General features: G+C 71.2%; 51 protein-coding genes and 1 pseudogene (2 of these 52 only partly in view). 28 read left to right on the forward strand and 24 right to left on the reverse strand.

Annotated features, from left to right (window positions below):
* From ABZS40_RS11920 to ABZS40_RS11940, 5 genes are all read left to right on the forward strand, one after another.
* Nucleotides 1–24, forward strand: partial view of a cysteine desulfurase family protein gene (locus ABZS40_RS11920; protein ID WP_354943299.1) — the final stretch only. 1,152 nt of this gene lie to the left of the window's left edge; only the last 24 of its 1,176 coding nucleotides appear in the window; its start codon lies beyond the left edge, outside the window; its stop codon occupies nt 22–24.
* 187 nt (nt 25–211) lie between these two features.
* On the forward strand, nt 212–1,285 hold the full coding sequence (mnmA, locus tag ABZS40_RS11925) for a tRNA 2-thiouridine(34) synthase MnmA (RefSeq protein WP_354943300.1): 1,074 nt from the start codon (nt 212–214) through the stop codon (nt 1,283–1,285).
* 37 nt (nt 1,286–1,322) lie between these two features.
* Nucleotides 1,323–2,327, forward strand: coding sequence for a methionine synthase (locus ABZS40_RS11930; protein ID WP_354943301.1), 1,005 nt, complete (start codon nt 1,323–1,325; stop codon nt 2,325–2,327).
* 36 nt (nt 2,328–2,363) lie between these two features.
* On the forward strand, nt 2,364–2,729 hold the full coding sequence (locus ABZS40_RS11935) for a VOC family protein (RefSeq protein ID WP_354943302.1): 366 nt from the start codon (nt 2,364–2,366) through the stop codon (nt 2,727–2,729).
* Nucleotides 2,730–2,808: 79 nt separating this feature from the next.
* Nucleotides 2,809–3,822: an ADP-ribosylglycohydrolase family protein gene (locus ABZS40_RS11940; RefSeq protein ID WP_354943303.1), complete on the forward strand. Its 1,014-nt coding sequence runs from the start codon at nt 2,809–2,811 to the stop codon at nt 3,820–3,822.
* A 43-nt stretch (nt 3,823–3,865) separates the two neighbouring features.
* Here ABZS40_RS11940 and ABZS40_RS11945 read toward each other — a convergent pair whose 3' ends face one another.
* Entirely contained in the window at nt 3,866–4,402 is a 537-nt protein-coding gene (locus ABZS40_RS11945) for a type II toxin-antitoxin system PemK/MazF family toxin (protein ID WP_354943304.1), read from the reverse strand.
* 321 nt (nt 4,403–4,723) lie between these two features.
* Between ABZS40_RS11945 and ligA the strand changes: the two genes are divergently transcribed.
* The 4 genes from ligA to gatA all read left to right on the forward strand — a co-directional run bounded on the left by ligA (nt 4,724) and on the right by gatA (nt 11,695).
* On the forward strand, nt 4,724–6,859 hold the full coding sequence (ligA, locus tag ABZS40_RS11950) for an NAD-dependent DNA ligase LigA (protein ID WP_354943305.1): 2,136 nt from the start codon (nt 4,724–4,726) through the stop codon (nt 6,857–6,859).
* A 157-nt stretch (nt 6,860–7,016) separates the two neighbouring features.
* Nucleotides 7,017–9,692 carry an EAL domain-containing protein gene (locus tag ABZS40_RS11955; RefSeq protein ID WP_354943306.1) on the forward strand — a complete coding sequence of 892 codons (2,676 nt, stop codon included), beginning with the start codon at nt 7,017–7,019 and terminating at the stop codon, nt 9,690–9,692.
* A 145-nt stretch (nt 9,693–9,837) separates the two neighbouring features.
* Complete coding sequence (gatC, locus tag ABZS40_RS11960) at nt 9,838–10,143, forward strand: Asp-tRNA(Asn)/Glu-tRNA(Gln) amidotransferase subunit GatC (protein WP_091393256.1); 306 nt, start codon at nt 9,838–9,840, stop codon at nt 10,141–10,143.
* 76 nt (nt 10,144–10,219) lie between these two features.
* Nucleotides 10,220–11,695 carry an Asp-tRNA(Asn)/Glu-tRNA(Gln) amidotransferase subunit GatA gene (gene gatA, locus ABZS40_RS11965; protein WP_354943307.1) on the forward strand — a complete coding sequence of 492 codons (1,476 nt, stop codon included), beginning with the start codon at nt 10,220–10,222 and terminating at the stop codon, nt 11,693–11,695.
* A 72-nt stretch (nt 11,696–11,767) separates the two neighbouring features.
* Here the strand turns inward: gatA and ABZS40_RS11970 are convergent, their stop codons facing one another.
* Nucleotides 11,768–12,322, reverse strand: coding sequence for a hypothetical protein (locus tag ABZS40_RS11970; RefSeq protein ID WP_354943308.1), 555 nt, complete (start codon nt 12,320–12,322; stop codon nt 11,768–11,770).
* On the reverse strand, nt 12,319–12,537 hold the full coding sequence (locus tag ABZS40_RS11975; protein ID WP_354943309.1) for a hypothetical protein: 219 nt from the start codon (nt 12,535–12,537) through the stop codon (nt 12,319–12,321). The genes ABZS40_RS11970 and ABZS40_RS11975 overlap by 4 nt, the downstream gene beginning before the upstream one ends.
* Nucleotides 12,538–12,685: 148 nt before the next feature.
* Here ABZS40_RS11975 and gatB point away from each other — a divergent pair, with 148 nt between their 5' ends.
* Complete coding sequence (gene gatB, locus ABZS40_RS11980) at nt 12,686–14,185, forward strand: Asp-tRNA(Asn)/Glu-tRNA(Gln) amidotransferase subunit GatB (protein WP_354943310.1); 1,500 nt, start codon at nt 12,686–12,688, stop codon at nt 14,183–14,185.
* A 131-nt stretch (nt 14,186–14,316) separates the two neighbouring features.
* Nucleotides 14,317–16,672: pseudogene (locus ABZS40_RS11985) on the forward strand (pyruvate dehydrogenase).
* A gap of 43 nt (nt 16,673–16,715) precedes the next feature.
* Here the strand turns inward: ABZS40_RS11985 and ABZS40_RS11990 are convergent.
* The 3 genes from ABZS40_RS11990 to ABZS40_RS12000 form a co-directional block, all read right to left on the reverse strand.
* Entirely contained in the window at nt 16,716–18,320 is a 1,605-nt protein-coding gene (locus ABZS40_RS11990; protein ID WP_354943311.1) for a metallophosphoesterase, read from the reverse strand.
* Between the two features lie 60 nt (nt 18,321–18,380).
* Nucleotides 18,381–19,553, reverse strand: coding sequence for a PQQ-dependent sugar dehydrogenase (locus ABZS40_RS11995; RefSeq protein ID WP_354943312.1), 1,173 nt, complete (start codon nt 19,551–19,553; stop codon nt 18,381–18,383).
* Nucleotides 19,554–19,645: 92 nt separating this feature from the next.
* On the reverse strand, nt 19,646–21,463 hold the full coding sequence (locus ABZS40_RS12000; RefSeq protein ID WP_354943313.1) for a GAF domain-containing SpoIIE family protein phosphatase: 1,818 nt from the start codon (nt 21,461–21,463) through the stop codon (nt 19,646–19,648).
* A gap of 185 nt (nt 21,464–21,648) precedes the next feature.
* Between ABZS40_RS12000 and ABZS40_RS12005 the strand changes: the two genes are divergently transcribed.
* Nucleotides 21,649–22,575 (forward strand): 2-hydroxyacid dehydrogenase, encoded by a 927-nt coding sequence (locus ABZS40_RS12005; RefSeq protein ID WP_354943314.1) that lies wholly within the window; start codon nt 21,649–21,651, stop codon nt 22,573–22,575.
* Here ABZS40_RS12005 and ABZS40_RS12010 read toward each other — a convergent pair.
* On the reverse strand, nt 22,569–22,961 hold the full coding sequence (locus ABZS40_RS12010; protein ID WP_354943315.1) for a PH domain-containing protein: 393 nt from the start codon (nt 22,959–22,961) through the stop codon (nt 22,569–22,571). The genes ABZS40_RS12005 and ABZS40_RS12010 overlap by 7 nt on opposite strands.
* A gap of 217 nt (nt 22,962–23,178) precedes the next feature.
* Between ABZS40_RS12010 and ABZS40_RS12015 the strand changes: the two genes are divergently transcribed.
* Nucleotides 23,179–25,551: a GGDEF domain-containing phosphodiesterase gene (locus ABZS40_RS12015; protein WP_354943316.1), complete on the forward strand. Its 2,373-nt coding sequence runs from the start codon at nt 23,179–23,181 to the stop codon at nt 25,549–25,551.
* Nucleotides 25,552–25,557: 6 nt separating this feature from the next.
* Here the strand turns inward: ABZS40_RS12015 and ABZS40_RS12020 are convergent, their stop codons facing one another.
* Complete coding sequence (locus ABZS40_RS12020; RefSeq protein ID WP_354943317.1) at nt 25,558–26,577, reverse strand: LacI family DNA-binding transcriptional regulator; 1,020 nt, start codon at nt 26,575–26,577, stop codon at nt 25,558–25,560.
* Between the two features lie 406 nt (nt 26,578–26,983).
* On the opposite strand from ABZS40_RS12020, the gene ABZS40_RS12025 reads away from it, so the two are divergent.
* The 4 genes from ABZS40_RS12025 to ABZS40_RS12040 all read left to right on the forward strand — a co-directional run bounded on the left by ABZS40_RS12025 (nt 26,984) and on the right by ABZS40_RS12040 (nt 32,715).
* Nucleotides 26,984–28,264: an extracellular solute-binding protein gene (locus ABZS40_RS12025; RefSeq protein WP_354943318.1), complete on the forward strand. Its 1,281-nt coding sequence runs from the start codon at nt 26,984–26,986 to the stop codon at nt 28,262–28,264.
* Nucleotides 28,265–28,343: 79 nt separating this feature from the next.
* Nucleotides 28,344–29,360, forward strand: coding sequence for a sugar ABC transporter permease (locus ABZS40_RS12030; protein WP_354943319.1), 1,017 nt, complete (start codon nt 28,344–28,346; stop codon nt 29,358–29,360).
* A gap of 65 nt (nt 29,361–29,425) precedes the next feature.
* Nucleotides 29,426–30,268: a carbohydrate ABC transporter permease gene (locus ABZS40_RS12035; protein ID WP_354943450.1), complete on the forward strand. Its 843-nt coding sequence runs from the start codon at nt 29,426–29,428 to the stop codon at nt 30,266–30,268.
* Nucleotides 30,265–32,715, forward strand: a complete 2,451-nt coding sequence (locus tag ABZS40_RS12040; RefSeq protein WP_354943320.1) for a glycoside hydrolase family 2 protein — start codon at nt 30,265–30,267, stop codon at nt 32,713–32,715. The genes ABZS40_RS12035 and ABZS40_RS12040 overlap by 4 nt, the downstream gene beginning before the upstream one ends.
* 149 nt (nt 32,716–32,864) lie before the next feature.
* On the opposite strand, the gene ABZS40_RS12045 is transcribed toward ABZS40_RS12040, so the two are convergent.
* From ABZS40_RS12045 to ABZS40_RS12070, 6 genes are read right to left on the reverse strand one after another with little or no spacing between them, the layout of a single operon-like run.
* On the reverse strand, nt 32,865–33,608 hold the full coding sequence (locus ABZS40_RS12045; RefSeq protein WP_354943321.1) for a copper homeostasis protein CutC: 744 nt from the start codon (nt 33,606–33,608) through the stop codon (nt 32,865–32,867).
* Nucleotides 33,605–34,624, reverse strand: a complete 1,020-nt coding sequence (locus ABZS40_RS12050; protein WP_354943322.1) for an asparaginase — start codon at nt 34,622–34,624, stop codon at nt 33,605–33,607. Before ABZS40_RS12050 ends, ABZS40_RS12045 begins: the two co-directional genes overlap by 4 nt.
* Complete coding sequence (locus ABZS40_RS12055) at nt 34,621–35,490, reverse strand: amino acid ABC transporter permease (RefSeq protein ID WP_354943323.1); 870 nt, start codon at nt 35,488–35,490, stop codon at nt 34,621–34,623. The genes ABZS40_RS12050 and ABZS40_RS12055 overlap by 4 nt, the downstream gene beginning before the upstream one ends.
* The gene (locus ABZS40_RS12060) at nt 35,487–36,131 is read right to left on the reverse strand and encodes an amino acid ABC transporter permease (RefSeq protein ID WP_112582064.1); all 645 of its coding nucleotides are present in this window, start codon (nt 36,129–36,131) and stop codon (nt 35,487–35,489) included. The genes ABZS40_RS12055 and ABZS40_RS12060 overlap by 4 nt, the downstream gene beginning before the upstream one ends.
* A 16-nt stretch (nt 36,132–36,147) precedes the next feature.
* On the reverse strand, nt 36,148–37,116 hold the full coding sequence (locus tag ABZS40_RS12065; protein ID WP_354943324.1) for a glutamate ABC transporter substrate-binding protein: 969 nt from the start codon (nt 37,114–37,116) through the stop codon (nt 36,148–36,150).
* 19 nt (nt 37,117–37,135) lie between these two features.
* Complete coding sequence (locus ABZS40_RS12070) at nt 37,136–37,864, reverse strand: amino acid ABC transporter ATP-binding protein (RefSeq protein ID WP_354943451.1); 729 nt, start codon at nt 37,862–37,864, stop codon at nt 37,136–37,138.
* Nucleotides 37,865–38,027: 163 nt separating this feature from the next.
* Here ABZS40_RS12070 and ABZS40_RS12075 point away from each other — a divergent pair, with 163 nt between their 5' ends.
* Complete coding sequence (locus ABZS40_RS12075; RefSeq protein WP_354943325.1) at nt 38,028–39,206, forward strand: ROK family transcriptional regulator; 1,179 nt, start codon at nt 38,028–38,030, stop codon at nt 39,204–39,206.
* A gap of 176 nt (nt 39,207–39,382) precedes the next feature.
* The gene (locus ABZS40_RS12080) at nt 39,383–40,210 is read left to right on the forward strand and encodes a DUF3152 domain-containing protein (RefSeq protein WP_354943326.1); all 828 of its coding nucleotides are present in this window, start codon (nt 39,383–39,385) and stop codon (nt 40,208–40,210) included.
* A 48-nt stretch (nt 40,211–40,258) separates the two neighbouring features.
* Here ABZS40_RS12080 and ABZS40_RS12085 read toward each other — a convergent pair whose 3' ends face one another.
* From ABZS40_RS12085 to ABZS40_RS12125, 9 genes are all read right to left on the reverse strand, one after another.
* Nucleotides 40,259–40,861 (reverse strand): RloB family protein, encoded by a 603-nt coding sequence (locus ABZS40_RS12085; RefSeq protein ID WP_354943327.1) that lies wholly within the window; start codon nt 40,859–40,861, stop codon nt 40,259–40,261.
* Entirely contained in the window at nt 40,842–42,173 is a 1,332-nt protein-coding gene (locus tag ABZS40_RS12090; protein ID WP_354943328.1) for an AAA family ATPase, read from the reverse strand. The genes ABZS40_RS12085 and ABZS40_RS12090 overlap by 20 nt, the downstream gene beginning before the upstream one ends.
* A 150-nt stretch (nt 42,174–42,323) precedes the next feature.
* Entirely contained in the window at nt 42,324–42,749 is a 426-nt protein-coding gene (locus tag ABZS40_RS12095; protein ID WP_354943329.1) for a hypothetical protein, read from the reverse strand.
* Nucleotides 42,736–43,383 (reverse strand): hypothetical protein, encoded by a 648-nt coding sequence (locus ABZS40_RS12100; protein ID WP_354943330.1) that lies wholly within the window; start codon nt 43,381–43,383, stop codon nt 42,736–42,738. Before ABZS40_RS12100 ends, ABZS40_RS12095 begins: the two co-directional genes overlap by 14 nt.
* Nucleotides 43,380–43,640: a hypothetical protein gene (locus ABZS40_RS12105; protein WP_354943331.1), complete on the reverse strand. Its 261-nt coding sequence runs from the start codon at nt 43,638–43,640 to the stop codon at nt 43,380–43,382. Before ABZS40_RS12105 ends, ABZS40_RS12100 begins: the two co-directional genes overlap by 4 nt.
* A 15-nt stretch (nt 43,641–43,655) precedes the next feature.
* Nucleotides 43,656–43,919 carry a hypothetical protein gene (locus tag ABZS40_RS12110; RefSeq protein ID WP_141908162.1) on the reverse strand — a complete coding sequence of 88 codons (264 nt, stop codon included), beginning with the start codon at nt 43,917–43,919 and terminating at the stop codon, nt 43,656–43,658.
* Between the two features lie 93 nt (nt 43,920–44,012).
* Complete coding sequence (locus ABZS40_RS12115) at nt 44,013–44,444, reverse strand: hypothetical protein (protein ID WP_354943332.1); 432 nt, start codon at nt 44,442–44,444, stop codon at nt 44,013–44,015.
* Between the two features lie 106 nt (nt 44,445–44,550).
* A complete protein-coding gene (locus ABZS40_RS12120) occupies nt 44,551–44,745 on the reverse strand; it encodes a DUF397 domain-containing protein (RefSeq protein ID WP_328650623.1) in 195 nt (64 codons plus the stop codon).
* Nucleotides 44,738–45,619 carry a helix-turn-helix transcriptional regulator gene (locus ABZS40_RS12125; protein WP_354943452.1) on the reverse strand — a complete coding sequence of 294 codons (882 nt, stop codon included), beginning with the start codon at nt 45,617–45,619 and terminating at the stop codon, nt 44,738–44,740. Before ABZS40_RS12125 ends, ABZS40_RS12120 begins: the two co-directional genes overlap by 8 nt.
* A 207-nt stretch (nt 45,620–45,826) precedes the next feature.
* On the opposite strand from ABZS40_RS12125, the gene ABZS40_RS12130 reads away from it, so the two are divergent.
* The 5 genes from ABZS40_RS12130 (at nt 45,827) to ABZS40_RS12150 (ending at nt 49,828) form a co-directional block, all read left to right on the forward strand.
* A complete protein-coding gene (locus ABZS40_RS12130) occupies nt 45,827–46,120 on the forward strand; it encodes a DivIVA domain-containing protein (RefSeq protein ID WP_354943333.1) in 294 nt (97 codons plus the stop codon).
* A complete protein-coding gene (locus ABZS40_RS12135; RefSeq protein ID WP_204943698.1) occupies nt 46,117–46,368 on the forward strand; it encodes a hypothetical protein in 252 nt (83 codons plus the stop codon). Before ABZS40_RS12130 ends, ABZS40_RS12135 begins: the two co-directional genes overlap by 4 nt.
* A 72-nt stretch (nt 46,369–46,440) precedes the next feature.
* Complete coding sequence (locus ABZS40_RS12140; RefSeq protein WP_354943334.1) at nt 46,441–48,063, forward strand: hypothetical protein; 1,623 nt, start codon at nt 46,441–46,443, stop codon at nt 48,061–48,063.
* A 117-nt stretch (nt 48,064–48,180) separates the two neighbouring features.
* Nucleotides 48,181–49,095: a DNA-processing protein DprA gene (locus ABZS40_RS12145; RefSeq protein WP_354943335.1), complete on the forward strand. Its 915-nt coding sequence runs from the start codon at nt 48,181–48,183 to the stop codon at nt 49,093–49,095.
* A 172-nt stretch (nt 49,096–49,267) separates the two neighbouring features.
* Nucleotides 49,268–49,828, forward strand: coding sequence for a phosphoribosyltransferase (locus ABZS40_RS12150; RefSeq protein ID WP_354943336.1), 561 nt, complete (start codon nt 49,268–49,270; stop codon nt 49,826–49,828).
* A gap of 97 nt (nt 49,829–49,925) precedes the next feature.
* Here ABZS40_RS12150 and ilvD read toward each other — a convergent pair whose 3' ends face one another.
* Nucleotides 49,926–51,773: a dihydroxy-acid dehydratase gene (ilvD, locus tag ABZS40_RS12155; protein WP_354943337.1), complete on the reverse strand. Its 1,848-nt coding sequence runs from the start codon at nt 51,771–51,773 to the stop codon at nt 49,926–49,928.
* Nucleotides 51,774–51,884: 111 nt separating this feature from the next.
* Between ilvD and ABZS40_RS12160 the strand changes: the two genes are divergently transcribed.
* From ABZS40_RS12160 to ilvC, 4 genes are all read left to right on the forward strand, one after another.
* Nucleotides 51,885–54,257, forward strand: coding sequence for a bifunctional diguanylate cyclase/phosphodiesterase (locus ABZS40_RS12160; RefSeq protein ID WP_354943338.1), 2,373 nt, complete (start codon nt 51,885–51,887; stop codon nt 54,255–54,257).
* Nucleotides 54,258–54,445: 188 nt separating this feature from the next.
* The gene (locus ABZS40_RS12165) at nt 54,446–56,326 is read left to right on the forward strand and encodes an acetolactate synthase large subunit (protein ID WP_354943339.1); all 1,881 of its coding nucleotides are present in this window, start codon (nt 54,446–54,448) and stop codon (nt 56,324–56,326) included.
* Nucleotides 56,326–56,841: an acetolactate synthase small subunit gene (gene ilvN, locus ABZS40_RS12170; protein ID WP_088946549.1), complete on the forward strand. Its 516-nt coding sequence runs from the start codon at nt 56,326–56,328 to the stop codon at nt 56,839–56,841. Before ABZS40_RS12165 ends, ilvN begins: the two co-directional genes overlap by 1 nt.
* Nucleotides 56,842–56,932: 91 nt before the next feature.
* Nucleotides 56,933–57,671, forward strand: the 5' portion of a protein-coding gene (gene ilvC, locus ABZS40_RS12175) for a ketol-acid reductoisomerase (protein ID WP_354943340.1). 275 nt of this gene lie beyond the right edge of the window; 739 of the gene's 1,014 nt are visible here — the first part of the coding sequence; the start codon lies at nt 56,933–56,935; its stop codon lies beyond the right edge, outside the window.

Below are 57,671 nucleotides of genomic sequence, written 5' to 3' on the forward strand. Positions count from 1 at the left end.
GCCGCCCTCCGCACCCCCCGCTGACCCGCCCGCGGCCCCACCCCCTCTCCGGGTCGATCATGGAGTTGTGGTGGGTGGCAAAAGGTGCCTTTCGCTCGCTTCCGGGCACCACAACTCCATGATCGACGGGCTGGGTTCGTGGGGCGGCGGGGTTTTCGGGGCTGGTGGATAGGGTTGTCGTGGGGGAACGGACGGGAAGGGGAGTGGGTCAGTGAGGGTTCTGGCGGCGATGTCGGGCGGGGTTGACTCGGCCGTGGCGGCGGCGCGGGCGGTGGCTGCCGGGCATGACGTGACCGGCGTACACCTGGCGCTGGCCCGCAACCCACAGACCTATCGGACCGGGGCGCGCGGCTGCTGCACCCTGGAGGATTCCCGGGACGCCCGACGGGCGGCCGACGTGATCGGCATTCCGTTCTACGTGTGGGACATGGCCGACCGCTTCCACGAGGACGTGGTCGACGACTTCGTCGCCGAGTACGCCGCCGGCCGCACGCCGAACCCCTGCCTGCGCTGCAACGAGAAGATCAAGTTCGCGGCGGTGCTGGACCGGGCGGTGGCGCTGGGCTTCGACGCTGTGGTGACCGGGCACCACGCCCGCCTCGGCGCGGACGGGCTGCTGCGGCGCAGTGTCGACCTGGCCAAGGACCAGTCGTACGTGCTCGCCGTGCTCACCCGCGAGCAGCTCGACCGGTCGATCTTCCCGCTCGGTGACTCGACCAAGGCGCAGGTCCGTGCCGAGGCTGCCGAGCGTGGCCTGGCGGTGGCCGACAAGCCGGACTCACACGACATCTGCTTCATCGCCGACGGGGACACCCGCGGCTTCCTGGCCGGCCGGCTCGGTGAGGCGCCCGGCGACGTGGTGGACGCCTCCACCGGCGCGGTCGTCGGCAGTCACAGCGGCGCGTACGCGTACACGGTGGGGCAGCGTCGCGGGCTGCACCTGGACCGGCCCGCCCCGGACGGCCGGCCACGCTACGTGCTCTCCATCACGCCGAAGACCAACACGGTGACTGTCGGCCCGGCCGAGGCCCTGGAAGTGTCCGACGTGCACGCCTCACGTCCGGTCTGGACCGGCGGCGCCCGTCCGGACGCCCCGGTCGAGTGCGAGGTGCAGTTGCGCGCGCACGGTGACGTGGTGCCGGCGACCGTCGCCCTCGACGGTGACCGGCTGCACGCCGAGCTGCGCCGACCGGTACGCGGCGTCGCCGCTGGTCAGGCAGTGGTGGCGTACCGGCCGGACCCGGCCGGCGACGTGGTCCTCGGCTCCGCGACCATCACCGGCTGACCGCATGGCCTGGGTGGTCGCGGGATAGCCTTCGCCCGTGACAGATCAGGCGTGGCCCTGGCCGGCCGGCGCGGCAACCGGAATTGGTTCGCTGCCCGGCACCGACATCGGCGAGGCGCAGCGGGTGGTCCTCGGTGAGCTTCCCGAGCTGCCCCACCTGCCCGAGTTGCCGGCCCGTGGCCCCGGAGCGGACATGATCGGCCGGTCCGCGGGGCTGCTCGTCGAGCTGCCCGTCGAGGTGTACGCGGGGCGGTGGCGGGTCGCCCCACGCCCGGGCCGCGACCTGCGCCGGGCCCGTGACCTGATGGAACGCGACCTGGACCAGCTCGCCGAGCAGGCCGAGGGGTACGCCGGGCCGATCAAGGTGCAGGCCGCCGGCCCGCTCACGCTGGCCGCCTCCCTGGAGTTGCCGATCGGTGGCCGACTGTTGCGCGATCCCGGCGCGGTCCGCGACCTGACCGGCTCCCTCGCCGAAGGGCTGCGCGCGCACGTCGCGGCGGTCGCCCGCCGGCTGCCCCAGGCGTCGGTACTGCTGCAACTGGATGAGCCGTCACTGCCGACCGTGCTGGCCGGGCGGGTGCCGACCGAGAGCGGGCTGGGCGCGTACCGGGCGGTCGAGTCGGTGGACGCCGCCGCCCTGCTGCGCACGGTCGTCGAGGTGGTCGGCGTGCCGACACTGGTGCACTGCTGCGCCCCGGACGTGCCGCTGGAGCTGATCCGCTCCACCGGCGCCGTCGCGGTCGCCCTCGACCTGGATCTGGTCACCAAGCTCGACCCGCTGGGCGAGGCGATCGACGCCGGCCTCGGGTTGCTGGCCGGGGCCGCGCCGACCCGGCCGCCGTCGGCCGGTGCCGCGCCGACCTCCGCGCAGATCGCCGAACGGGTACGCCAGGTCTGGGACCGCCTCGGCTTTCCTCGCCGCCAGCTGGCCGAGCAGGTGGTGGTCACCCCGGCCTGTGGTCTCGCCGGCGCCACCCCGGAGTACGCGCGGACGGTTCTCGCGGCCTGCCGGGACGCCGGCCGGCGGCTCGCCGAGGACTGAGGTTTCCTGTCGTACCCGGTGGGCAGGATGACGGTCATGATTGGACAGCTTCGTTCAGTGGTGATCGACTGCCCGGATCCGCAGGCGTTGGCGGCGTTCTACGCCGAGCTGCTCGGCGTGCCTCTTGTCGAGGGCGACTCCGACGACGACTGGGTGGTGCTGGGCGGCCCACCCGGCCACCAGCCGCGCCTCGCCTTCCAACAGGCGCTCAACCTGCGCCCACCGGCCTGGCCGGATCCCGAGCGCCCACAGCAGTTCCACCTCGACGTGACAGTGGACGACATCGAGGCCGCCGAGAAGGCGGCGCTCGCGCTGGGTGCTCGGCGGCTGCCGGGCGAGGGTGAGGGCTTCCGGGTCTACGCCGATCCGGCCGGGCATCCGTTCTGCCTCTGTTGGGACTAGTGCGGGTTTCGGAGGTGTCGGTCGAGCCGACACTTCCGAAAGCACTTCCTGACCCCGCCGTGGGTTGCGGCGGCCGGGCATGATGGCCGCCGTGATCCACACCTCCGCGCTGCGCGCCTCCGGTTCGTTCTTCGGCCTCGCCTACGGTGACGCGCTGGGCAAGCCGACCGAGTTCCTGACCGTCGCCGAGATCGAGCGCCGGTACGGTCCGGCCGGCCCGCGTGAGCTGTCCGGCGAGCCGGCTCTGGTCACCGACGACACCCAGATGGCGCTGGCGGTGGGTTGGGCGCTGCGCGAGGCGCCGTCGTTCACGCCGGAGGCGGTCGAGCCACTGCTGCGGCGACGCTTCCTGGCCTGGGCGGTCAGCCCGGACAACAACCGTGCCCCGGGCATGACCTGCCTGCGCGCCTGTGCCGAGCTGAGCCGTGGGGTGTCCTGGCAGGAGGCGACGGTGGTCGGCTCGAAGGGCTGCGGGGCCAACATGCGGGTCACCCCGGTCGGGTTGCTCGACGTGGACCTCGACACGCTCGCCGGGTTGGCCCAGTTGCAGGCCGGGCTGACCCACGGCCACCCGACCGGGCTGGCCGCCAGCGAACTCACCGCGTACGCGGTCTTCGTGCTGCGCGGGGGCGTTTCGCTGCCCGAACTTCCCGCGGTGCTCACCGAGCGGGCACTGTCCCAGCGCCTGGTCTACTCCGAGCGGTGGTTGGGCGACCTCTGGCGGCGCGCCGGTTCCGGTTCTCCGCAGGAGTTCATCGCCCAGGGCTGGGACGAGTGCCTGGCGGTGCTGGGCCGGCTGACCACCACCCTGGCGCAGCCGGACGACGGCGGTGACCCGTGTCAGGCCACCGGGGAGGGCTGGGTGGCCGAGGAGGCGCTGGCCACCGCGCTGCTCTGCGCCGTACGACACGCCGACGACCCGGTGGCGGCGCTGGCCCGGGGCGCGACCACCGCCGGCGACTCCGACTCGATCGCCGCTCTGGCCGGTGCGTTCGTGGGCGCGGCCGTCGGCATGGCCGCCTGGCCGCGCGAGTGGGCCAACCGCATCGAGTACGCGGACCAGCTGGCCACGCTCGGCGCGACCTGGGACTGACCCGGCGCGGCCGGCCTTGAGCGGCGGCCGGCCCCGAGAGTGGTCAGGAGGTGGGGAGGTGACGCAGGCTGCGGACCTTTCGCCACAGGTCAGCGTCGCAGCGGCCGGCGTGGTCGGCGAAGGCGGCCGAGCTGAGTCGGATCGGCTCCGTGAGGCTGAGGTAGCTGTCGTGCTCCGCACCCGGGTCCCAGTCCGCTGTGGGAATCCGCACGTGGTCGTCCCGGTCGCTCTTGTCCTGGCTGGTGATCTTCAGGACGTCGGCGCCCCGGGAGTCGGCGCGCAGCACCAGACACGGGCGCACCTTTGACCCGCTGCCGTCGGCGTACGGCACGTCGGCCCACCAGATCTCGCCGGGCGCCGGGGTGTCGCCGTGCCGGTCGGTGTCGCGCGAGCGGGGCTTGGTGGACGGCCGTTCGGCGCCACGGGGCCGCGGCGGGGTGGAACGACTGCCACCGGTGCCGCCCCGACCCGGCCGGGTGCCCGGACGCCGGTTGGCCACCCGGTGCCGCCAACTGTTCCACGCCCAGCCGGCGGCCACCGCCAGCAGGATCGCCACAGCCCAGAGCAGTGTGTCGGGCATCCGTACCTCCGCGTTCCGGCGACCCGCCGGTCGCGCCGTCCGGCGATCCTTGCACGCCGCCGCCCGTACCGCCCGCCAACCACACCGCGGTCGCCCTGCCCGCGCCGATCTTGCGGTTTCGGTCGCCGAGATGCGGCGGAACGCCCCCTGTGCCGCGACGGCAGATGCACGATCGCGGGAAGGGTGGATCAACTGATCATGGGAGGCGGCTGAGGGCGGGGTCGATCCAGGCGCGGGCGGGCGCCGGATTGTCCCACCGGCCCGATACGGTGCCGGAGTAGCGTGATCAGGGAGGTCGCAGGCGTGTCCGAAGGTGGCGGTGTGTCCGAGGAGCAGATCGGTCAGCAGGTCAGCCCGGCGCAGGAGGCGGCGGCCGGGGCTGAGCCGACGCCGCAGGCCCGGGAGCGGCATGCCGCGCTCAGCCAGGAGTTGACCGAACACCAGTACCGCTACTACGTCCTGGACTCACCGACCATCCCCGACGCCGATTTCGATCGGCAGTTGCGCGAGTTGGAGGCACTGGAGGCGGAGTTTCCGGCGCTACGGACGCCCGATTCGCCGACCCAGCGGGTGGGCGGCACGTTCTCCACCGACTTCACGGCGGTCACCCATGCCGAACGGATGCTCTCCCTCGACAACGCCTTCGCCGACGAGGAGTTGGCGGCCTGGGCCGAGCGGGTCGAACGGGACGCGGGCGGCCCGGTGCCCTACCTGTGCGAGCTGAAGGTCGACGGGCTGGCGATCAACCTGACCTACGAGGACGGCCGGCTGGTCCGGGCCGCCACCCGCGGCGACGGGCGCACCGGTGAGGACGTCACGGCAAACGTGCGCAGCATTCGGGACGTGCCCAGCCAGCTCGTCCCGTCCGCCGAATTCCCGGACATCCCCGAGCTGGTGGAGGTCCGGGGCGAGATCTACTTCCCGATCGCCGCGTTCGCCGATCTCAACGCGGGTCTGGTGGAGCAGGGCAGGGCGCCCTTCGCCAACCCCCGCAACGCCGCCGCCGGCAGCCTGCGACAGAAGGATCCACGGGTCACCGCCACCCGGCCGCTGCGCCTGGTCGTGCACGGCATCGGCGCCCGCCGGGGGTTCCAGCCCACGGCACAGTCCGAGTCGTACGCGGCGCTCAAGTCGTGGGGGTTGCCGACCAGCGACCGGTGGCGGGTCGTCCCGGACCTGGCCGGCGTCGCGGAGTTCATCGCCTACTACGCCGAGCACCGGCACGACGTCGAGCACGAGATCGACGGCGTGGTGGTCAAGGTCGACCCGGTCTCCATCCAGGGCCGGCTCGGGTCGACCAGTCGTGCCCCCCGCTGGGCGATCGCCTTCAAGTACCCGCCGGAGGAGGTCACCACCAAGCTGCTCGACATCGACGTCAACGTGGGGCGCACCGGCCGGGTCACCCCGTTCGCCGTGCTCGAGCCGGTGCGCGTGGCCGGCTCCACAGTCGCGCTCGCGACCCTGCACAACGCCCGCGAGGTGGAGCGCAAGGGGGTGCTGATCGGCGACACCGTGGTGCTGCGCAAGGCCGGCGACGTGATTCCCGAGGTGCTCGGCCCGGTGGTCGACCTGCGGCCCGCCGATGCCCGGCCGTTCGTCATGCCCACCAGCTGCCCGGCCTGCGGCACCCCGCTCGCGCCGTCGAAGGAGGGCGACGTGGACATCCGTTGCCCCAACACCCGCAGCTGCCCGGCGCAGTTGCGGGAGCGGGTGTTCCACCTCGCCGGCCGGGGTGGGTTCGACATCGAGGTGCTCGGCTACAAGGGCGCGGCCGCCCTGCTCGACGCGGAGATCATCAGCGACGAGGGCGACCTCTTCCACCTCGACGCCGAGCAGTTGTCCCGGTCGCCGTTCTTCGTCAACAAGGACGGCAGCCTGGGCAGCAACGCCACCAAGTTGCTGGACAATCTCGCCGTCGCCCGGGAACGGGACCTGTGGCGGGTGTTGGTGGCGCTCTCCATCCGGCACGTCGGTCCGACCGCGGCCCAGGCGCTCGCCCGGCACTTCCGCTCGATGGACGCCATCGACGCGGCCACCGAGGAGGAGCTGTCCTCCGTCGACGGCGTCGGGCCGACCATCGCGGCCAGCATCCGGGAGTGGTTCGCTGTGGACTGGCACCGCGAGGTGGTCCGCAAGTGGGCCGAGGCCGGCGTACGGATGGCCGAGGAGGCGGTCGACGAGGGGCCGCGCCCGTTGGAGGGGATGACAGTGGTGGTCACCGGCACACTCGCCGGCTATTCGCGCGACCAGGCCGCCGAGGCCGTGCAGAGCCGGGGCGGCAAGGTCAGCGGGTCGGTCTCCAAGAAGACGAGCTTCGTGGTGGTGGGGGACAACCCCGGGTCGAAGGCCGACAAGGCCGCCAGTCTCAAGGTGCCGGTGCTCGACGAGGACGGGTTCCGGCTCCTGCTGGACGCGGGCCCGGACGCCGCCCGGGACGTCGCCCAGCTGGGCGGCTGACCCCGCCGGCGGCTGGCCGGGGCGACTGGCCGCGTATACCAACTTAATTACGACTACGACCGATTCGTGACTGTCATACCGGGAAACTGGGGGCCGAGGGCGTTTCATTGGGTCACGGCGTGCGCACCGGCACGCCGATGGTCGGTCGGGAGGTGTGGTGGAGGTCGCCGACCCACGCAACTCGCTTCCTGCGGGACGGGTCGCACCGTTCGCCGCCTTCGTCGCCGGCATCCTGGCGGTCGCCGCGCTGACCGCCGCCGTTCCACTCGCGACGCTCCCCGGTGAGGTGTCCCGGCTGCCGGTGGCGTTCTGGACGATGGCCGCGCTCGCCGTGGTCTGCGACGCGCGTCCGTTCGTGCCACCGGGGCGCCGGCAGACGTCGGCCGTGTTCCCGTCCACCTGCTTCACCTTCGCGATCCTGCTCGGCTGGGGTCTCGGTCCGGCGGTGGTGGTGCAGGCGGTGGGCGTCGTCGTCTCGGGCTGGCGGATGCGGCACGCCGCGTGGCGCACGGCGTTCAACGTCGGCCAGTACGCGTGCGCCCTCGCCGCCGCGTACGGGGTGATCCAGCTCGGCTCGGGCACCATCTTCTCCGGCGGGCGGTTGCACTGGACCGACGTGGCCGCCGTCGGCGGTGCCGCGCTGGCCTGGTTCGTCGTCAACTACGGGTTGGTCAGCTGGGCGGTGCGGCTGCGGTTCGGGGACCGCTGGTGGCCCAACGTCCGCCAGGGCCTCGGCTTCGAGTTGCTCTCCACCGGCTCACTGCTGCTGCTCGCTCCGGTGCTGGTCGCCGCGGCGCGGGTCAGCGCCGCGCTGATCCCGCTGGTGCTGGTGCCGCTCTTCGCCGTCTACCGGATGGCGCGGTTGACGAACGAACAGCAGCACCTCGCCGCCGCCGACCCGCTGACCGGGCTGCCCAACCGCAAGGCCCTGCTGGCCGAGGTGGCGGAGCAGGTGCACCTGCATGCCGAGCGGACCGCCCGTGGTGAACCCGACGGGCAGCTCGCGCTCCTGCTGATCGACCTGGACCGTTTCAAGAACGTCAACGACGCCCTCGGGCACGCCGTCGGCGACCGGCTGCTGGTCGAGGTCAGCGCCCGGCTCACCGACATGCAGCCCCGACCACAGATGATCGCCCGGCTCGGCGGTGACGAGTTCGCCATCGTGATGACCGGGCTGACCCACGTCGGTCAGGCGCGGGAGTTGGCCGACCGGGTGGTTCAGGCGCTGGCCGAGCCGGTGCCGCTCGACGGGCTGCCGCTGGACGTGGGCGGGTCGATCGGGATCGCCCTCTTCCCGGAACACGGCGAGGACTTCGCCACCCTGATGCGCCACGCCGACGTCGCGATGTACGACGCCAAGCACCGCAACGACACGGTGGCCGTGTACGCCCCGGAGTCCGACCACAACTCGGCCGAGCGACTCGGCCTCCTCGCCGACCTGCGTCGCGTACTGGAGACCAGCCCTTCGGCCGAGGGGCCGTTCGATGCCGACGCCGACGTCGAGTCGCCAGGTCAGGGCCAGGGCGAGGGTGCGCAGCCGGACGGCACCGGCCGGCACGGTGTGCCGGGCGACGCCGAGCGGACGGCCGACGTACCCCTTGTCGTGTCGGCGGAGGTGCGCGGCGGTGACGGGGCGGCGCTGCCCACCGGCGCCCCGGCCGAGGGCGCGCTGCCCACCGCGGCGCCGGGCCGGTCCGTGCCGGCGGCGGACCCGGCGTCGACGCTCGCCCCGGCACCACCGGGAGCTGGCCGGTGGTGGGCACGCCGTCGGCGCACCGACGCCGAGCTGGTGCACTCCGATGAGCTGATCAACCGGATCGCCACCGGAGCCGACCCGATCCGGGGTCGCAACGCTCGTGCCACTGTCGGCGGCACCCGTTCCGGGCCGGCCCGGGAGCGGCGCGTCGGCGGGATCGGTCGGCGGTCCCCGAACGGGAGCGCGGTGGGCAAGGGTCGCACCGGGGGGCGGCGGGACGTCGGCCCGGGTGCGCTCGGGCAGCCGCTGGAACCGACCGGGTGGGCGCACGCGGACGACGAGACGGCCGACGACGCCGGGGAAATCACCATGTACTACCAGCCGCAGATCGCCATCGCGACCGGCGAGGTGGTCGGCGTCGAGGCCCTGCTGCGGTGGCGGCACCCCCTGCGGGGCATGGTCGACCCGGAGGAACTGATCCGGGTCGCCGAGCAGAGCGCCGTGATGCGACTGCTCACCCGTCGTGTCGTCGACGACGTGGTGGAGCAGCTCGCCAAGTGGTCGGCGGCCGGCATCAGCCTGCGCGCCGCGCTGAACGTGAGCGTGCGCGACCTGCACACCGGCGAGATCGCCGACCAGATCGCCGACCGGCTGGCCCGCTACGGGGTGCCGGCCGAGCGGCTTCAGGTCGAGATCACCGAGGGCGCATTGATGGCCGACCCGCGTCGGGTGCTGGCCACCATCTCCCGACTGCACCGGATCGGCGTGGCCATCGCGCTGGACGACTTCGGCACCGGTTACTCCTCGCTCCAGCACCTGCGCCGGTTGCCGCTGTCCGAGGTGAAGGTGGACCGCTCGTTCGTCCTCGGCATGGCCGACGACGCCGACGACGCGGCGATCGTCCGGTCGATGATCGAGCTGGCCGGCGCGCTGGGGCTGCGGGTGGTCGCCGAGGGTGTCGAGGACGAGCGGACCTGGCGGATGCTGCACGCCGCCGGCTGCGACGCCGCTCAGGGCTGGTTCTACGCCCGGCCGATGCCGGCCGAGGAGTTGGTCACCTGGCTGGCCCGGTACCGGCCGGTCCGCCCGACCGGCGGGCACCCACAGCCGGATGTCGCCCGCCGCCCCACCCGCTGACCCGGCACGAGGGTCGCTGGAGGGGGAGTCGGGGACGCGGCACCGGAGCGGAACAATAGACTCGCTCCGGTCACCGCGTGTCACGCTCCACCTGTCGCGCGGCCGGCACATCGCCCGACCAGCAGGAATTCAGAAGGGGGCACGGATGGCCGCCATCTCCCGCGAGGAGGTCGCGCACCTGGCGCGCCTGTCGCGGCTCGCCGTCACCGAGGAGGAGCTGGACACGTTCGCCGGCCAGCTCGACGTGATCCTCCAGGCGGTCGCCCAGGTCGGCGAGGTCGCCGCCGCGGACATCCCGCCGACCTCGCACTCGGTGCCGCTGACCAACATCTTCCGCGAGGACGTCGTCACGCCGTGCCTGACCCCGGAGGAAGCGCTGTCGGGCGCGCCCGACGCCGAGGACCAGCGGTTCCGCGTACCGCGGATCCTGACCGAGGATGTGGCCTCATGAGCGAGCGGCAGCGAGCGAATCAGCAGTGCAGCGCCGTGGTGCCTCATGGCGTCGCGGAGCGAAGCGGAGTGACGGCATGAGCGATCTCATCAGCATGACCGCGACGGAGATCGCGGCCCTGGTCGCGGGGGGCGAGACCTCCGCGGTCGAGGTGACCCAGGCGCACCTGGACCGGATCGCCGCTGTCGACGACCGGGTGCACGCCTTCCTGCACGTCGACACCGACGGCGCGCTCGCCGCGGCCCGCGCGGTGGACGAGCGCCGGGCCGCCGGCGAGGAGCTGGGCCCGCTCGCGGGTGTGCCGGTCGCGGTCAAGGACGTGCTCGCCACCCGGGGCGTACCGACCACCGTGGGGTCGAAGATCCTGGAGGGCTGGCGCCCGCCGTACGACGCGACGATCGTGCAGCGGCTGCGGGATGCCGGCACGGTGATGCTCGGCAAGACCAACATGGACGAGTTCGCGATGGGCTCCTCCACCGAATACTCGGCGTACGGCCCGACGCACAACCCGTGGGACCTGAGCCGGATCCCGGGTGGCTCGGGTGGTGGCAGCGCCGCCGCGCTGGCCGCGTACGAGGCGCCGCTGGCGATCGGCTCGGACACCGGCGGCTCGATCCGCCAGCCCGGAGCGGTCACCGGCACCGTCGGCGCCAAGCCCACCTACGGCGGCACCTCCCGTTACGGGCTGGTGGCCTTCTCCTCGTCGCTGGACACTCCCGGCCCGTGTGCCCGGACGGTGCTCGACGCGGCCCTGCTGCACCAGGTGATCGGCGGGCACGACCCGCGTGACTCCACCTCGATCCCGCAGCCGGTGCCGGACGTGGTGGCGGCGGCGAAGCTCGGCGCTACCGGTGACCTGACCGGCGTGCGGCTCGGCATCGTGAGCGAGTTCGTCGGCGAGGGTGCCGAGCCGGGGGTGATGGCGGCGTTCCGTGAGTCGGTCGACGCACTGACCAAGATGGGCGCCGAGGTCGTCGAGGTGTCCTGCCCGACGTTCGCGTACGCCCTGCCGGCGTACTACCTGATCGCCCCGAGTGAGTGCTCCTCCAACCTGGCCCGGTTCGACGGCGTCCGGTTCGGCCTGCGGGTCGGCGACGACGGCAACCGGTCGCTGGAGGAGGTCATGTCGCTGACCCGGGAGGCCGGCTTCGGCCCGGAGGTCAAGCGCCGCATCATGATCGGCACGTACGCGCTGTCGTCGGGTTACTACGACGCGTACTACGGGCAGGCGCAGAAGGTTCGGACGCTCATCACCCGGGACTTCACTGCCGCGTTCGAGCGGGTCGACGCGCTGATCTCGCCGACCACCCCGTCGGTGGCGTTCCCGATGGGCGCGCGGACCGCCGACCCGTACCAGATGTACCTGGCCGACCTGTACACGATTCCGACGAACCTGTACGGCGGGCCGGGCATCTCGGTGCCGTGTGGGCTCTCCGAGGGGCTGCCGGTCGGTCTCCAGGTGATGGCCCCGACGATGGCCGACGACCGGATGTACCGGGTCGCCGCCGCGTTGGAGTCCGCCGTCGGCACGTTCACCCCGCCGACGCTCTAGACCGGAACCGCATCGGCGCCGAGGGACATGTCCCTCGGCGCCGATCGCGTGTCTGGACGGGTTGGGCGTCGATCAGGGCTGGCTCGGCGGCCCGGCGAGGTAGCGGCGGGCCTCCCGCAGACCACGCCAGCGATACCAGGCCGCACCCATCATGAGCAGGATCAGCACGACGGCCAGCCCGCGGGTGAACGGGTTGACCGTGTTCACCAGGGCCGGCACCTGAATGAGGGCGACCACCGCGAACAGCAACAGCAGCCAGCGCTGGCCGACTCGGAGTCGGGCCTCCGTGCGAGCCAGCGCGTCCAGACGAGGGTCGTCGGCGGATCCGTCGCGCAACGCCTGCGTGATCCGCCGCCTCGTCGCCGGGTCGGCACCGGCCGTCCGGGGCATCCGCCTGATCAGCCGGCGGCCGAAGACGAGGGCGACGACCGCGCCGACCAGCGACGGGATGAGTATCAGCCCGAACGCTGCGAGGAGATCGGACCCCCCGGTCTCGCCGTCGACCATTGCGGCGCTGCCCATTGCGGCGGTGGCGACCACGACGACCGCGGCGACGACGTACGTGCTGCGACGGTGTCGCCCCTGCGTCACCTGCCCGTCTGCGGCGACACGTTCCCCGGTGGTCACGGCCGCCCCTGATTCCGACGCCGCCGGTTCACCAGGTGCACGACGGCGTACGCGATCGCCACCGCCACCACCCCGGGCAACACCAGGCTGATCACCAACTCGGCGGCCGTGTCCGGCTGGCGGTCCTCCCCGGAGGCGAACCAGCTGACCAGGGTCACGACGACGGCCACCGCCCACACCGCGAGCACCCCGACGAGCACCGGCCGGACCTGCATTCCTGGCTCTCTCCCCGTATTCGTCATTGTCGCTCCGTACCCCGCTGTCGGTAACGCCACGCACGCCGGACGAAACCCGGCCGAGGATTGATCGGGCAACCCCATTAGGCTGGACAGGTTCTGTCCCGGATCGCGCCTGGAGCGTCTCATGACCACGACACTGCCCGCGTACGACGAGGTCGTTGCGCGCTTCGAACCGGTGATCGGCCTGGAGACCCACGTCGAGCTGGGCACGAACACCAAGATGTTCTGCGGTTGCCCGACCGACTTCGGCGGAGAGCCGAACACCCGGGTCTGCCCGGTGTGCCTGGGCCTGCCCGGTTCGCTGCCGGTGGCCAACAAGGCGGCCATCGAGGCGATCATCCGGATCGGCCTGGCGTTGAACTGCTCGATCGCCGAGTGGTGCCGGTTCGCCCGGAAGAACTACTTCTACCCGGACATGCCGAAGAACTTCCAGATCAGCCAGTACGACGAGCCGATCTGCGTCGACGGTTACCTGGACGTCGAGGTCAACGGCGAGACGGTCCGGATCGAGATCGAGCGGGTGCACCTCGAGGAGGACACCGGCAAGTCGCTGCACGTCGGCGGCGCCACCGGCCGCATCCAGGGCGCGACGGAGTCGCTGGTCGACTACAACCGGGCCGGCATCCCGCTGGTCGAGATCGTCACCAAGCCGATCACGGGCACCGGTGCGCTCGCCCCCGACGTGGCCAAGGCGTACGTCACCGAGCTGCGCGACGTGATCCGCACCCTCGGCGTGTCCGACGTGCGGATGGAGGAGGGTTCGCTGCGCTGCGACGTGAACACCTCGCTCAACCTGCCGGGCGCGGAGTGGGGCACCCGTACCGAGACCAAGAACGTCAACTCGCTGCGGTCGGTGGAGCGGGCGGTCCGCTCGGAGATGCTGCGGCAGGCGTCGGTGCTGGACGCGGGCGGCCGGATCACCCAGGAGACGCGCCACTTCCACGAGGACACCGGTGACACCACCCCGGGTCGCTCGAAGGAGACCGCCACCGACTACCGGTACTTCCCCGAGCCGGATCTGGTGCCGATCGCCCCGGACCCGGCCTGGGTCGCCGAGCTGAAGGCCGCCCTGCCGGAGCTGCCCCGGGTGCACCGGCGTCGGCTTCAGGAGCGGTGGGGCCTGTCCGACCTGGACATGCAGTCGGTGCTGAACGCCGGCGCGGTCGAGCTGATCGAGGCCACCGTGGCCGCCGGCACCACCCCGGCCGCGGCCCGCAAGTGGTGGCTGGGTGAGCTGTCCCGCCGGGCCAACGAGAGCGGCGTGGAGCTGGCCGAGATCGGTGCCACCCCCGCCCAGGTCGCCGAGCTTCAGGGGCTTGTCGACGCAGGCAAGCTCAACGACAAGATGGCCCGCACGGTGCTGGAGGGCGTGGTCGACGGCGAGGGCTCGCCCACCGAGATCATGGCCAACCGGGGCCTGGAGGTCGTGTCGGACACCGGCGCGCTCACCGCGGCCGTGGACGAGGCGATCGCCGCGAACCCCGGCATCGCCGACAAGATCCGCAGTGGCAAGGTCGCGGCGGTCGGCGCGCTGGTCGGCGCTGTCATGAAGACCACCCGGGGTCAGGCCGACGCGAAGACCCTGCGTGAGCTGATCCTGGAGCGCCTCGGCGTCCAGGGCTGACACCCACCCGGAGCACGCCGCCGCCGCGACCCGGCGGCGGCCTGCCGCCACCCCCTGCCCACTACGCGGCCACCCCGCACCCCTCGCGCGGGCGTCAACGGCGACGCCTGGATGGAGCCACCGTGACCACCGTGACCCAGCACGACCTCGATGTCCTCGACGAGATCCAGCAGCGGGTGCTCTGGCTCGCCACCCGGATCGTGGACGCCGCCAACCATGACCGGACCACCGGCGACGGTGTGAAGGTCGGCGGCCACCAGGCGTCCAGCGCCTCCCTGGTCACGGCGATGACAGCGCTCTGGTTCGCGCACCTGGACGCCGAGGACCGGGTCGCGGTGAAGCCGCACGCGTCCCCGGTGTTCCACGCCATCCAGTACCTGCTCGGCAACCTGGACCGCTCCTACCTGCCCCGGCTGCGGGCCCGTGGCGGCCTCCAGTCGTACCCGTCGCGCACCAAGGACCCGGACGCTGTGGACTTCTCCACCGGTTCGGTCGGCCTGGGGGCGGCGGCGCCGCTCTTCGCCGCCGCCACCCGGCGCTACGTCGACGCGCACTTCGGGGCCCGCCCGCACTCCCGGTTCGTGGCGCTGATCGGCGACGCCGAGCTGGACGAGGGCAACATCTGGGAGGCGGTGGCCGACCCGGCGACCACCGGGCTGGGCAACGTCATGTGGCTCGTCGACTTCAACCGCCAGTCGCTGGACCGGGTGATTCCCGGCATCCGGATCAACCAGTGGCGGGGCCAGTTCGAGGCGGCCGGCTGGCACGTCGTGGAGGTCAAGTACGGCCGCCGGCTCGCCGAGGCGTACGCCCGGCCGGGCGGCGAGGCGCTGCGCGACTGGATCGACGCGATGCCCAACGAGCAGTACCAGTCGCTGTTCGGGCTGGCCGGCCCGGCGCTGCGCAAGCAGTTCCTGGACGGGGCGCCCGCCGAGGTGGGCGCGTTCGTGGAGAGCATCGACGACGAGGAGCTCGGCCCGCTCGTCACCGACCTGGGCGGGCACGACCTCCAGGTTGCTGGACGCGTACGCCCAGTGCGACGCGGTCACCGACCGGCCCAGCGTCGTCTTCGCGTACACGGTGAAGGGTTGGGGTCTGCCCATCGCCGGCAACCCGCGCAACCATTCCGCGCTGCTCAGCTCGGAGCAGGTCGACACGCTGCGCGCCGCGCAGGGGTTGACCGCCGACACCGAGTGGGACCGCCTCGACCCGGCGTCACCCGCCGGGATCCAGGCCGGCGCCCGCCGGGAGGCGCTGTCCCGCGCGCCGCGCGAGCGCGCGCTGGGCGTCACCGTTCCGGAGAGCACCGGAGTACGCGCCAACAAGCCGATCTCCACGCAGGAGGCTTTCGGTCGGGTGCTGGTGGACCTGGCGCGGGACCGGGAGGTGGGCCGCTACCTGGTCACCACCGCCCCGGACGTGGCCACCTCCACCAACCTCGCCGGGTTCATCAACAAGACCGGGGTGTTCGCCCCCACCGAGCAGCGTTCCTGGACCGAGGACCGGATGCTGCGCTGGACGGAGAGCCCCGCCGGGCAGCACATCGAGCTGGGCATCTCGGAGATGAACCTGTTCCTGCTGCTCGGCCAGCTCGGGCTGTCCTGGGACCTGTCCGGGCAGCCGCTGCTGCCGGTGGGCACTGTCTACGACCCGTTCGTGCTGCGCGGCCTCGACGCCTTCCTGTACGGCACCTACTCCGGCTCCCGGTTCGTGGTGGCCGGCACCCCGTCCGGCATCACCCTCGCCCCGGAGGGCGGTGCCCACCAGTCCACGATCACCGCGTCGGTCGGCCTGGAGCTGCCCGGGGTGACCTTCATCGAGCCGGCGTACGCGGCCACCCTCGACTGGCTGCTCTGCGACGCGCTCGGTCAGATCGCCGGTGGGCCGGCCCCGGCCGCGACCGCCGCACCCGCCGAGGACGGCGCGTACTACTTCCGGTTGAGCACCCGACCGCTGGCCCAGGCACCGTTCGAGGCGGCCCGGGCCCGGCTCGGCGACGCGGTGCTGCGTCGGCAGGTCGTCGCCGGGGCGTACCGGCTGGTCGACGCGCACCAGGCGTACCCGCACCTGGTCGACGCCCCGGTGGTGCAGTTGGCCGCCTCCGGCGCGGTCCTGCCCGAGGTGCTGGCCGCCGCCGCGGAACTGGCCGACGAGGGCATCGCCGCGCACGTCGTGGACGTGACCTCGCTGGACCGGCTCTACCGGGCCTGGCAGCGCACCCTGCGCCAGGGCGTACGGACGGCCACGGTGCCCAGCGTGCCGGGCGCGCTGCGGTCCGCGTTCGCCGATCGGGTGCCGGTGGTGACAGTGCACGACGCGGCGTCGCACGCGATGGCCTGGCTCGGTTCGGCGGTCGGCGCACCGGCGGTGCCGCTCGGGGTGGACGAGTTCGGCCAGTCCGGCAGCGTCGCCGAGCTGTACGAACTGCACGACCTGCTGCCCGGCAGCATCGTCAACGCCGCACTGGCCGCCATCGCCCTCCGCTGACCCGTCGGCGCCCGCCGGTCCGCTGGCGGGCGTCGACGTCGGCTCAGCCGGTCGGTGTGGGCGTGGGTGTGGCGGGGTCACCGCCACTCGGCGTGGGTGTGGGTGTGGCGGGGACGCCGGCGGTCGGGTTCTCCACCAGGCGTCGTTCCAGGTTGACCTGGGCCTGCCCGGTGCCGCCGACGGTGATGGTGTCGTACGCCTGGAGCAGCTTCTGCTGGTCGAGGTAGAGCACGCTCATCGACAGCGGGGTGGGCTTTTCGCCCTCCAGGCCGCGCAGCCCGGCGCCGCCGGTGGAGCCCTCCACCATCAGCGTGGTGGGCCGCTGCCCGGGCGCCTGCGGCAGCTCGGTGACCTGCCGGGAGTGGGTGTGCCCGGCCAGCACCAGCGGGCAGGTGCCGGCGAGCGGCCCGGCCGACGCCGGGTCGTGCACGAGCGCGATGTCGACCGGTCGCGGTGAGCTGCGGACCGTCGCGGCGAGCTGGTTGCCGGCCCCGATCACCTGGTCGGCCACCTGCTGGGTCAACCCGCTGCCGGCCGGGGAGGTGTTCTTGTCCGGGGTGAAGCGCGGGTCGCCGATGCCGGCGATGGTCAGCCCGGCGACGGTCGTGGTCGTGTTGTTCAACACGATGGCGTTCGGCTGGCGGGCCACAGCGGCGGCGGTCTTGCCGGAGTCGTGGTTGCCCCTGATGAAGACGTACGGCTTCTTCAGCAGGCCGATCGAGGCGACGAAGGAGGCCTCCGGTTCGCTGCCCCAGTCGGTGATGTCCCCGGTGTCGATCACCACGTCGATGCCGAACTGCTCCACCACCGTCCGGATCAGCTGCCAGCCGGTCGGGTTGAGGTGCATGTCGGAGACGTGCAGCACCCGGGTGGTGCCCGGGGTCGGCTCCAACAGGGGTAGCGCCGAGACGGTGGTGTAGAGCTGGCTGACGTTTCCGACCAGGCGCTGCAACTGCTCCGCGTACTTGGTGTAGTCGTTGGCGATCCGGCGGGCGTCACCGACGATGGCCGGCGCGTTGACCAGCAGCCCCTCGTAACGTGGTTCCTCGATGGCCTGCGGACGAACTGTCGCCGCCGCCGTGCCGAGGCTGCTGGCGGTGACCAGCAGCGCCAGCCCACCCGCCCAGGCGGTGCGTCGGACGTCGCGGAAGATCAGCCCGGCCAGGATCAACGTGACCAGCACCGATGCGCCGAGGGTACGCAGGCCGAGGCGCATCACCCCGGAGCGGACGTCCTCCACGGCGCTCTGGCTGGCCCGGCTGATACTGGCCGGGTCGTCGATCAGCGCCTCGGTGCGCCCCTGGTCGAGGGCGCCCAGCCGGACGGTGAGATGGGTCGGCCCGTCGTGGCTGTCGAGCAGCAGCGCGCCGAGCGGCGGGATGTCGACGGTGGTGCCGCCGTCCCGGGCGGGGGAGATGCTGAGATTGGCCCGGAACGGGCCGATGTCGGTGCTCACCTGGCCACCGGCCAGCACCCCGAGCACAGCCCCGGCCAGGGCCACGGCGAGGACGGCGACGATCAGCCCGAGGCGGCGCAGCGGGCCGGCGGCGCCGACCCACCAACCCGTCGGGCGCGGCTGATCGTCGCCGGTCACCGGGTCGCCCCGGTCATCGGCGTCGTCGTGCCGCTCGTCGCGTTGCCCGTCCATGCTGAGAGTCTGACCTGCCCGTCGGAAGATCTTGGCAAACCTGAACGGATGGTGACGCGATCAGCTGCGTCCGCCGTCACCACCCGCGAAGACCACCCGCAGGAGCCGGTCGTCGTCGCCCGCCGGGTCGCCCCGGCCGTCGTGGTTGGAGGTGCTCACCCAGAGCGACCCGTCCGGTGCCGCGGCCACCGCACGCAGCCGACCGTAGCGGTTGGTGAGCAGCTCACTGGGCTGACCGAGCAGGGTGCCGGTGTCGGTCAGCTCCATCACCCAGAGGCGCTTGCCGCGCAGGCAACCGGTGACCAGCAGCCGGTCCGTGGCGGCCAGACCGGAGCAGGACGCGTCCGACGTCGCCCACTGGGCGATCGGGTCGGTGAACCGCTTGTCGCCGGCCTGACCCTCGACCTCCGGCCAGCCGTAGTTGCCGCCCTTGGTGATCTGGTTGATCTCGTCCCAGGTGTTCTGGCCGAACTCGACGGCGTACATCCGCTTCGCGGCGTCCCAGGCGAAACCCTGGACGTTGCGGTGCCCCAGGGACCAGACCGCGGAGTTCGGGTACGGGTTGCCGGCGGCGGGCTTGCCGTCCGGGGTGATCCGGAGGATCTTGCCGCCGAGGCTCTTCACGTCCTGGGAGAGGGGGCGCTGGCCGGCGTCACCAGTGCTGACGTAGAGCTGCTTGTCCGGGCCGAAGCCCAGCCCACCGCCGTTGTGCACGTTGGCCTTGGGGATGCCGGTGAGGATCGGCGTGGGCTGCCCGCCGAGCCGCAGCCGGGCGACCCGGTTGTCCCGCTCGGTGGTGTAGTAGACGAACACCGTCTGGTCCCGGGCGTAGTCGGGGGAGACGGCGATGCCGAGCAGCCCACCCTCGCCCGCCGCCGCCACGTCGGGGATGGTCTGGAGCGGGCGGACCCGCAGCCCGTCCGGCCCGGACTCGGGCCCGACCTGAAGGATCCGGCCGTTGTCCCGTTCGGTGACCAACGCGCCGCCGTCCGGCAGGAAGGCGATCGCCCACGGCACCCGCAGACCCTTGGCGAGCACTGTCGCCACCGCCTGCTGGCCGGCGCCGCCAGGGTTCGCCGACGCGGACGGGGTCGGCAGGTTGGGCGGTTCGCCGGCCGGGTCGGGCTCCGGCTCGCCGAAGCTGCAACCGGCGGTGAAGAGCAGCGCCGCGCAGGACGCCGCGAGGGCCACCCGGAGGCGGTGGATGCGAGGGTACGGGGGACGGGCGCTCACCCGGCCCAGGGTAGCCCGCCGCACGACCCGGCCGGGCCCGTCGAGATGCAACGTGTGCCGACTGGACCCGCCCGAGGTCGACGGTGGACCGCTCACCGAGCCCGTACGGCCAGCAGAGCGGTGTCGTCCTCACGATGCGTGATCGAGGCGAGCAGCAGATCGCACAGGTCGTCGAGGGGCAGCGTGTCGGTGCCGGACAGTCGGCCCGCCAACTCGGCCAGCCCCTCGTCGATCGAGCGGTCCCGCCGTTCGATCAGCCCGTCGGTGTAGAGCAGCAGGGTGTCGCCGGTGGCCAGGCTGGTCGAGCGGCTGCTCCGCGGCGACGGACGGGCCAGGCCGAGCAGCGGCTCCGGTGTGCCCTGAAGGACCTCGACCGCCCCGCCGACGCGGACCACCAGGGCCGGGGGGTGCCCGGCGTTGGACCAGGTCATCTCGTGCACACCGGCGCGCTGCGGACGGATCCGGACCAGCGTCGCGGTGGCTGCCGTCGACAGTCGCAGGCCGCGGATCGCGTCATCCAGGTCGGTCATCAGCGCCCCGACCTCGTCCGATCGACTGAAGGCGTTTCCGCGCACCAGGTTGCGCAGCTGGCCCATGGTCGCGGCCGCCTCGATGTCGTGCCCGGCGACGTCCCCGATCGCCGCGATCACGTCGCCGTCGGGCTGTACGAAGGCGTCGTACCAGTCGCCGCCCACCTCCACCCGGTCGGCCGCCGGCTGGTAGCGGGCCGCCAGCTCCATCTCCGCCACCACCGGCAGTCGGGGCAGCATGCTGTGTTGCAGGACCTCGGCGACGTGCCGCTGCTCGCCGTACATCGAGCTGTTGCCGACGGCCTGGCCGGCCCGGCGCCCGAGGTCGACAGCGGTGAGCAGGTCACGGTCGTCGAACGCCTGACGTTGGGAGTCGTTGACGAGGGTGATCGCCCCCAGCACCGTGCCGCCGACGCCCCGCACCGGCACGCTCAGGTAGGAGGCGATGCCCAGCCGACTGGCGATGGTGGCCATCTCCGGGTCTGTGGTGCCCCTCGTCACGTCGGCCAGGGACGCCACGCTGCCGAGCCGGGGCTGGCCGGTCCGGAGCACCGTCCGGATGATCGACTCGGGGCTCAGCCCGGTGCGCAGCATGTCGCCGAAGCGGTCGACGTCCGCCGCGCGGGCCGGGTCCCGGTGCACCGAGACCACCTCGCGGGGCAGGCCGGTCGGCCCGATCAGGGTGAGCAGGCACCAGTCGGCGAGCAGCGGCACCATGGCGGCGGCGAGCCGGCGCAGCGCGGTGCCCACGTCCAGGGTGCCGGCCAGCGTCTCGCTCACTCCGGCCAGCAGCTCCAGCCGCTCGTGTGCCTGCACGGCCCGTCGCTGGGCCTCCTGCGCGCCGTCGAGCGCGATCCGCAGTCGCAGCTCCGACGAGCAGGCGGCGGCCAGGTCGGACAGGGTGCGCAGCTGCGCTGCCGTCCAGGCGCGGGGCTTGCTGTCGATGGCGCAGAGCGAGCCGAGCACCCGTCCGGCCAGGTCGGTCAGCGGCATCCCGGCGTACGCGACCACGCCGAGATCCTCGATGGCCAGGTTGTCCCGGACGCGGGGGTAGAGCCGGGCGTCCGGCAGCACCATCGGCACCTCGATGTCCACCACGTGCTGACAGAACGAGTGGCTCAGCGGGGTCTGGCGGCGCTCCGACCAGGGCTCCGGCAGCCCGACAGCGCCCGGGAAGAACTGCCGGTCGGCGGAGACCAGGGAGACCAGCGCGACCGGCACGTCCAGCAGGTCGCTGACCAGCCGCGCGAACCTGTCGAACGCCTCGTCCGGGGCGGCGTCGAGCCCGGTGTCGGCGAGCGCGCGCAGCCGCTCCGGGTCGCCGAGCACCGAAGGTGGCGCGATCGAACCCCGGGTGGGGCCGGGGGAGCCGTCGGTCATCGAGCACCTGTCTGCCGGGACGGAGGACGGCCGGCCCTCCGACCTTTCTTATACCTCGTTCGGGTCGGAGTCGAACATCGGTGTGCTGAGTCTCGCCCGCCCCGGCCCCACACGCCATCCCCCGGGACGCCGGTTCGCCGCCGTGCCCGCACCGGCCGCGGCGTCGAGGACTATCGTCGGCGGACGTGAAGGTATGGATTCCGCACCAGGCCGGCCTGAACCTCCTGGGCGAGCTGCCCGCAGACGTGACGGTGGAGGTCTTCGAGCAGACCGACCGGATGCCGTCCGAGGCGGCCGACGTCCGCTTCTGGGTGCCGCCGTTCCTGGGTGGCTCGGACGCGACGGCGGTGCTGCGGGAGCTGCCCGACCTGGCGGTGGTGCAGTTGCTCTCCGCCGGAGCGGACGCCTGGGCCGGCCGGACACCGCCGGCTGTCACCCTCTGCGATGCCCGGGGCGTGCACGACCCCTCCACCGCCGAGTGGGTCGTCACCGCGATCCTCACCCAGCTGCGGGCGTTCCCGGCGTTCGTCCGCGCGCAGGCCGAGCGGCGCTGGACGTACGCGGAGAACACCCCGACCGACGAGCTGACCGGCAAGCGGGTGCTCATCATCGGCGCCGGCTCGATCGGCGCCGCCGTACGCGACCGGCTCGCCCCCTTCGACGTGAGCTTCACACTGGTCGCCAGGACGGCACGCCCGGAGCAGGGAGTGCACGCCGTCGAGGAACTGCCCCGGCTGCTGCCCGACGCGGACGTGGTGGTGGTGCTGGTGCCGCTCACCGACCAGACCCGTGGCCTGATCGACAAGGCGTTCCTGGCCGCGATGCCGGACGGGGCGCTGCTGGTCAACGCCGCCCGGGGCCCGGTGGCGCACACCGAGGCGCTCGTCGCCGAGCTGGGCACCGGTCGGATCTCGGCGGCCCTGGACGTCACCGACCCGGAGCCGCTGCCCGCCGACTCTCCGCTCTGGGTCATGCCGAACGTGCTGCTCACCCCGCACGTCGGCGGGTCGGTGCGCGGGTTGTTGCCACGGGCCTACCGACTGGTGGGCGATCAGGTCCGCCGGTTCGCCGCCGGACAGCCGCTGATCAACACGGTGGTCGACGGCTACTGACCGGGGGTCTCCGCCGCAGCGTCCGGCAGCGGCTGGCCGGTCGCCGCGACCAGTCGGGGCAGATCCGTTCCACGGACGGCCGGCAGGGTGACCTGGTGGCCGTCGTCGAGTCGGGCCACCGCGCGCCCGCGCTGGTCGGTGGTCAGCTCGAGGACCTGGTCCCAGTCGATCCGCCGCTGCCCGACCAGTGCCCGGATGCGCAGCTCCCGCGCGTCGGCGTCGGTGCCGGCCCGCCAGGCCCACACCGCGACGGCGAGGGGGACGAGCAGCACCGGCAGCAGGTAGTCCCGGGCGTTGGCCAGCGGCAGGGCGCCGACGAAGGCGATGATCGCGGCCACCAGGATGGCTTGGTTGTACCGGAAGCGGACCGTGTCGGGCTTACTCACCCTCCGATGATCCCACTCCTGGTTGTTTCGGCTCGCGGCGGGCGGTGCCGGCAGCGTGCGGTACGCCGTACAGTGACACAGGTCGTTGTCTTCCCTGAGTGACCGGCAAGTAACCAATTCGCCCGTCCATCGTTGCCAATCGTGGGTAGCGGACTCGCAACGTCCGATCTCCCGCACCGCCGCACCGCCCCCGTGCCCCCTCACGAAGGCGACCGCCGTGCTCCTCGCGTACCCGTTCCGCGTCCTCGTCCCCCGCCGTGCGGCGCCGGAGGCCGCCACGTCCGTGGCGGTGGCGCTGCTCCTCCTCGCCGCCGCCGTCGACCTGGTCCCACCCTCGGTGGTGATCGCGCTGGCCGCCGGCGCCGGCGCCACGCTCGCCGGGCTGCGACTCTCCCGGCTGGCCTCCCGGCGCGGCACCGACCCGACGCCGCGTGCGGCGGGCGTGCTGCTCGACGCGGCGGTGGTGGCGGCGGGTCTCACCGCCGTCGTGCTGCCCCTGGCCGGCATCGGGCACACCCTCGCCGTGCTGATCGGGTCGCTGCTCGTGGCGGCCCTTGCGACGGCCGGTCTGTACCGGCTTCCGGGCCGATCCCGGCCGGCGGCCCCGGTCCGGCTGCGGTGGCTGGTCGAGTCGACCGGCCCGGCCGTCGGTCTGGCCCTCGCCGGCTGGTTGCTGCTGCCCCGGGACGGCCTGCCGGTCCCGGTTGGGCTGGTCGCCGCGTTGACGCTCGGCGGCTTGGGCATGGCCGCGTTGAACGCGTTCGCGGGGCCACGGCGGCGCTCCGGTGCGGCGCTCTGCCGGGGCGGCGTCCTGCTCACAGTGGGCGGGCTGGTGCTGCTGGCCACGTTGCCGCCTGAGCCGGCCGGCCGGGTGGCCCTGCTGGCCGTACCCCCGTTGGTGTTCGGGATGTTGCTCGTCGCTGTCGGCGCGGCGGATGCGGCGGACGAGACGGAGCCGGTGGAGCCGGTCGCCGCGGCCTGGCCCCGGTCGGTGCTTCCCGCGGCGGTGCTGCTGCTGGCGGCGGGTCTGCAAGTGGTCGCCGGCCGCGCACCGGACCAGACGAGCGTGCTGTTGGCCCTGGCGGCGGTGCCGCCCCTGGTGCTGCGCGAGCTGCTGCGCGCGAGTGACGCGTCCACGTCCGTTCGGCGGGCCGCTCATCGACGACCGGCCGGCCGGTCGCTGCGGCACCGCCGTGCGGCCCCGGCCCGCTGGCCGGGCACGCCGGAGCCGCCGCCCGAGCGAGGCCCCGGCGTCCCGGAGGGCGGGGCCACCGCGATGGGTGCCGGCTCGACCTGGTCGCCTGACCACAGTTCCGCCTGGTCGGGGCTCAACCGGCGACCCGTGGCGGCGAGCGGCGCCCCCGGCGATCGGGCTGCCCTGCTGGACGCCCTGGCCGCGATCGGCGACGTTCCGGCGCCGTCCGGCGCGCTGCTGCTGGTGGACCTGCACGGCACCGAGGGTTTCGGCCCGACGGCCCGGGAGGACGTGCTGACCGAGGCGGTGCACCGGGCCCGCGCGGTCATCGCCCCCGACGATCTGGTCACCGGGTGCACGGGTACCGGCTTCGCGGTGGTCACCGCCGCCGGCCCGGTGCTGGCGTACGCGCTGGGCACCCGACTGTTGAGCGCGCTCAGCCCGCCCTACCGGCTGGCCGGCGCGATGCTGCGCGTGCAGACGAGCGTCGGGTTGGCCGAGGTGAGCGGCGCCGGGCCGGCGGACGTGCTCCGGCAGGCCGAGCTGGCTCGACGACGGGCCGTGCAGTTGGGCCGGGACCGGGTGGAGTGGTACGACGCGTTCCTGGAGGAACAGCTGGTGCGCCGGCTCGACCTGGAGCGCGAGCTGCCCGGTGCGGTGGCGCGCGGCGAACTCGACCTCGTCTACCAGCCGGTGGTCGACCTGGCCGACGGGCAGCCGGTGGGCGCGGAGGCGCTGCTGCGGTGGCGCAGCCCGGTGCTCGGCACTGTGCTCCCGGCCGAGTTGCTGCCCGTCGCCGAGGACCTGGACCTGGTCGGCGAGTTGGAGTGGTGGGTGCTGGATCGGGCCTGCCGGCAGTTGTCCAACTGGTCGGTGGGTGTCCGGGAGCTGTGGATGGCGGTCAACGTCACGACCCGGGAGCTGACCACGCCCGACTTCGTTCAGCGGCTCGCTGCCGTGCTGGCCGCGTACGGGGTGCCGCCGGAGCGACTGGTGGTGGAGGTGAGCGAGCCGAGGGTCGCCGGTGACCTGCCGACAGTGGTGGCTCGGCTGGCCGGGCTGCGGTCGCTGGGCGTACGCACCGCGTTGGACGACTTCCGCGCCGAGCACGCCTCGCTGGCCCAACTTCGCCGCCTGCCGATCGACCTGCTCAAGGTGGGCCCGGAGTTGGTGGGCGCACGGCCGGACGGGCAACCACCGCTGATCGACGTGGTGGTCAACGTGGGCGAGCGGCTGGGCGTCGAGATCGTCGCCGAGGAGTTGGAGTCGTCGACCCAGGTCGAGGGGGCGCGCCGGGGTGGCTGCCGGTACGGGCAGGGGTTCGCGCTGGCCCGGCCGGCGACTGCCGAGCGGGTCGAGGCGTACTTCGAGGAGTTCCCCTCAGCGTCTCGCTGAACCGGTTCATCTGCCTCGGGGCGGTGCGGTGCTGCCGCGCGGCGTCAGGTGGGGTGTCTCGTCCTGCACCCGCCCCGCAGGCTGCCCGGCGACGACGGCGAGCAGTTGCCGGGCGGCGTGCGCACCGTACGCCGGGATGTCCCGGCCCAGCGCGGTCAGCGGCGGGTGCACCAGACGGCACAGCGGCGAGTCGTCCCAGGCCACGATGGACAGGTCGCCGGGCACGGTCAGGCCCATCTCCTGGGCGACGGAGAGCCCGGCGATGGCCATCACGTCGTTGTCGTAGATGACCGCCGTGGGCCGGTCGGCCGAGCTGAGCAACCGGCGGGTGGCCCGGCCGCCCTCCTCGCCGGTGTAGTCGGACCAGACGGTGACAGCGTCGACCAGGCCGAGCCGTTGGCACACCGTCGTGAAGGCGTCGGTGCGGATCTCGGTGTGCCGCAGGTCGGGCAGGCCGGCGACCCGGGCGATCCGCCGATGACCGAGCGCGACCAGGTATTCCACCGTCTCGGTCAGCGCGGCGGCGTCGTCGGACCAGAGACTCGCCAGATCGCCGGTGCCGCCAGGGCCGCCGATCACCACCGCCGGCAGTTGCAACTGTTCGAGTGCGGGGATGCGATGGTCGTCGGTGCGCAGGTCGCAGACGAGCACCCCGTCCACCCGTCGTTCGCCCCACCAGCGCCGGTAGACATCGATCTCGGCGTCCGGGTCGGCCACCACCTGGAGGGTCAGCGCGTACGAGCGGGCGGAGAGTTCGGCCTCGACACCACTGATCAGCGCCATGAAGAACGGCTCCACGCCAAGGGTCCGCGCCGGTCGGCACAGGGCCAGACCGATCGCCCCCGCAGTGGCGGCCGAGAGGGCGCGGGCGGCGCTGCTGCGGCTGAAACCGATCTCCGTGGCGATGGCCAGGATGCGCTGCCGGGTGGCCTCGGAGACGCCGGGCTGCCCGTTCAGCGCGTACGACACGGCGCCCTTGGACACCCCGGCGCGTTGGGCGACGTCGGCGATGGTCGGCCGCTTCACCGGCGTGCTCCTCCACTCTCCGGCCTCGGGGAGGTCGGATCTCCTGACTGTCGTGGTGACGCCCTGGCACTGGGTCAGCGGGGCCGGGCGGCGGCCCCAACCTAGCGCAGTCGGTGTGGTGGGCCGGCGGTCCACGGTAGGCGCCTGCCGTCGGGGGTGCATGACTTATGCGGTTCAGCATACCCGCGCGTCCTCCGCCCGAGGGCTGTCGACCAGCGCGTGGAACTGCGGTAAAAGCCCTTCTACCACTACTTTTCCCGCTCACCGGGCCGCTTTTCGCATCGTTCGAGTGCGATGTTAACCGGCCGTTGACACCCCTGAGGCCGGACCGTACGGTGGCTTCACTTATCCGGTTCAGTCAACGTCTCTCGATGTCGGGAGCGTTCCCACTTGTTCGGAGGATGACATGAGAAGTTCCTGGACCCGGTGGGCCCGCACCGTCGCCGTGAGCGCGGTCGGTCTCGCCCTGGTGGCCGCGTGCAGCGGCAAGAGCGGCCAGGATTCCGGCGCCACAGATGGCCAGGTCACACTGAAAATCAACTTCTGGGGTGACTTCGGTCTTCAGGACCTCAAGACGAAGTACGAGGCGGCCAACCCGGGAGTCAAGATCCAGCTGAACTCGGGGGAGTACAACGCCCAGCACGAGGACCTGCAGAAGAAGCTGGTAGCCGGGTCCGGCGCGGCGGACATCGCCGCCATCGACGAGGGCTTCATGGTCCAGTTCCGCAGCCAGTCGGACAAGTTCGTCAACCTCCTCGACAAGGGCGCCGGCTCGTACGAGAGCAAGTACCTGCCCTGGAAGTGGAAGCAGTCCCTTTCCGCCGACGGTAAGATCCAGATCGGTCTCGGCACCGACACCGGTGGCCTCGCCATGTGCTACCGCACCGACCTGTTCAAGGCCGCCGGGCTGCCCACCGAACGCGACAAGGTTTCCGCCCTCTGGCCCACCTGGGACAGGTTCATCGAGGTCGGCCAGCAGTACACCGGCACTACCGACAAGAAGTTCATCGACGCCGGCAGCAACCTGTTCAACCCGATCCTCGGCCAGCAGCCGGTGGGCTTCTACGACGAGCAGGACCAACTCCAGATGGAGCAGGGCCCGAAGGTCGCCTTCGACTACACCGTCAAGGCCATCCAAGCCGGCCTCTCCGCCAACCTGGCCAGCTTCCAAGCCGACTGGGACAAGGGCTTCACCAGCGGTTCCTTCGCTGTGCTCGCCTGCCCGGCGTGGATGCTCGGGCACATCAAGGACACCGCACCCGGCACCCAGGGCAAGTGGGACATCGCCACGGTGCCCGGCGGCGGCGGCAACTGGGGCGGCTCGTTCCTGACGATCCCCAAGCAGAGCAAGCACGTCGACGAGGCGTACAAGCTGCTGGAGTGGCTGGTCCAGCCGGAGCAGCAGGTTGAGATCTTCAAGAAGGTCGGCAACCTGCCGTCGCAGCCGGCCCTCTACAGCGACCCGGCGATCGCGGACTTCAAGAACCCGTTCTTCACCGACGCTCCGGTCGGGCAGATCTTCCCCAGGATGGCGCAGGGCCTGACCCCGCAGTATCTGGGCAAGAAGAACGGCCCCACCCGGGTGGCTGTGGAGAACGTGCTGATCCGGGTGCAGAACAAGACGCTCAAGCCCGAGGCCGCCTGGGCCGAGGCGGTCAAGGAAGCCGAGAAGGCCAGCACCTCCTGAGCCCGCCGCGCGGGGGCGGGCCGCTGGCGGGCCGTCCCCGCGCCACCCGCGCCCCGTCTCTTCGGCCCTGGAGTTCCCGATGTCCACGACCCGCGCCGCGCCACCGCCGCCGGCCCGACCAGTCGCCGGCCGCCACGGCCGCGGCACCGAGCCGGACCACGCCCGACTCGGCTGGCGTGACCGGCTGTACCGGTTCGACACGCGCTACATGCCGTACGTGTTGATCGCGCCGTTCTTCCTGATCTTCCTGGTCTTCGGTCTGTTTCCGCTGATCTTCAACGGCGTCATCGCCCTGCGGAACTACCGGCTGGACGACCCGACACTGACCGGCTGGGCCGGCCTCGCCAACTTCCGGCAGCTCTTCGGCGACGAGGACTTCTGGAACGCGCTCTACAACACCTTCGGCATCTTCCTGCTCTCCTCGGTGCCCCAGTTGCTGCTCGCGCTGATCGTGGCGTCGTTGCTCAACCGCCGGCTACGCGCGCAGACCTGGTGGCGGGTGGGGGTTCTGCTGCCGTACGTCACCCCGATCGTCGCCTCGACGATGGTGTTCAGCGTCTTCTTCTCCCGAGACTTCGGAATGGCCAACTGGGTGCTCGGCCTGTTCGGGATCGGTGACGCCGAACCGATCGACTGGCGGGCCGACAAGATGCACGCCTGGATCGCCATCGCCACGATGGTCAACTGGAAGTGGATCGGCTACAACGCTCTGCTCTATCTGGCCGCCATGCAGTCCATCCCGCGCGACGTCTACGAGGCCGCCGCGGTCGACGGCGCCGGCCCCTGGCGTCAGCTCTGGCGGATCACCGTGCCGATGATCCAGCCGGTGATCGTCTTCACCGTCATCCTGTCCACCATCGGCGGGTTCCAGCTCTTCATCGAACCGATGCTGTTCGACCTGAACGCGCAGGCCGCGACCGGCGGCCCGAACGGCGAGTGGCAGACCATCGCGCAGCTGATCTACAAGGTCGGCTGGAAGGACCTCAACCTCGGCTACGCGGCCGCGATGAGCTGGGCGCTCTTCCTGATCATCCTGGTCGTGGCCGGTATCAACACCCTGCTGACCAACCGACTCTCCGGAGGGCGATCCAGGTGAGCGCCGTCGACACCGCACCGCCCCAGCCGGCGGCCAACGAGTCCCGTCGTCGGCGGGCCGCGCTGATGGGTCGCGCCCCGCAGGAGACTCCCGCCGGCATCGGGACGTACCTGCTGCTGGCCACCACCCTGCTGTTCGCGGCCTTCCCGCTCTACTGGATGTTCGTCATCGCCACCAGCAACGACGAGGCCCTGGCCCAGATCCCGCCGGCCGTGGTCCCCGGTGACCGGTTCCTGGTCAACCTGGACGAGGTCTTCTCCCTCCAGGACGTCTACTTCGCCGCGTCCCTGATCAACAGCGTGATCGTCTCCACGGCGGTGACCGCCTCGATGCTGTTCTTCTGCTCACTGGCCGGCTTCGCCTTCGCCAAGCTGCGCTTCGCCGGCAGCCGGTGGCTGATGCTGTTCGTGGTGCTCACCCTCACCGTGCCGAACCAGCTCGGCGTCGTCGCGTTGTACATCGTCATGGGCAAGCTGGGCTGGAACGGCACCCTGCTGGCGGTCATCGTGCCCGGCCTGGTCACCGCGTTCGGCGTCTTCTACATGCGGCAGTTCATCCTCAACACGGTGCCCGACGAGCTGATCGAGTCGGCTCGGATGGACGGGGCGACCACCATGCGGGTCTACCGGTCCATCGTCCTGCCGGCGATCCGGCCGGCCCTCGCGGTGCTCGGCCTGCTCACCTTCGTGGCGACCTGGAACGACTTCCAGTGGCCGCTGATCACCCTCGGCGGCACCGACTACCCCACCTCGATGGTGGCCATCTCCGACCTGGCCAGCGGCAACTACGTCATCTACCGTCGGGTGCTCGCCGGCGCGTTCGTGGCTACCATCCCCCTGCTGATCATGCTGTTCATCGGTGGACGCCAGATCGTCCGCGGAATCATGGAAGGTGCGGTGAAATCGTGAGCCGACAGGCACTCCACGACGGCTGGACCCTGCGCTCGGCACCCGGAGCGCAGGTGCCTGAGGGAATCGCCAACCGTTCCGTGCCGGCGACCGTGCCGGGCTGCGTACACACCGATCTGCTCGACGCCGGGCTGATCGGAGATCCGTACCTCGACGACAACGAGCTGGCGCTGGCCTGGATCGGGCGCACCGACTGGGTCTACCAGACCACCTTCGTCCACCGGGCGGGCGACGACGAGCGCGTCGACCTGGTCTGCGCCGGCCTGGACACCGTCGCCACGCTCACCCTCAACGGTGTGGAGATCGGCCGCACCGCGAACATGCACCGCGGCTACCGGTTCGACGTCCGACAGCTGCTGCGCGACGGGAACAACGACCTGGTCGTCACGTTCGACTCCGCCTACCGCTACGCCGAGGCACAGCAGGAGCGGCTCGGCGACCGGCCGAACGCCTACCCGGAGCCGTTCCACTTCATCCGCAAGATGGCCTGCAACTTCGGCTGGGACTGGGGGCCGACAGTGGTCACCGCCGGCATCTGGCAGGAGATCAGCCTGCACGCCTGGTCGACCGCGCGACTGGCCAGCGTCCGTCCACTGGTCACCATGGACGGTCGCGACGGCCGGGTCGAGGTGCACGTCGAGGTCGAGCGGGTAACGGACGTCCCGCTGACCGTCCGCGCCGCCGTGGCCGGTGCCCGCGCCGAGGTGGTCGTCCCGGCCGGGCAGCGCACGGCCGTGCTGACCCTCACCGTCCGCGAGCCCGCGCTGTGGTGGCCCCGGGGGTACGGCGACCAGGCGCGGCACCCGATCGCTGTGACACTGCACGCACCGGACGGTGACACTGTGGACACCTGGTCGCACCGGATCGGCTTCCGCTCGGTACGGCTGGACACCACACCCGACGAGCACGGCACCCCGTTCGCGTTGTCGGTCAACGACGTCCCGGTCTTCGTCCGCGGGGTCAACTGGATCCCGGACGACGCGTTCCCCACCCGGATCACCCGAGCCCGGCTGGCCGAGCGCTTCGACCAGGCGGCCGCGGCCAACGTCAACCTGCTGCGGGTCTGGGGCGGCGGCCGGTACGAGTCGCCCGACTTCTACGAGCTCGCCGACGAGCGCGGTCTCCTCGTCCAGCAGGACTTCCTCTTCGCCTGCGCCGCGTACCCGGAGGAGGAGCCGTTCGCCACCGAGGTGGCCGCCGAGGCCGCCGAGCAGGTGACCCGGCTCGCGCCGTACCCGTCGCTGGTGCTCTGGACCGGCAACAACGAGAACATCTGGGGCTGGCACGACTGGGACTGGCAGCCCGCCCTGGCCGGGCGCACCTGGGGGCGCGGCTACTACCTCGACGTGCTGCCCCGGATCGTCGGCGAGCTGGACCCGACCCGTCCGTACTGGCCGGGCAGCCCCTGGTCGGGCACCGAGGCGATCCACCCCAACGACCCGGCGCACGGCACCACCCACATCTGGGACGTGTGGAACACCGACGACTACACCAAGTACCGGGAGTACGTCCCGCGCTTCGTGGCCGAGTTCGGCTACCAGGCCCCACCGGCGTACGCCACGCTGCGCAGGGCGTTGAGCGACGAACCTCTGGCGCACGACTCACCGGGCATGGCACACCACCAGAAGGCGGCCGGCGGTGACGGCAAGCTCCAGCGGGGCCTCGACGCGCACCTGCCCGCCCCGGCCGACTTCGACGACTGGCACTACCTGACGCAGCTCAACCAGGCCCGGGCGATCCAGCTCGGGGTGGAGCACTTCCGCTCCCACCGGGACGTCTGCGCGGGCACCATCGTCTGGCAGCTCAACGACTGCTGGCCGGTGACCTCCTGGTCGGCCGTCGACGGCGACGGCCGCCGCAAACCCCTGTGGTACGCGCTGCGCCACGCGTACGCCGACCGGCTGCTCACCGTGCAGCCCCGCGACGGCGGCCTGGCCCTGGTCGCGGTCAACGAGACCGCCGAGGCGTGGGCAGTACCGGCCGCTGTCACCCGGTTCACGCTCACCGGGGAGCCGAGGGCGAAGACCTCGGTCGACCTGGACGTCCCGGCGTACTCCTCGGTGGTGCTGGCGCTGCCGGCGGACCTGGCGCTGCCGGAGGATGCTCGGCGCGAGGTGCTGGTCGCGGAGGCCGGTGGCACCGCGGAGCGCGCCCTGTGGTTCTTCGCCGAGGACCGGGAGGTGGACTGGCCGGCGGCGGCCTGGGACGCGACGGTCGAGCCGGTCGACGGTGGGCAACTGGTCCGGGTCACGGCCCGCACGGTGCTGCGCGACCTGACGCTGTTCGCGGACCGCCTCGACGGCTCCGCCACCGTGAACGCGGCCCTGGTCACGCTGCTGCCCGGCGAGTCGACGACGTTCACCGTGCACGCGGACGGGTTGCTGGACCCGGCGGCCCTCGTCGCCCGCCCGGTGCTGCGCTGCGTCAACGACCTGACGTCGAGCTAACCCCCGCGCCCCGCGCCCCGCGCCCCGCCCCGCGCGCGCCGATCTTGCAGTTTCTGTTGTCGACATGGGCGGGATGTCCCGTTGTGTCGGCGCAGAAAGTGCAAGATCGGCGCGCGCTGGGGGGCGGAGGGCGGGGGCGGGGCTGTCGGTCAGGCGCGGGCGGCGGCGAGCACCTGGCCGACCAGGGCGCCCGAGGTGCCCGAACGCTCGTACTCGGGCCGGTTCAGGCTGCCACCCATCAGCGGCGCCGGGTTGCGGTGCACGGCCGGGCTGTCCGAGCTGACCAGGGCCGCGAAGTGGTACTCGTCGGCGCCGGTCGCCTCGACGATCCGGGCGATGTTGCGCGGGGTGATGCCACCGCCCGGCATGATGACGATCCGGCCGGCGGCCCGGCGCACCAGCTCGGCGATGAGCGGAGCACCCTCCAGCACGCTGACCTCCTGACCCGAGGTGAGCACCCGGTGCACGCCCAGGTCGATCAGCTGCTCCAGCGCCGCGTACGGGTCGCGGGTCATGTCGAACGCCCGGTGGAAGGTGATGCTGGCGTCGCCCGCGGCGGCGATCAGCCGGCGGCTGATCGGCACGTCGATGTCACCCTCGGCGGTCAACGCCCCGATCACGATGCCGTGCGCGCCGGCCGCCACCGCGGCCCGGACGTCCCGCTCCATCGCCTCGATCTCGAACGGCGAGTAGATGAAGTCGCCGGCCCGGGGACGGACGATCACGTGTACCCGGATCCGGCTGACCGCGTGCACTGTCGTCTCGATGGTGCCCAGGCTGGGGGTCAGCCCGCCGTCGAAGAGCGCGGAGCACAACTCCACCCGGTCGGCGCCGGCCTCCTCGGCGGCGACCGCTCCCTCGACGCTGTCGATGCAGATCTCGAATGTGTTCATGATTCTTCCTTTTCCGTGCGAGGCGATGCCGCTTCGGTCCGAGACGATGCTGTGGTCCAGTCGATGACCGCCGTGACGGCACCAACGGGTACGCCGCCGCCGAGCACCGGCACCTGGCGCAGCGCGTCAGCCCCACCCACGGGTACGCCCACGGCGTCGAGGGCGGCGAGGGCGATGGCGGTGGTGGCTCGGGGTGAACCGTCGATCGCCTTCACCGCCACCGCGTGACCGTCCGGTGCGGCCACCCCGAGCACGCCCTCGGCCCCGCCCTTGGCGAGGACGCCGGGCAGCGCCCGCATCAGGTCGGTGTTCGGGTGCCCGTTCCAGCCGCCGACGTACTCCGGGTGTTGGCGCATGGCCTGCGCCACCAGTGCCTCGTCGCTTCCGGCGGGCGCGGTGACCAACCCCTGGAAGGTGCGGGCCAGGCCGGTCAGCGACAGGCCGAACAGCGGTGCCCCGCAGCCGTCGACAGCGTGGTGCGCGATCGGCGTGCCGGCCAGCCGGGCGACGGCGGCGGCGGTTTCCCGCTGGAGCGGGTGGTCGGGGTCGAGGTAGTCGTGGGTGCTCCAGGACCGGGCCACACAGGCGACCAGCATCGCTGCGTGCTTGCCGGAGCAGTTCATCCGGATCCGGTCGCGCTGTCCGCCGGCGCGGATCAGCCGGTCCCGGGTCGGTTCGTCCTCCGGCCAGTCCACGGGGCAGCCGAGCGCGTCCTCGGTGAGGCCGGCCCCGGCCAGCATCGCCCGGACCACCTCGACGTGCCGGTCGTCGCCGGTGTGGCTGCCGGCGGCGAGGGCCAGCGCCGGGCCGGTCAGCTCGTCGCCCGCCGCGATCCGGCAGGCCAGTGCCTGCACCGGCTTGAGGGTGGAGCGGGGCAGCACCGGCTCGTCGGGTACGCCGGCGGCAAGGGCGACAGTCCCGTCCGGGGCTAGCACCACGACGCTGCCGTAGTGCCGGCTCTCGACGAAGCCGTTGCGCACGACCCGGGCCAGCTCGGCGTAGCGGAAGATGGTCACCGCGGGGTGTTCCCTTCGAGAAGCGGCGGGGGCAGTTCAGCGGTCCGCCGTCCGCGCCGGCCACCGAAGCGGCCGCTGCGGGCCTGGAGTACGCGGGCGAACTTCGACAGCGAGGCGTTGACCACCAGGTAGATCAGCGCCACCACCAGGAACGTCTGGATCAGCAGGTGGGTGTACGAGGAGAGCACCTGCCCGCTGTAGAGCAGCTCGGTGTAGCTGACCACGAAGCCGAGCGAGGTGTCCTTGAGCAGCCCGACCAGCTGGCTGACCAGGGACGGGGCGAGTTGGAGCAGCGCCTGCGGCAGGACCACCAGCGCCATCACCTGCCCGCGGCGCAACCCGACCGCGAGGCCGGCCTCGGTCTGCCCACGGTCCAGCGCCAGGATGCCGGACCGGAAGATCTCCGCGAACGCCGCCGAGTTGGAGACCACCAGCGGCACCACGAGCTTCCAGAACAGCGGGAAGTTCAGCCCGTACTGCGGCAGGGCGAACAGCGTCACGTAGATCAGCAGCAGGGTGGGGACGGTCCGGAAGATCTCCACGTACGCGCCGGCCAGCCAGCGCAGCGGTCGATGCGCCGACAGTCTGCCGAGCGCCAGCAGCAGCCCGAGCGCGGCGCTGAGCACTGCGGTCGCGGCGGCGGCGCGCAGCGTCGCCCACAGACCGTTGAGCAGGTACCGCCAGATGGGCCAGGTGGTGAACGGCTCCCACCGGGCGGCGGCCAACTCGCCGTGGCTGGCGAACTGGTGGACGGCCGCGACCAGTGCGCCGGCCAGGAGGACGGCGCCCAGCACTGTGGCGATCCGGATCCGCCGTTGGGCGCGCGGGCCGGGTTCGTCGAAGAGGATCTGTTGCGTCTTGTTCATCGGACGATCGCCAGCCTTCGTTCGAGCAGGCCGGTGACCTGACCGATGATCAGCGCCAGCAGCATGTAGGCGAGGCCGGCGCCGGTGAAGACAGCGATCGGTTGAGCCTCGACCAGGTTCACGGTGTTGGCCGCCTGGGTCAGCTCGACCACGCCGACGGCGGCGGCAAGCGAGGTGTTCATCAGCAGCGCGATGCAGATGTTGCCGATCGGCTGGATCACCGCCCGGAGTCCCTGCGGCAGGATCACGTGCCGCAGGGACTGGCCGAAGGTGAGCCCGATGGCTCGGGCCGCCTCGGCCTGGCCCACACCTACCGTGTTGATCCCGGCGCGGATCGCCTCGGCCAGGTACGCCCCCTCGTACACAGCGATGACGATCGCGGCGGAGGTGAACAGCGGGAACGTGATGCCGATTGTCGGCAGCGCGAACACGAAGAGCACCAGCAGCGCCAGCAGCGGCAGGTTCTGGAACACCTCGACGTACGCGGTGCCGATGGCGCGCAGCAGCGGGACGGGGGCGATGCGCAGGGTGGCCACGACGATGCCCAGCAGCATCGCGCCGACGGTGGTCACGACGGTCAGTTCGACCGTCGTGACCAGGCCGTGGCCAAGCTCGCTCAGGTGGGCGGTGAGGGCTTCCATCGGTACGAGAGGCTGCTCAGGAGCCGTCGGCGGAACCGAGGGCGGGCGGGGTGGGCGCCCCACCCTCCACCACCGAGCCGAGGGTGCCTTCCCAGACCTTCGCCCACGTGCCGTCGGCCTGGATCTTCTTCAGCCAGTTGTTGACGAACTCCTTGAACTGCGCGTCCGCCTTGTTGAGGCCGATGCCGTACGCCTCGGTGGTGAACGGCTCGCCGACCACCTTCATCCCCGGGTTCGCCTTGGCGCCCGAGGCGAGCAGCGTGAAGTCCTGCACGTACGCGTCGCCGCGCTTTTGGAGCAGCGCCTGCAACGCCTGCGGGTCGGTGCCGAAGGCGATCTGCTTCGAGCCGGGCGCGGCGGAGGGCAGCGCGGTGACGGCGGGGGTGTTCGCCCCGACGATCACGGTCTTGCCGGCGAGGTCCTTGACGCTCTTGATCGAGGTGTCGTCCTTGCGGACCCCGACCGCGAGGCCGGAGGTGAGGTACGGCCCGGCGAAGGCGACCTGGGTGGCCCGCTGCGGGGTGATCGTGTACGTCTGGAAGACCGCGTCCACCGACTTGGCCTGGAGCATGGCCTCCCGGGTCTGGGTGCCGATGGTCGTCGTCTTCACCTCGGGCTTGCCGATGATGTATTTCGCCAGCAACTTCGCCATGTCGGCGTCGAAGCCCTCGATGGTGCCGCTGACCGGGTTCTGCTGGGCGAGCAGCGGCGCGTCCAGGGATCCGCCGATGTTCAGGTAGCCGCGCTTGCGGATCGCCTCCATCGTCGAACCGGCCGGGATGTCCGTGTCGGTGGCCACCGGGGCGGCGTCGTACACCGACTGGGCGACCACGCCGTCGCCGCCCAGGCCGGGGTTGCCGGGCAGCGCCGGAGCGCTGCCGCCGCTGTCGCCGCCGCAGCCTGCGGCGGCGAGGGCCACCGCCACCGCTGTGGCGGTGAGGGCGAGCGACCGCCGCCCGGTGAAGCTCATCTTGAGGATTGACATGACACCCTCCCGTTGGGGGCTAGTGCTGGAGGATCTTGGATAGGAAGTCGCGGGCCCGCTCGGTGCGCGGAGCTGCGAAGAAGTCGTCGGGTGCGCCGGATTCGACGATCCGGCCGTCGTCCATGAAGACCACCCGGTCGGCGGCGCGACGGGCGAAGCCCATCTCGTGGGTCACCACGATCATGGTCATCCCCTCGGCGGCGAGAGAGACCATCACGTCGAGCACCTCGTTGACCATTTCCGGGTCGAGCGCCGAGGTCGGCTCGTCGAAGAGCAGCACCTTCGGTTGCATCGCCAGGGCCCGGGCGATCGCGGCCCGCTGCTGCTGCCCGCCGGAGAGTTGGGCCGGGTGGTGGTCCGCCTTGTCGGCGATACCGACGCGCTCCAGCAGGGCCATCGCCTGCTGCCGCGCCTCGGATCGGGGGATCCGGCGGACCCGGGTGGGGCCGAGGGTGATGTTGTCCAGCACCGTCTTGTGGCCGAAGAGGTTGAAGGACTGGAAGACCATGCCGACATCGGCGCGTAGCCGGGCCAGCGCGCGGCCCTCGGCGGGCAGCGGCTCACCGTCGATCTCGACGCTGCCCTGCCCGGCGGTCTCCAGCCGGTTGAGGCAGCGGCACAGTGTCGACTTGCCCGAGCCGGAGGGCCCCACCACGACGACCACCTCGCCGGCGGCCACCGTGAGGTCGATGTCCTTGAGCACGTGCAGCGGACCGAACCACTTGTTCAGGCCGCGTACCGACACCATCGGTCGGTCCGCACCCGTCGTCTCCGGTGCCACCAGGCGGCCTCACTTCCTTCGACTACAAAACTAAGTCAGCTTCATATCGAACCAACAGCGCCATCTAAAGGTAGCTAGCAAACTAAGTCAACCGGTTGCTTGAACAAACTCCGGGTGCTAAGAAGCTGACGTGACGATTGACGACGCGCCACGCGATGCCCTCCGGGGCGGCCCCCGGGAGCTACTGCGCTGGGTGGCCACCGGTGCGGCGGTCAGTCGGGCCGACCTGTCCCGCCTCTCCGGGCTCTCCCCGTCGACGGTTTCCCAGCGGGTCGAGGCCTTGATCAGCCAGGGGTTGCTGGAGGAGACCGGTGCCGGGCGGTCCCGGGGTGGGCGGCGACCCCGCCAGCTCGCCGTGCCCACCGGCGGTGCCGTGGTCGGCGCCATCGACCTCGGCGCGCATCACGCCCGCGTCGGTGCACTGGATCTCTCCGGGCGGGTGGTCCAGGCCCGCACCCTGCCGGTCCGCATCGAGGACGGCCCGGAGGCGGTGCTCGGCGCCCTGCTGGCCGAGGTCACCACGCTGGTGGGCGGCGATCCGATGGCCTCGCCCGACGGTTCGGCGGCAGGTGCGCTCCGCGGCGTCGGCATCGGGATCCCCGGTCCGGTGCAGCACGCCACCGGGCGGATCGTCAGCCCGTCGCGGATGCCCGGCTGGAACGGCTTCGACGTCGCCGCTTTCTGCGCCGACCGGGTCGACGTGCCGGTCATCGTGGACAACGACGCCAACCTGATGGCGCTCGGCGCGCACCGCACCGCGCATCCCGAGTTGGACCACGCCATCTACATCAAGGCTGGTACCGGAATCGGCTCCGGTGTGATCTCCAGTGGACGGTTGCACCGGGGCGCCCAGGGTTCGGCCGGAGACATCAGCCACTGCCGGGTGGTGGCCGACCCCGCGCCACCGTGCACCTGCGGCAACGCCGGTTGCCTGGAGGCGGTGGCCAGTGGCGCCGCCCTGGTCACCGCGCTCCGGGAGCAGGGCGTGCCGGTCTCCGACCTGACCGGTGTGATTCGCCTGATCGACGACGGTGACCGGCAGGCCACAGCACTCGCCCGGCAGGCCGGCCGCGCCGTCGGCGAGATCCTGGCCGTGGTGGTCAACTTCTTCAACCCGCAGGTGGTGGCCATCGGTGGTCGGCTCGCCGACTGCGAGCCGCTGCTGGCCAGCATGCGGGCCACCCTCTACGAGCGGTGCCTTCCGCTGGCCACCCAGACCCTGCTCATCGAACGGGTCGCCGCCGGCCAGGACGTCGGCATCACCGGTGCCGCCCACCTGGTGATCGACCACGTCGTGGCACCCGCCTGACCTCGCTCAAAACGACCGTAATTGTCACTCAGTGTGATCTAACCCTGTGTTGCATGCCGGATCTATGCGCTTTGCGCTTGTGCCGGCGCCCGATCATCCTGACAGTTTCCTTACAGGCAGTCACGTAGCCTTCCGGTGTTCCTCATTCACCCGTGACTGCTCCTGGAGGTTTCGACGTGCGGATCAACGGACGGCGGCTCGCGCCGATCTCGTTGGCAGTGGTGCTGGCGAGCGCCGCCTGTGGCCTGTCGGCGCCGGCGTCCGGGCAGGCCGAGGTCCCACGCTCCGGCCCGAGTACGCAGAGCTCAGCTCCGAGCCCCAGCGACACGCCGACCTCCAGCCCGACTCCGGAGATCCCGACCGACGCGCAGATCCCCACCAGGGCAGCCGGCACCTTCACCACCGCCACCGGCACCGGTCGCGTGATCGGCAAGGGCAAGAAGAGGGTGCGCTACAGCGTCTCGGTGGAGAAGGGCATCGCCTGGGGTGACATCCCCGCGTGGAAGCCCGACCGGTTCGCCGCGAGCATCGAGCAGGTGCTGGCCGCACCGAACGGGTGGGCCACGTCCGCGCAGCACCCGGTCACCAACTCCGCGGTGAACCTGACCCGGGCGTCGTGGTCCTTCCAGCGGGTCGGCAGCTCGACTGTCGACGTCGACGTGCGGCTCGCCACACCGAGGACAGTGGACAGACTCTGCGGCGCGAGCGGCGTCGACACCGAAGGCGTCTACTCCTGCAAGTACGGCAAGACCATCATGATCAATCTGCGGCGGTGGCTCCAGGGGTCACCGGGATATCCGGTCAGCATCGACGAGTACCACGAGGGCGTTATCAATCACGAGTTCGGTCACTTCCTCGGCTTCGCCCACATGAAGTGCGGCGGTCGCGGCAAGCCGGCGCCGGTCATGATGACCCAGACGATGGGCCTGGGCGGGTGCGTGCCCAACGTCAGCCCGTTCGTCGGCAACGGACAGTTCGTCAGCGGACCGTGGGCACGATCCTGACCCGGTGATCCCCGCCCCGGCCGGCGGAGCCGCAGCGGCCGCCCTGTCTCAACGAAGCGCAGCGATTATGTGCCCAACGGAGGTAGACGGATTGCCATCCGGCGGCGGGTCGAGTCGATCAGCCCGCTGACAGGCGCCCTCAATCCGGTCGCGGAAGTTGCTGAAGTCGAGCCTGGTCTTGTCCCAGGAGGGGTCGTGCTCCCGCAGCAGGTCGCGGGCTCGCTTGGCGTTCTCCACGAATCGGGTGCAGTTGCCATAGTGGAGCAGCAGCCACACCTCGAAGCAGGGATTGGACCAGGCCAGCTTGACATCGGCGTCTACAGCTTCGCGGGACGCCGGCTCGGTGGCGAAGTCGTCGACGTCGCAAACGGCCCATGCCTCGTCGAAGTCGTCGCGCTGGCGGCGGCGCGCCGCACCTCGTACGACGTTGACCGGCGAGCCGCGCTCTGCCACGACGACCACCCGAGGGCGCACCCACGCCTCCTGCTTGAGGCCGTTGAAGTAGTCCCGCTCGGTGGATTCCCCATTGGTGGCGATCAGAACGGTTGTCCGCTGCTCTCGGGTCGATGCACGCCGTCGGAGGTCGGTCTCGCGGCCACGGCCGGACCGTATCGGGCCCGAGGCACGCCGGTCACCCTGCCGGGGCGTCATCCGAGCCTCCACGCGTGGCAAGGGCCTGCTCAAACAGGTCGGTGGACAGGTTGGGAACTGCCCCGTAGTTGCCGTTCAAGTAACGGCGCTGACGGTTCTCACCTTCCTTTCGAGGCTTGAAGTCGGTCAACGGGTACAGTGAGGAGGCGCCCTCTTTATCCTTCTCCACGAACCAGATTTCGTCGCGGCGGAGGATCTCTTCAGCGTCGAGGGTGCCGAGCAGGGCGGCGTCGTGGCTGGTGAAGATGAGTTGGCCGCCAAGGGGGTTCGCGGCCGGGCTGCGGAACAGGCTGATGAGTTTGGCGGTCAGGATCGGGTGCAAGCTCGCATCGATCTCGTCGATCAGCATTGTGGTGCCGGTACGTAGCATCGCCGCGGCATGCAGACCCAGGGTCAGCAGTTGCCGGGTGCCGGTCGACTGGTCCTGCAGGTCGAGCAGTGCGGTGCCGTGCGGCCCCTGATGAGCGAACTGGACGCGGGGCGAGGGCCGGATGGCCGCGACGGCTTTTTTTAGTCGGTCGCTTAATCTCCTGGCTGGCAGGTCGGACCAGACGGCCTGATCATCACCCGAATCAGGGGCGATCACGACGTCGACGATCCCTACATCGGCGGCCTGCAACAGGTCAACGACAAGGCGGCGTACCTCGTCGGCATCCGATTGGCCGATACGGACGAGGGCGGACAGCCCAGAGTTGGGGTCAGTCCGTTGGCCGGTCAGGTAGAACCACCGGTAGGTGTCGTGCAACGGCTGTGGGTTTGTCGGATCCGGTTGGGGGCGGCTCTGGCCGAAGCGCGCAACAGTGCTGAGAAACAGCGCTGTTGGCGCGGTGATACCAGCGATCTGCTCCAGGTCGCTGCGCCGGCCCGACTCCTCGCCCCAGGTGAAGACGTCGCCGTCGCGCTCGAATACACGCCGCCGGCGCCCCAGCGGAAAGTGGTAGAGCCACTCCTCCAGCACCCGGTCGTCGTCGATCGAGAAGCCGTAGGTGTGTCTGACTCCGCCGAGCCGAAGGTCGACGACATAGCGCGATGGCTGGACGGCGACCTCTGGAGCCAACCGGAACGGCTCCCGGGACAAGCCCACACCGGGCTCAACCGCCCGGTCGGACTCCACGACCATATGCCGCATGAACGCCAGCGCGCCCAGGCAGTTCGACTTGCCCGACGCGTTGGCTCCGAAGATGCCGACGACTTGGACCGCCTGCGGAGCAGGCTCGTCGGCCTCGGCCCCGTCGCCGTAGACAGGCGTCAGGTTCAGCTGATGCTCGTCGCGAAACGAACGATGGTTGGCGAAGCGAAAACTCAGCAGCATTGGCCGCGTGCCCCTAGCTCGTGGGCGGTTACAAGTGCATCTCTGCGAGTAAACCACGAGAAGGCGGCACAAGAGGCCAACGCAGGCCAGCCTTGCCGCTGGCGGCGCTTTTGATCACGGCATATGCCGTCAGTGCCGAAGCAGCGCGCCTCAGGCCCGTGCGGAGAGGCTGACCGCCTCGGCGAGCAGGGCATCCAGCTCGTCGTCCGGCAGGTTCTCCTCCGTCAGGATCTTCTGCACCGTGGCCGCCTGGATGCGACCGATCATCTTCTGAGTGATCGAGTGCTCGATCGCCGGATCGATGATCGACATGATCAGTGTCTCGGCGGCCTCAGCGTCGATCTCTGGTCCACCGTCGGCGAGCCCTGCTCGGAGGCCACCGACGAACGTGATGACCTCAGAACGCCCGGCGGTTTCGCCGAAGCGACGATCGACGGCGAGGAAGAAGACCGCTGCGAGGAAGCGAGGAAGCCCGTCCCACCCTTCGGCGTCAAGCCTTGCCTCAACCGCGTCGTTGGCGGCGTGATCGCCGCGCACCATCGTCCGGATGTACTCCGGCAGCTCAGGCCTGATCATCTTCGTCTCGCTTCCTCGCTCGTCGAGCTTTGCCATGGTTCCATACGGCCTTCGCGGTCACCGCCAACGCGCCGGCCGCCATCACAGCGGCGGTCACCGGGTTGTCGACCTGCGGCTGATCGTGAGCAGGTGTGGGCCGTGGGCTCGTCGTGCCGCTTGTGCCGCCATCCTTTTGCTGCTTGAAAAACTTGAAGACCTCCTTGGCACTGGTCTCGGCGTTCTTGAGGCTGTCCTCGGTGGTGTCGGCCTTCTGGACCTGTTTGCGCCAGGCGATATCGGCCCGACGTCCACGCCTTTCGGCCTCGGTCACCAGACGTTCGCCGGACGGGGAGGCGTCCTCGCCCACGGGTCCGGAGGATGCGGCACCCGGGGCAATGGTATTGACGTACGCGGTGATGTGTCGGGCAGCGTCGGCCAGGAGGCGGGCGTAGCGGCCAGCCTTGTCGCGGGCCACCTCGGCGTCCGCGACAGCGGCGCTCACCCGCCGGTCACTGCTACCCCGCGTTATCGCAGTCAGGTGCGTCACGGCCTGCTCCGCATCCGTCCGGGCCCGTAGCGCCGTGATGGCGGCGTCATCAAGCTTTTCGCGTGTGGCGAGAAGTTGCGCGACCAGTGCGGCGATGTTGGCGCTCATCCGAGCCGGTTGAGGTAGGCGTGGGCGTGTTTGGCGGTGTTGTCGAAGCGACGGCGGGTCGGTTCGGCCTCTGCGCTGGCAGCGGCAAGCGCCTGATGTACCGCTTTCACGTCGTCGTTCCGACTGCCCCGCAGCACGGCGTCCGCCATTCGGGTGGCTGCCTCCGCGTCAGAAGCTGCCTGGTCGAAAACCCGCCGCCCCTGGCGGGCGGCCTCGATGGCGGCGCGAAGAGACGCCTTGACCTCTCCAACGCTCATCGCTGTGGCCGATGCTCAGCCGAGGACGCTGATGTAGCGGCGGGCCGCCTCCGAGCTGCCCTGCACCAGGGCCATGGCTTCGGCCAGGCGCTGCTTGCTCTGTTCGCCTCGGGCAATGGCTTCGGCGATCGTCGGGTGCCCGGTGCCGGCAGAGATTGCGCGTAGCCGGGCCAGCATCTGTTCGGTGTTGTCGGCGGCGGCCCGGATCTGGTTGATGGTGGCGTTGCCCTGCTCGGCGGCCTGCATCAGCGCTGCCTTGACTTCCTCGATGCTGGCCATGCCGCCCTCCGTCTGACGATCGCGCAACGAGTTCACGTTTGCGTGGTCGGACGGACACTATCGGAGATGAAGTTGGCACGCAGCCCCCGCTGGTTACATGTACTCGGCGGCCGTGCGCTCCACGTCGGCGATGAACTCTTCAAGCTGCGTCTCGGTGGGATCGCGGTCCTGAAGCAGCTTGCCGAGGAATACGATCTGCATCTGGAAGGCCGTCTCGGGGCTGAGATTGTCGATCAGCCCGACCTCGCCGAGGGCTGCGCGGACGAGGCCTGCCATCTCCAGGGTGGGCAGCGACTCCGCGCCCGGAAACTGCGTGTGCGTCTCGGCGACGAAGCGAGCGACGTCGGTGGGGGAGTGGGCGGCGCCAAAGCGATCGTTGACCGCGATGGCGAACGCTGCGCCGATCACCTGGATCCCGCCGCGCCATCCGGAGGCCTCCAACCCGTCCAGGAGTTGGTCCACGGCGCCCCAGTCACGCCGCGCCATCGCGCGAATCAGGTCGCTGAACTCGGTCCGTACGCTCACGATCTCGTGACCCCTCTGATCCCTACGGAGCGACTGCTCGCCGCCAGCGAGCGCGGCTCCGCACCGGGTGGGTGTCCCAGGAGGCCCCGAAACACCCACCGACCCCTCAGCGGGAGATGCGGGTCGAGCGCACGAAGCTTGCCCAGGCAGTAGGGGAAAAGGTGATGGCCGGGCCGTGCGGGTCTTTGCTGTCGCGCACGGCGACGATGCCGGGCAGATTGTCGGCAACCTCGACACAGTCGCCGCCGTTGCTGCCGCTACGGGTGCTCTTACGCCATCGGGCGTCGGTCAGATCAGCCATGGTGTACCTCCCCGATGATCTTGTTGATCAGGTGCCTCGATTGTCCTTCATCGAGGGCAAGCTGATCCAGGCTGGCCCAGACCTTCTCGTAGGCAGCGAACTCTTCCGGACGGTCGAGGTAGAGCGCTCCGGTCCACGACTCGCTGTAGATGGTCGGAGGTTCTGGTGTTGCCCGGTTGCCCAGCGGAAACTCCAACATGACGAAGGTGCCGGCCTCGACTCCGCGATGAAGGCCGACCGCCAGCGGCAGGACTCGGATGGTCACGGATTCCCGCGCGCCGACATGAAGCAGGTGATGTAGTTGCTCGGCCATCGTGCTCCGGTCGCCCACGATACGGAGCAGTGCGCCCTCGGAAATCACGACGTCAAGCTTGGGTGCTGCCGGTAGGCGACGCGCCAGCAGTGACTGTCGCTGAAGACGCACCTGAACCAGTCGTTCGCGTTCGTCGTCGTCAACCTCCGATCGGTGTTGGTAGACGGCGAGCGCATAGCCTCGGGTCTGCAACAGGCCGGGAATCAACGATTCGTCGTAGCGGCGGATCCGGCTTGCCGCGGATTCGAGGCCCACGTACAGCTCGAACCATTCCGGGACGGCGTCGCCGTACGCGTGCCACCAGCCCTTCGCTCTCGTCTCGCCCGCGAGGGAGATCAGCGCCCGGGTCAGCTCGCCCGTCGCACCGTACAGCTCGCACATCGCTCGGACGTCGACGCCGCGCACCGAGCCGAGCCCGCTCTCGATCCGCCACACCTTCTGGCGGCTGCACTCCAGCGCTTCGGCGACCGCGTCGAGGGTTGCCCCTGCCTCGGTGCGCAGGTCACGTAACGCCCTGCCGAGCTGGCGTCGGGGCACCGTCGAGCCCATGTCATCGGCCACCCGGCTCTCCTTCCTGTTGAACTTTGCAACATCCCGACAGCCGTTCTGCAACAGGGAAATGTTGCCCACAAATAGCGGAACAGTGTGAGTCGACATTCATTGCGATGGTGCTTCCGACCTTACAAGATTGGTCCGACAACAGCGATGGACGCGCAATTCCCGCGCCGGCGATTGTCGATCAAATACGAGGAAGGGTGGTGCTGCTTCGTGCGCGCGTTTCTCCGTCATCTCCGGGCCGAACCACCCCGGCCGGTGTTCTATCGGGCGGCCAACTACGTACCCCTGAAGCCCTGGCAGGTCCGCGGGCGCCGGTTCACCCGCCGTGGCCGGCGTGGCGTGGACGCCGTGGAGGTCGCCGAGTTCCTCGACCGGGTCGCCCACGATCTTGCCGAGGTGTACGCGGCGCTGGGCAGCAGCCGGCGGGAAACCGAGCGGATCAAGGACGCGCTGAAGTGCTGGCAGTCCCAGCGGGCCGGCGAGGACCTGGCGGCCCGCCGATGAGCGCCCGGTGGGTGGCGCACCTGCCGTTCACCGCTGCCGACCTGCCCGCGGCCCAGCACTTCGCCGGCACCCTGGCCCGCTCCCTGACCTTCCTCACCGAAGTGGACGCTGGTGAGACCACGGTGTCCGCCGAGGACGCCCAGGGCGTACGCCATCGGGTGTTCTGCGACCTGCCCCTCGACGGCGGCCGGCGGTGCGTGCGGCGGGTGGAACACGACGGTGACTGCGCGGCCCGGCGGTGTCGGTGACTGCCGTGCCCGGGTACGCGAACTCGCCGCCACCGTCGGCGCGGTCCTGGACGAGGCCGACGCGCCTTCGCTGTGGCTGGATGGGCAGTGGCGGCCGACCTGCCCGCAGCGCATCGGCACGAGCTGGAGGCCCACGCCATCCTGCGGGCCGATCACGCTCCCTGGCGGCTGGTGCTGGGCCGATCCACCGCGCCGGCGACCGTCGACCCGGCCGCACGGATGGCCCGGCTGTGCGCGCTGGCCGACCTGCTGCTGCTCGACCTGGTCGTCGAGGCCCGCCGGCAGGGCGCGGGGTTTTGCTGGGCCATCCGGTACGAGGTGCCCGGCTCCCCGGTGCTGCTCGGGTCGCCCGGCTGGTGCCGGGAGCTGCCGGAGATGTTGGCCTGCACCGACGTGGCCAAGGCGCTCAGCGGTCTGGCCGAGCGCGGTCTGGCCGCCCCCGCCCGGCTGCTGCGCCCCGAATCGCCGCGCCCACCCGCCGCCCCGGCCTCGGACGTCGACCAGCTCGAACGCCGTGTGCTCGCTGACTGCGTCGACCTCAACGGGGGCGAGTTGCCCGGCGCGCAGGCCCTGTGGCGCGACGGCCGCTGGTGGCACACCACTCTGCGCGCCGGCGAGCCGGTGGAGATCCTCACCGAGCAGCCCACCGGTCAGGTGGTCCGCCGAGTGCAGGTGCCGGTGAGCCGCGGCTACGAGCCACCCGACCCGTCCTGGCTGGGTGAATCCGTCGACTGGCGGCCCTGCCCGGACTGCCGACCACACAGCCGGCTACGCGCCTGCGACTGTCGGCTCGGCGGTCGCGCGGCCGACCTCGACTGCCCGCACTGCTGCGGCGCCGGCCTGCGCCCATCCGCGCTGCACTGCTTCACCTGCGGCGACACCCAGCGCCTGCACCGGACGGTGGTGGTCACGATCACCGACCTGCGGCACCGGGTGGTGCACCTGGCCTGGCAGGCTGGTACGCCCGAAGTCGCTCCGCTGGTCGCCACCCAACCGGGCGGCAAGCCGGTCGTCCAGCTTCCGGACCGTTACCGGCTCGGCTCCTGGGCGGCTGTGCTCGGCGCGCGGCCCGACGACCTGGCCGACGCCGACGGCGGGCAGCAGATCAGCAAGGACCTCCGCGACGGTTACGTCACAGTGCCCCGGGCCGGGGCCGACCCGGTCGGGGAGCACGTCCGCAGCACAGGCCGGGGTACGCCGGCCGGCCGTCTGATCGTGGTGGCGACGTCTCCTGACGCGCCGTCGCTGACCGAGCTGCTGCGGCTCGCTCTCGGCCTTGACCTGGCCCTCGTGGTGGCCGTGTGCGACCTGCGGCACAACGCCGCAGATCCGCTGCTGGCCGATGGATTGCGCTGGTCGGTCGAGGTGAAGCCGCTTGATGCACCTGTCCGCCCCGACGACTTCCCCCATCGGCCGAGTCTGGCCGCCGCGCTCTCCTGGTGCGTCGAGTGCCTGACCGACGCCGTCGCCGGGGCCGCCCCGATCGACCCGACGGCGCCCATCCCGGTGCCCTGCTCGGGGCCGCGTGACGTCGCCGATCCCGAGCCGGAACTGCTACGGCTGGCGGCCCGGCACGCCGGGCAGGTGGTCACCGTTCGCTTCACCCGCGCCGGCTGCACACTGCACCGACACGACGACGACGGCGTGAGTTTCCTCGCCGAGGCCCGCGACCTGCGCGATCTTCGGTTGACCTGAGGGCTGAGGGAACATATGTTCGATCACGTGGGGCAATCTGAGGTGCGCCGGGCTTCTCTGCCGGCTCCGCGTGGCCGGTGGGCCGGGCGGCCGGGAGTTGCCTCTACGATCAGGGGCATGGACCGGGTGACGGTGGAACGGGCTGCGCTGATCGCGCTGCTGCGGCAGCCAGACCTCGGTTGGTCTGATGCTGTGCACGACATTCAAGAGGTCGGCACCGCGCTGGCAGTCCTGCGCCGGGCCGTCGGGCAGACCGAGACGCTCTTTCCCGACACCCGTTCCGTCGACTCGCTGATCGAGACCGCGGCCGGCGACCTCGCGGGCTGGCGGGCCGAGGGCATCGCAGTGCGGGCCTTCTTCGACCACGACTACCCCGCCCAGCTGCGTGACATCCGTGAGATGCCGCCAGTGCTCTTCGCTCGAGGTGAGTCGCGCCCCGACGCTCGGGCCATCGCGGTGGTCGGCAGCCGCGAAGCGAGCGACAGAGGAGTCGAGATCGCCAGCTCGGTATCAGAATCGCTGGCCCGCCGCGGTGTGACGGTGGTCAGCGGTCTGGCGAGAGGGATCGACACCGCGGCCCACCAGGCGGCACTCGCGGCAGGGGGCCGCACCGTCGCGGTCATCGGCACCGGAATTCGTCATCACTACCCGACGGTCAACCGCGCGCTCCAGGAGCACATCGCAGAGGTCGGATTGGTGCTCAGCCAGTTCTGGCCCGATGCCGCCCCCACAAAGCAGAGCTTCCCCATGCGAAACGCGGTGATGAGCGGCTACGCCGCTGCCACCGTGGTCATCGAAGCTGGTGAACGCAGTGGAGCTCGGATCCAGGCGCGGCTCGCTCTTCAGCACGGTCGGCCCGTGGTGCTCACCAGCCAGGTGATGCGGCACGACTGGGCACGCGCCTTCGCCGCCCGGCCCGGCGTCCACGTCGCGCACGGGACCATGGACCTGGTGGAGGCGGTCGACGCCATTCTCGACCGTTCACCGGCTGCGGCCGAGTTGGAGGACTTTCCTGATTTCGCCAGCCTCTGACCCGTGGGCCAGGATCCGGGAGTACGTCGAGACCCAGCGGAACTTCCTTCGAAATCCCCTGCCCACCCTTTCCTGGATCTGCCCGACGTGTCGCGGTGTCCGCACTCCCGGGTTCGACTACTGCTACCCCTGCCAGGAACACCAGACGGCGTCTGGTGGCCTGCTCGCCGACGTGGTCGCTCCGATCGCTTACTCGCCGCGTACCGGTCAGCATCACCACCACCTGCGCTTGTACAAGTCCAAGCCGGGGTCGGCCCAGGCTAGGTGGAATCTGCTCGCACTGCTGTTGCTGTTCCTGCAGCGGCACCTCGACTGCATCGCTCATCGGATGGGCGGTGCGCCGACCCACGTGGTGGTCGTGCCGAGCACCCGGGGCCACCCTCATCCGCACCCCCTGCAGGATCTGATCGGCGATCGTCTTGGACTGCCGTGGCTCACGGCGCTGTCCAATCCCCGCCACGGATCTGAGACGCGGACGTTCCAGCGCGACTGGTTCACTGTCCAGCTTCCGGTCGAGAGCGTCAGCGTTCGGCCGCTGGTCCTAGACGACACCTGGACAACCGGTTCCCGGGCGCAGTCGCTGGCGTACGCGTTGAAGAGCGCTGGCGCGCCGTCGGTGGCGGTCGTGGTGCTCGGGCGACACATCAGGCCGGAGCATGTGGCATCCCGACCGCTGCTGAAGGCGATCGAGGATCCGATGTTCGACCTGACTAAGTGCGCTGTAGAACGATGAGCGGAGACCTCCGGTAGCAGACTCGCCTTCGGGATCCGGGCTGTCCGCTCGGGTCAGCTTCCTGGCGGAATTTGGCGGTGCGGGCAGGGCCGGGTGGTTACTCCGGGACGCGGCGGTAGGCGCCGTCGCTGGCCGAGGTGGCCATCGAGGCGTACGCGCGCAGCGCCGCCGACACCGGGCGCTGCCGATCGGTCGGGGTGTACGGCTTGTCGCGCTTCTCCTCGGCCACCCGTCGTGCCTCCAGCTCCTCGGCGGGCACGTTCAGCTTGATCGACCGGCCCGGGATGTCGATGACGACCTCGTCGCCGTCGCGGACCAGGGCGATCAGCCCGCCGGAGGCCGCCTCGGGGGAGACGTGCCCGATGGAGAGCCCGGAGGTGCCACCGGAGAAACGGCCGTCGGTGAGCAGCGCACAGGAGCGGCCCAGCCCGCGTCCCTTGAGGAACGAGGTGGGGTAGAGCATCTCCTGCATGCCGGGGCCGCCCCTGGGCCCCTCGTACCGGATCACCACGACGTCCCCGGCGACCACCTGCTTGGCGAGGATCGCTGTCACCGCGTCGTCCTGCGACTCGTAGACCTTCGCCGGGCCATGGAAGGTCAGACAGTCGTCCGGCACACCGGCGGTCTTCACCACGCTGCCCTCGGGCGCCAGGTTGCCGTGCAGGATGGCCAGCCCACCGTCGGCGGAGTAGGCGTGCTCGCGGTCCCGGATGCAGCCGCCGGCCGCGTCGGTGTCCAGCGACGACCACCGGTTGGTGGTGGAGAACGGCTCGACGGTGCGCACCCCACCGGGTGCGGCGTGGAACAACTCGACGGCCGTCGGGGTGGGGGAGCCACCGCGCACGTCCCAGTCGGTCAGCCACTGCGCCAGCGAGGGGGAGTGCACGGCGTGCACGTTGCGGTTGAGCTGCCCGGCCCGGTCGAGTTCGCCGAGGATCGCCGGAATGCCGCCGGCCCGGTGCACGTCCTCCATGTGGTAGTTCGGCGAGTTCGGCGCGACCTTGGCCAGGCACGGCACCCGCCGGGAGATCGCGTCGATGTCGGTGACGCCGAAGTCCATCTCCGCCTCGCGGGCGGCGGCGAGCAGGTGCAGCACCGTGTTGGTGGAGCCGCCCATCGCCACGTCCAGGGCGACAGCGTTCTCGAAGGCGGCCTTGGAGGAGACATTACGCGGCAGCACCGAGTCGTCGTCGCCGTCGTACCACCGCTTGGAGATCTCCACGACGGTCCGGCCGGCCTCGACGAAGAGCGACCGGCGGGCGGCGTGGGTGGCCAGCGTCGAGCCGTTGCCGGGCAGCGCGAGCCCGATCGCCTCGGTGAGGCAGTTCATCGAGTTGGCGGTGAACATGCCGGAGCAGGAGCCGCAGGTCGGGCAGGCGGACCGTTCGATCTCACCGAGCTGCTCGTCGGTGACCGCCTCGTTCGAGGAGGCGATCATCGCGTCGATCAGGTCGATCTTGCTGTGCACGACTCCCTCGATCGCCATCGTCTTGCCGGCCTCCATCGGGCCGCCGGAGACGAAGACGGTCGGGATGTTGAGCCGCAACGCGGCCAGCAGCATGCCGGGGGTGATCTTGTCGCAGTTGGAGATGCAGACCAGGGCGTCCGCGCAGTGCGCGTTGACCATGTATTCGACCGCGTCGGCGATCAGCTCACGGCTGGGCAGCGAGTAGAGCATGCCGCCGTGGCCCATCGCGATGCCGTCGTCGACTGCGATGGTGTTGAACTCCCGACCCACCCCGCCGGCCTCGGCGACCGCGTCGGCGACCAGGCCACCCATGTCCTTGAGGTGTACGTGACCAGGCACGAACTGGGTGAAACTGTTGGCGATGGCGACGATCGGCTTGCCGAAATCGTCGTCGGTCATCCCGGTGGCCCGCCAGAGGGCCCGGGCGCCGGCCATCGTCCGACCGTGTGTGGAGGTCCTCGACCGCAGCTCAGGCATACATACCAGCATGACACCGTCGGCCCGCCGGCCCACCCGGGTATCTGCCGTGTCCCAACAGATGCACACTCAGCCCCCCATGACGTGCGCCCATCCGGCACTCTTGGAGGCGTGCATTTTCCACCGGGCATGGTCGCTGTCGCGGCGCTCAGCGGGCTCGTCGCCGCGGTGGCCGTCGTGCTGCTGACCGCCGTCGCCCGGCGGCGGACGGGGCGGCGTCGACCGGCGCACGTGCTGCTCGCGGCGGCCGCCGGAGGTGCGCTGCTCAGCCTCCTGACCGGGGTGCTCGCCGCGCTCAGCGCCAACGACCACTGGGCCCACGAGCAGATTCAGCGCACCGGTTGGGCGACAGTGGTGGCGATCGGCACGGCGGTGAGCGGGCTGGCCTTCGCCGCTGGTCTGCTCCGGCTGCCCGGGGTGGCCGCCACCGCGGCGGGAACGGCCCGGCTCGCCCTGGACGGGTTGGTCATGGCGGCGGCGCTGTGGTTCGTCGGTTGGGTGCTCTTCTCCGAGCCCACCCGGTTGCTCGGTGCCGCCACCCCGATGGCCTGCCCGGCGATCCTGGTGGCCACCGTGAGCGCCGCGCTCGGTGCCGGGCTCGTCGTGATCATCGTCTTCCGGGCCGCCACCCCACGTCGGCGGCTCGCCGCGCTGGGCGCCGGCATCAGCGCGGTGACCTGCGGCGGGCTGGGTCTGAGCGCCGGGCTCTGCCAGGCCGGGCCGACAATGGCGCTGACCGGTGCGGCGGTGCTCGCCGCCGGCCTGCTGACCGTGGCGCTCGCGGTGTACCGGGCCGACCGGCCGGGGCAGGTCGACCTGGACCTGGTCGGGAGCGACGGCGAGTACGCGATCGCCCCGATGCTGGCGATGGCCGCCTCGGCGATGTACCACCTCGCCCAGGACGGCAAGTTCACCGCGGCGGGCATCGTGGCCGGCAGTGTGGAGGGCTTCGCCCTGGTGGCACGGCAGTACCTCACCCTGCGCGACGTCCGGGGGTACGCGGGCCGCCTGGCCGAGCGGGAGGCGCACTTCCGTGAGCTGGCGCACACCGATCCGCTGACGTCGTTGGCCAACCGGCGAGGGCTGCTTCGGGCGCTGCACCGCAACGCCGCGGACCACAACCCGTGTGTGCTGCTCGGCCTTGACCTGGACGGCTTCAAGAACGTCAACGACATGCGGGGCCACGACGTGGGCGACGCCGTGCTGGCCGAGGTGGGCCGGCGGCTGCGCGGCAACCTGCGCCCCGGCGACGTGGCCGCCCGGTTGGGTGGCGACGAGTTCGCCGTGCTCATGCGGGGCCGCCCGGTCGAGGCGGACCGGGTCGCCGAACGGCTCCTCGGGGTGCTCAACCGCCCCTACGACCAGCCGGAGGGGCCGGTCTTCCTGTCGGTGAGCATCGGGGTGGCCGACTGGGCCGACGAGCCGGACGTGGAGCTGCTGCTGCGCCACGCCGACCTGGCGTTGCGCTACGCCAAGCAGCGTGGCAAGAACCGCATCGAGCGGTACGACGCCGCGTACGACCTGCTGCTGCGCCGGCGTACGACGGTGGAGCACGAGCTGCGCGGGGCCATCGACCGCGACGAGCTGCGGCTGGCGTTCCAGCCGGTGGCGTCGCTGCCGTCGGTGCGGCCTGTCGGCGCCGAGGCGCTGCTCCGTTGGCACCATCCTGAGCTGGGCAACGTGCGTCCGGACGAGTTCATCCCGCTCGCCGAGGAGTGCGGCATGATCGCACCGCTCGGCGCCTGGGTGCTGCATCAGGCCTGCTACCAGCTCTCCCGATGGCTGGCGGACGGCCACGACGTCTGGGTGTCGGTAAACGTCTCCCCACGCGAGCTGCACGCCCCGGAGTACGTGGTCCAGGTCGCCGAGGCGCTGCGCGCCCACCACGTGCCGCCGCAGCGGCTGGTGCTGGAGGTCACCGAGCACGCGGTCGCCACCGACCTGGACGAGCTGATCCGGCGGCTCACCGCGCTGCGATTGACCGGTGTCCGGATCGCGCTGGACGACTTCGGGGCCGGCTACTCGTCGCTGGGGCAGCTGCGCCGGTTGCCGATCGACATTCTCAAGATCGACCACAGTCTGGTCGCCGAGCACGAGCCGGTTCATCCGGTCGGCCAGGACGGCCCGGCGTTCGCCCCGATGGTCGACATCGTCATGCGCCTGGGCCACCAGTTGGGGCTGGAGGTGATCGCCGAGGGGGTGACCACCCCGACCGAGTTGGCCGCGGTGGTGGCCGCCGGTTGCCGCTTCGGCCAGGGCGCTCTCTTCGGCTGGGGGGTGCCGGCCGAGCACCTGGAGGCGATGCTGGAGGCAGCCACGTCCCCGGGCGCGCGTCCCGCTCCGGTGCCCGCGCCACGTCGCGCTCCGGGCGGTTCCGGGCAGCTCACCACGCCTGCCGATGGCGCGTCGCCGGCCGACGCGCCGACCTCCGTTAACCAACATGTGGGATCAGTTGACTCATCGCGTGAGATGCGTCAGGCTTAGCCGCATGTCGTCGTACCGGTCGCTGCGAGTACTTACCTGAGCGCACTCTCCCTCACCGAGAGTGCGCTGGCCCCGTGCATCTGCACGAGGGCCGTTTTTATTGCCATCGGAACCTGGCGAAGCGGGCCGCGCCCGCGTCGCATCGCTTGACTAGCCACCAGCCACTCCAGCCGAAGGCCAGAACCGCCATGACGAGACCCACGCCCGAGACCCTCGCCCACACCGCCCGCCGGGCCCGCGCGGCCGCCGACCCGACAGTCGACGTCGACCAGGCCGCCACGCGCACGGGCACCCCGGCCGTCCCGGCGGTACGGCCCGCCGCCGCGACCCCGATCTCGGGTGCCAGCTCGCTCGTGCGGTCCCTTGAGGCGCTCGAGGTCGACGTCGTCTTCGGCATTCCGGGCGGCGCGATCCTGCCGGCGTACGACCCGCTCTACGACTCGACGGTCCGGCACATCCTGGTGCGGCACGAGCAGGGCGCGGGGCACGCGGCGACCGGCTATGCGCAGGCCACCGGCAAGGTCGGCGTCTGCATCGCCACCTCCGGCCCGGGTGCGACGAACCTGGTCACCCCGATCGCCGACGCGTACATGGACTCGGTGGCGATGGTGGCGATCACCGGGCAGGTGGCCAGCCCGTCGATCGGCACCGACGCCTTCCAGGAGGCGGACATCCAGGGCATCACCCTGCCGATCACCAAGCACAACTTCCTCGTGCAGAACGCCGAGGAGATCCCCCGGGTGCTGGCCGAGGCGTTCCACCTGGCCAGCAGCGGGCGACCCGGCCCGGTGCTGGTCGACATCCCCAAGGACGTGCTCCAGGCGCCGACCACCTTCTCCTGGCCGCCCACCCTGGACCTGCCCGGCTACCGGCCCACCCTGCACCCGCACGGCAAGCAGATCCGGGAGGCGGCGCGGTTGATGGCCGCGGCCCGACGGCCGGTGCTCTACGTCGGCGGCGGGGTGCTCAAGGCCGGTGCCACCGACGGGCTGCGCCGGCTGGCGGAGCTGACCGGCATCCCCGTCGTCACCACGCTCATGGCGCTCGGCGCGTTCCCCGACTCGCACCAGCAGCACCTCGGGATGCCCGGCATGCACGGCACCGTCGCCGCGGTCTACGGCCTGCAGAAGGCGGATCTGCTCGTCGCGCTGGGCGCACGCTTCGACGACCGGGTCACCGGCAAACTGGACTCGTTCGCTCCGGACGCGGCAGTGGTCCACGCGGACATCGACCCCGCCGAGATCGGCAAGAACCGGCACGTGGACGTGCCGATCGTCGGCGACGCCAAGCACGTCATCGACGAGCTGATCGCCGCGGTCACCGCCGAGCGTTCGGCGGGGCGTACCGCCGACCTCGGTGACTGGTGGACGCAGCTGGACGACCTGCGCAACCGTTACCCGCTGGGCTACGACGAGCCGGTCGACGGGACCCTGTCCCCGCAGTACGTCATCAAGCGGCTGGGCGAGATCGTCGGCCCGGACGCGATCTTCGTGGCCGGGGTGGGCCAGCACCAGATGTGGGCGTCGCAGTTCATCTCCTACGAGAAGCCGTACACCTGGTTGAATTCCGGCGGCCTCGGCACGATGGGCTACGCGGTTCCGGCGGCGATGGGCGCCAAGGTCGGCAAGCCGGACACCGTGGTCTGGGCGGTGGACGGGGACGGCTGCTTCCAGATGACCAACCAGGAGTTGGCCACCTGCGCGTTGGAGGGCATCCCGGTCAAGATCGCCGTCATCAACAACGGCAACCTCGGCATGGTCCGGCAGTGGCAGACGCTCTTCTACAACGAGCGCTACTCCAACACCGAGCTCGGCACCCACAAGCACCGCATCCCGGACTTCGTCAAGCTCGCCGAGGCCCTGGGCTGTGTCGGGCTGCGGTGCGAGAGCGCCGACGACGTGGACAAGACCATCGCCGCCGCCATGGAGATCAACGACGCGCCCGTGGTGATCGACTTCGTGGTCGGCAAGGACGCGATGGTGTGGCCGATGGTCGCCGCCGGCACCAGCAACGACGAGATCATGTTCGCCCGCGGCGTCCGCCCGGTCTTCGACGAGGATGACATTTAATGACGATGCACACTTTGTCCGTGCTGGTGGAGAACAAGCCTGGCGTGCTCGCCCGGGTCTCCGGCCTGTTCTCCCGGCGCGGGTTCAACATCGACAGCCTCGCTGTCGGCGAGACCGAGAACCCGGACGTCTCCCGGATCACCATCGTGGTCAACGCGGAGTCGTCCCCACTGGAGCAGGTCACCAAGCAGCTGAACAAGCTGGTCAACGTGCTCAAGATCGTTGAGCTGGATCCGCAGGTCTCGGTCGCCCGGGAGTTGCTGCTGGTGAAGGTTCGCGCCGACCGGTCCGCGCGGTCGCAGGTGCTGGAGACCGTCAACCTGTTCCGCGCCCGGGTGGTCGACGTCGCACCGGACACGCTGACCATCGAGGCCACCGGCACCCCGGACAAGCTCGACGCGCTGCTGCGCGACCTTGAGGCGTTCGGCATCAAGGAAATGGTCCAGTCCGGGCTGGTGGCCATCGGGCGCGGCTCGCGTTCGATCACCGCCGGTCCCGCGCTGCGGGCCGCCTGACCCGCCGGTCGGCCCTCGGCCGGCCGTCCGGGAATTCATCCGCACAGACCACGACGGGCCGCCCCGGCCGTCGTACGAAAGGGAAGTTCTCATGAGCGTTGAGGTGTACTACGACGACGATGCCGACCTCGGCCTGATCCAGGCCAAGAAGGTCGCTGTGATCGGTTACGGCAGCCAGGGCCACGCCCATGCGCTGTCGCTGCGTGACTCCGGCGTCGACGTGGTGATCGGTCTGCCGGAGGGCTCCAAGAGCCGTCCGAAGGCTGAGGAGCAGGGCCTGCGGGTGGTCACGCCCGCGCAGGCCGCCGCCGAGGCTGATTTGATCATGGTGCTCGCGCCGGACACCGCCCAGCGCGGGATCTACGCGGAGTCGATCGCCCCGCACCTCGCCCCCGGCAAGGCGATCTTCTTCGGCCACGGCTTCAACATCCGGTACGGCCTGATCAAGCCGCCGGCCGAGGTGGACGTGGCGATGGTCGCGCCCAAGGGCCCCGGCCACCTGGTCCGCCGCCAGTACAGCGACGGCAAGGGCGTGCCCTGTCTCGTCGCCGTCGAGCAGGACGCCAGCGGCAACGCGCTCGCGCTCGCCCTCGCGTACGCCAAGGGGATCGGCGGCACCCGGGCCGGCGTGATCAAGACCACCTTCACCGAGGAGACCGAGACCGACCTCTTCGGCGAGCAGGCGGTGCTCTGCGGCGGCGCCTCGGCGCTGGTGCAGACCGGTTTCGAGGTGCTCACCGAGGCGGGCTACGCCCCGGAGGTCGCCTACTTCGAGTGCCTGCACGAGCTGAAGCTGATCGTCGACCTCATGTACGAGGGCGGCATCGCGA

This window comes from Micromonospora sp. NPDC005324 (assembly GCF_040607155.1).
In the GTDB taxonomy this organism is placed as follows: Bacteria; Actinomycetota; Actinomycetes; order Mycobacteriales; family Micromonosporaceae; genus Micromonospora; species Micromonospora trifolii.

Coding starts and splice junctions, on each gene's coding strand:
- ABZS40_RS11935 (WP_354943302.1), top strand. CDS start 2,364: ATGATTGGACAGCTTCGTTCAGTGGTGATCGACTGCCCGGATCCGCAG.
- ABZS40_RS11940 (WP_354943303.1), top strand. CDS start 2,809: ATGATGGCCGCCGTGATCCACACCTCCGCGCTGCGCGCCTCCGGTTCG.
- ABZS40_RS11945 (WP_354943304.1), bottom strand. CDS start 4,402: ATGCCCGACACACTGCTCTGGGCTGTGGCGATCCTGCTGGCGGTGGCC.
- gatC (WP_091393256.1), top strand. CDS start 9,838: ATGGCCGCCATCTCCCGCGAGGAGGTCGCGCACCTGGCGCGCCTGTCG.
- gatA (WP_354943307.1), top strand. CDS start 10,220: ATGAGCGATCTCATCAGCATGACCGCGACGGAGATCGCGGCCCTGGTC.
- ABZS40_RS11975 (WP_354943309.1), bottom strand. CDS start 12,537: ATGCAGGTCCGGCCGGTGCTCGTCGGGGTGCTCGCGGTGTGGGCGGTG.
- gatB (WP_354943310.1), top strand. CDS start 12,686: ATGACCACGACACTGCCCGCGTACGACGAGGTCGTTGCGCGCTTCGAA.
- ABZS40_RS11990 (WP_354943311.1), bottom strand. CDS start 18,320: ATGGACGGGCAACGCGACGAGCGGCACGACGACGCCGATGACCGGGGC.
- ABZS40_RS12000 (WP_354943313.1), bottom strand. CDS start 21,463: ATGACCGACGGCTCCCCCGGCCCCACCCGGGGTTCGATCGCGCCACCT.
- ABZS40_RS12025 (WP_354943318.1), top strand. CDS start 26,984: ATGAGAAGTTCCTGGACCCGGTGGGCCCGCACCGTCGCCGTGAGCGCG.
- ABZS40_RS12030 (WP_354943319.1), top strand. CDS start 28,344: ATGTCCACGACCCGCGCCGCGCCACCGCCGCCGGCCCGACCAGTCGCC.
- ABZS40_RS12035 (WP_354943450.1), top strand. CDS start 29,426: ATGGGTCGCGCCCCGCAGGAGACTCCCGCCGGCATCGGGACGTACCTG.
- ABZS40_RS12045 (WP_354943321.1), bottom strand. CDS start 33,608: ATGAACACATTCGAGATCTGCATCGACAGCGTCGAGGGAGCGGTCGCC.
- ABZS40_RS12055 (WP_354943323.1), bottom strand. CDS start 35,490: ATGAACAAGACGCAACAGATCCTCTTCGACGAACCCGGCCCGCGCGCC.
- ABZS40_RS12060 (WP_112582064.1), bottom strand. CDS start 36,131: ATGGAAGCCCTCACCGCCCACCTGAGCGAGCTTGGCCACGGCCTGGTC.
- ABZS40_RS12065 (WP_354943324.1), bottom strand. CDS start 37,116: ATGTCAATCCTCAAGATGAGCTTCACCGGGCGGCGGTCGCTCGCCCTC.
- ABZS40_RS12070 (WP_354943451.1), bottom strand. CDS start 37,864: ATGGTGTCGGTACGCGGCCTGAACAAGTGGTTCGGTCCGCTGCACGTG.
- ABZS40_RS12085 (WP_354943327.1), bottom strand. CDS start 40,861: ATGACGCCCCGGCAGGGTGACCGGCGTGCCTCGGGCCCGATACGGTCC.
- ABZS40_RS12090 (WP_354943328.1), bottom strand. CDS start 42,173: ATGCTGCTGAGTTTTCGCTTCGCCAACCATCGTTCGTTTCGCGACGAG.
- ABZS40_RS12095 (WP_354943329.1), bottom strand. CDS start 42,749: ATGATCAGGCCTGAGCTGCCGGAGTACATCCGGACGATGGTGCGCGGC.
- ABZS40_RS12100 (WP_354943330.1), bottom strand. CDS start 43,383: ATGAGCGCCAACATCGCCGCACTGGTCGCGCAACTTCTCGCCACACGC.
- ABZS40_RS12105 (WP_354943331.1), bottom strand. CDS start 43,640: ATGAGCGTTGGAGAGGTCAAGGCGTCTCTTCGCGCCGCCATCGAGGCC.
- ABZS40_RS12110 (WP_141908162.1), bottom strand. CDS start 43,919: ATGGCCAGCATCGAGGAAGTCAAGGCAGCGCTGATGCAGGCCGCCGAG.
- ABZS40_RS12120 (WP_328650623.1), bottom strand. CDS start 44,745: ATGGCTGATCTGACCGACGCCCGATGGCGTAAGAGCACCCGTAGCGGC.
- ABZS40_RS12135 (WP_204943698.1), top strand. CDS start 46,117: ATGAGCGCCCGGTGGGTGGCGCACCTGCCGTTCACCGCTGCCGACCTG.
- ABZS40_RS12145 (WP_354943335.1), top strand. CDS start 48,181: ATGGACCGGGTGACGGTGGAACGGGCTGCGCTGATCGCGCTGCTGCGG.
- ilvD (WP_354943337.1), bottom strand. CDS start 51,773: ATGCCTGAGCTGCGGTCGAGGACCTCCACACACGGTCGGACGATGGCC.
- ABZS40_RS12165 (WP_354943339.1), top strand. CDS start 54,446: ATGACGAGACCCACGCCCGAGACCCTCGCCCACACCGCCCGCCGGGCC.
- ilvN (WP_088946549.1), top strand. CDS start 56,326: ATGACGATGCACACTTTGTCCGTGCTGGTGGAGAACAAGCCTGGCGTG.